Origin of the sequence: Aeromonas lacus, from assembly GCF_000764665.1 — a bacterium.
GTDB lineage: Bacteria > Pseudomonadota > Gammaproteobacteria > Enterobacterales > Aeromonadaceae > Aeromonas > Aeromonas lacus.
On sequence record NZ_JRGM01000147.1, the window covers coordinates 57672 to 111758 of the forward strand.

Consider the following 54087-nt stretch of genomic DNA (forward strand, 5'->3'; position numbering starts at 1 on the left):
GAACAGTCAGTTCGAGTCGACCCAGCTCGGGAGGGTCTAGGCGAATATGAGCCTGCTTGATCTGCTGATTCACCTGCAGCTCGACCTTATCCTTGAGCACATCGACCAGTTGCTGCCCCCACTGCACCTGAGTTTCGGCCAGTTTGACCGGAGCCCACTGATACTCGGCAACTTTCGGTGCGGGCGAGGATATCTGATTGCTCACAATACCTTTGAGGTCAGAAACACCGGACTCCCGTTCCCCTGCACGCTCAACACCCAACAGGCTCTGCAAGCTGGCTATCGTCTTTTCACGTATGGCTGCGTCATCACTGCGCGCCGAGGGGCGAGCCAACATAAAACTGGAAAAATCCGTAGCTGCGCGATCGACTCGCTCCTTGTTGCCAGAGACAGGCGTCTCCATGACGGGCTGACTCTTGTCTGTTTCCGACAGTTTGTACGCAGATAGTGCCCGAAGGGCGGCAGAGACAGAGGGGGCGCTCCCCTGCACATCCTCACCCGCCTCTACATTGCCGGCTGTGGCGGCAGCCACGTTGGAGGAGACGATTGCCGCTCTCGTGCCGGCTTCATGCAAAAGGAATGGGGGCGGCATATTACTGAATGCGTCCAGCCGAGCCGCAGCATTATCAGCGACCTCGTCCGGTTCATCCTGTTCCGTCTCTTCCTTTATCTCTTCGGTCGCAGGAGCAAGAGCCCCCTCTTCCATCAACAGGTCAAGGGGCGGAAATAGCCCCCCCTGATCCTCCGACTGACGTGCAAGACGGGTAAAACCGCTCTGTTCTGGCATCGCCAATGCGTCGAGACCGGAAAACTGAATCATGCCCACTCCTGCACCTCTCCGTACGCTTGCAACCCCTCTCTCTTCCGGGACAGCTCATGCCATTCACGCTCACGCAAGGTCACCTCTTGCCGGCACAGCTGTTGTGCCTCCTGATGCCAGCTGCGAACCTGCGCTCGCGCAGCAGACAATGAGGCCCACAGTTCAGGCTCTTTGGCCATAAGCTCGGCAAATCTGGCCAGCTTGCTATCGGATAAACGCACGGCATCCCATTGACCGGCATGAGCCTGCTGCAAAATCAGGCGGCCCAGGCCAAGCAGTTGACGCTGGCGTTTATCCAGCTCGGCTGGAAGATGGGTTGACCCAATCAGTGGCATGCTATTGCTCCCAAAGAAAACAGCTCAGCCAACTAGCAAGGAGCAGGCCATATATGGAACTCAGGTGTTTCGGAGCGTGCAGGCGGTGTCCGCCTGTATAAGAGGAAGAGGGACTTCCGCCTTAACGCGGATGACGCGCCATCGCTTCCCAGCCCTCTTTCAGCTCCAGCAGGATGCGCCGAACTTCGGCAAAACCGGCAATATCGTTGGAGACGCTGATCTCGAACAGACGCTGGCCACAGTAGTCATAGAGACGATGCAGGTTGCTGGCGAGCTCACCGCCCTTCTCCATGTCGAGAGCGCTGTCCAGCCCCCCCAGGATCTGCAGACACTTGCTGATTGCCTGTCCTTTACGTTCAAACTGGCGGGCTTGAATGTGCCCCTCTGCTCTGGCCATTTCGTCGAGCAGGCCATCCATCAGCATCAACACCAGCTGATGTGGATCCGCACTCGCAGCCTTGGCCTGAGTTGCCGCAAACTGGTAGGCATCATAGCCATCTTGATGTTCAAACATGTAAAACTCGCTTGCTCCGGATGAGGCAGCCAAATAGCAAGACCCCTTACAGGTTGCCCATGGTCTGCATCATCTGATTCATGGTGGTAAATTGGTTGAGGTAGCGCTTATACGCGGAATCCATACGGCGATCCAGCGCTTCCATTCGTTCATTCACCCGCTTTTCACTAGCTTCCAAGCCACTCTTGCGCCCTTTGAGTGCGCCATCACGTTTGGTATAGGGATCCAAAGAATCGCTCATTCGCTTGAGCAGACCGTCATCCCCCATCAATGCCTTGCCCAGCAGTTCGGGATCCTTCTCCAGTGCCTTGTTGAAGTCAGTCTCGTTGAAGGAGAGCTTGCCTGTTTTGTCAGTCTTTATGCCAAGACTGCTCAGACTAAGGCCGTTGGGCAGATCACGCACACTGTTGGCAAGCATGCTCTTGAGGCTGCGTACGCCGCTATCGGAAGAGAGCGCCCCAGGTGCCTTGGGGTCGCTTGACGTCATCTTGGCCAGTTCATCGACCAGCTCGTTATAGCTGTCTACAAACTTCTTGAGAGAGCCGGTCACTGCCTCTTTATCCTGCTCGACAGTCACCTGCAGAAACGCATCACCACTTTTCTGGGCTTTGGTGAGCTGGAGGGTGAGGCCATCGACCACATTTTCAATCTTGTTGCTGGCAGAGGTGATGGTTAACGGGTTATTTCCGCCCATCTGCAACTTGGCATCCTGGGCTTTGGTGATCTCACTCTGCTTGGCAACCGCAGTTCCCAAGGAAGAGCTTGCATCACCGCTGTAATTCACCGTGATGGCATTCTCTTCACCACTATCCTTACTGGTCAACACCATATTAACCTTGCCGTCAGTCCGAACCAGTGTGGCTTTAACACCGGGATTTTCCTTGGCATTGTTGATATGGGAAACCAGATCTTTCACGGTTGCGCCGGCTGGCAAACTGGCCAGATCGATATCCACACTCTTGCCTTTGACCGTCAGAGAGAAGACACCATCTGCTGGCAGAGGTGTCGTCTCGCTATCCAGGCTCAGGCCAATCTGATGAGATTGAGCGAGTTGCTCAACGAAGAAGTTGTATTGACCGGAGCTGGCTTTGCCATTGCTCGTCACCGTCATGATCCCTTCCTGAGACATGACCGCCTTTTGGGCTTGCAGGTTGGATGCCTTGTTCAGATCCTTGAGCATGGTCTGAAAACTCGACAGCTTGGTCGTGAGCGTGCTGATTGCACTCTGTTGCCCCTTGATGCTGTCCATCTGCTTTTTCAGCAGCTTGTCCATATTCTGGCGCTCGATAGCTACCAGTTGCATTGCCATGCTGGCCGGATCTATTTGCATCATTACACCCTTATTCTGTGGCATGCCTGTTGGAAAATGCCTTATAAGCCCTTTCCAACCGACACGTATCGGCTAAACAAAAGGCCGCCCCATAGAGGCGGCCATGTCATCTGTTAACGCAGCAGGGAAGTGACCATGCCGGTCATCTGGTTGGAGTTGGACAGCACGGACATGCCGGCCTGCATCAACATCTGGTTCTTGGTCATGTTGGTGCTTTCCTGAGCAAAGTCGGCATCCATGATGCGACCGTTCGCCATGTCGGTGTTCTCTTTCATGTTGGAAAGGTTGTTGACGGTATGCTCCAGACGGTTGATGTTGGCACCGAAGGTGGAGCGCGCCTCACCGATCTTCTCCAACATGCTGTCCATAGCAGTGATCTGTCCAGCGGCACTAGTGGCGGTCAGAGAAGCTGCGGCAGCAGTACTGATGGCAGTGTTGACACCTTGGACTTTACCGGAGGCATCCAGATCCAGCTTCTCGGTTTCACTGGCACCGATCTGGAAGGACACTGTACCGCTTTCGAATTTACCGCCGGACTTCAGAAGCTGAGTGCCACCGAAAGTGGTATTGTCTCTGATGTTCTTCAGCTCTTTGCCCAGCTCATTGAACTCGGAATTCATGGCTGCGATATCTTTATCGCTGTTGGTACCGTTGGCAGCCTGGGTCGCCAGATCTTTCATGCGCTGGGTAATGTTGGTCATCTCATCCATGGCACCTTCAGCGGTCTGGATCATGGATACGGCATCCTGAGCGTTGCGCATGCCCACTTTTTGACCGTTGGACTGAGCCTGCAGACGAGTAGCAATTTGCAGACCGGCAGCATCGTCGGCTGCGGAGTTGATGCGCAGACCAGTACCCAGACGCTGCATGGCGGTACCCAGCATCTTGTTGGTGGAGTTCAGCTGGTTCTGGGTGGTCATGGAAGCAAAGTTGGTATGAATGGACAAGCCCATGGTTATTTCCTCGATTTAGACGCTGCACTGCAGCTTGTTAGGTAGACAAAATAGAAGGACGACCAGGGCATGGAGAAAATTGAGCGGAAAACGACAAATTATTAAGTGTGCAGATCAAAAAAGTGAATGAGCTATCAGAATAGCTACGGGAGCCATTGGCTCCCGTAATAACAATTGGAATACTCTCAGACAAGAGCCAGTTCGATCTCATCCAACAAGTGAGGCAACTCATATTCCAGATAATCGCAGAGCCCCACCCAATCATGCCGCTCTTGGCATTGGAGCAACAGCTTGGCCAAGGTGACCAAACGTACTTGCAGATCGCCTGGAAAATGGCTCATCAGCGGCGTCAATAATTGCAGCAATCGGCCACATTCAAAACAAGCGCTCTCGTCCCTTCCTTCTCGCAGCATAGTGGCCAGCGTCTCGGCCCCCGCTTTGAAACTGGCAACATCAATCATCCGACAAACTCCTCGTGATAGCGGGTACCCAGAATGCGAGCACCTTCACGACTGCTGTTTTTGAATACGACTTCTGGGTGGGTCTTGATATAGAGCTCCATATAGTTCAGATAGATACAGAAGCTCAGCAGTGTTCTGACTGGCTGACCATGGCCATTTGGAACGGTACGGCGACCGTAACAGGCATATCCACCCAACACGCCGTCATCCCAGCCAGTGTGACTTTTATCGCCCGGATAGGAGAAGTCGGCACCAAAGAGAGTCACTTGCCCAGCCCCCATTTTAACGGCCAGATCCGTTGCCGGATGAATCACGCTGCCGCCAGTAAAGAGGCTAGCCCGCCGCAGTTTGCTGCTCAGTCTGGCATAGGTATCGAGCGCCTCATAAGCACCATAACGTGGCCCCTGCCAACTGGCCAATACCCCATTATCAACCATGGGTATGTAGACCAGCTTGATATCATGAGACCAGTCAGGATGGAGGATACCACTGTGGATATTGCGATCCACGGTAACAACAATATCAGGCTTGATCCCATGCTCCAGCAGTGGTCGCAAGGCCGTATCGACACAGATATAGAGGGGCCGCTCAGCCCTCTCGCGAACCTGTTTCAGGCGTGCAAAATGACCTGCTAATGTGGGGCCGGTTGCCAGCACATAAGCTTCTCTCCCTTTCATCGTTCCGAACAGCGCAGCAACATCCTGATCTTGCCGAAGCAAGGCTAGGTTTTCATCAAAGCGCTTGAAGACCCACGCATCTTCGAACTCCCCATTTAGGACTTCACGTCTGCTCTGGATCAAGACCCGATCCCGGACCTTGGCACTACGTTCGTCAGCCAGTTCCAGTTCTGCACTCAAAAACAGAAACGGGCTCATGACCAGCTCATTTTCTTCTGCAAGCAAGAGGTTCACTCTGGGGTCAGAAAGCCAGTCCAGCTGTTCCGTCAGGTGCAAGACCAGCGCAAAGATAGCGGAATTCATGATCTTGATATTCAGTCGCCGTAGCCGCTTGCGCTTCAGCAATACACGCGGGACATCACCAAGGCCGGTCCCATACAAGGTCAGCTCCGGCTCCTTGGCCGAAGACATAGCCGCAATCCGTTCAGCCTCCCGTATCCGGTCATGGCGACTGGTCAGTTGAATGCCATTGATAGCCAGAGTAGAACTGAGGCCTTCAACCAGTTCGGCAGGCACGCTGTTGACGTCCTGCTCTTGCAGGCAGGCCAAGACTGCAGGCCAGCGGCGGGCTATAAGCTCTGCGTGCTGGGGAAAATTGTCGATCATGATGTGTTATGCCACTTGCAGAAGGGGATGAGAGAAAAAAGAAGATGTGGGCTTACGTCAGCAGAGCCACCACATTCTGGCGCGATACATTGGCCTGAGCCAGCAGACCAGACATGGTTCCCATAAAACCGCCATCCTTTAGCTGTTCACTGAGCTTGCTCTGAAGCTGCTCAAGCTCCTGCTGTTTCATGTTCTGGCTGCGCGCCTTGACCCGATCGAGCTGCTTGACCATCCGCTGGCGGAACTGCTTCAGCTCCCGCACGGACTGTTCGATTTCCCCAAGCAATCTTTTCAGGCGCTGTTGCTCCTGTCGCAGCTCACCTTTGTCGATACCTTCGCCAAGCAGGGTCAATTGCCCCGGCTTTGCCTTGAATTGCACCGGAACAGGGTTTCCGGCCGGAATGCGAATGCCTTCCCCACTGAGCAGAACAGGCTCGTCCAGTTTGCGTCGATGCAATTCCGGAACACTCAGTTCCAGCTTGCCCAACTCGTTGAGACGTGCCTGAATGTGCTCTTTGCGCAGAGCCCGATCGAGCCTGGATGCAACATCAGCCTCATTGGCTCCTGCTGGTAGGGTCACCTCGACGGCACTGGCAGTTTGCGGGAAAGAGAACACCAGACGCTCGGCACTTGCCTTGGGACTTAGCAGATCGAGCCGATCGGCGCTGTAATGCACCCGACTCTCGGCGGCCGAGGTCAACAGACGCGGCTTCAACTCCGAGGTCAGGGGCGCTTGTGGCCGGGTGAGTTTATCTTCCAGCTGCTTGAGGCGTGTCACCAGATCGCTGCCAGCCTCACGATGCTGACCCAGCTGTTGCTCCAGCCGCTTCAGCTCGCCCCAGACCTGGCTTAATGCCAGTTCACCACCCTGAGCGTGGGCAATTCGCTGCTGGGCCGTCCCGATCAGTGCCCAGCGATCGAGCCGGACAATATTGGGTTGGCGCTCAACTTTTTTTGCCGGTCGGGATGTGTCCTGAGCAGTCAAGCGCCCGTGCAGCCGGGGCTGAGCGGGCGTCTCGGCCACACTGCCCGGACGGGTTTGCTGAATCTGCATCATGACTCCTTGCGCCTGACGTTATGGCATGTAGTTGAAGAGGCTCAATCCATTGACCTTGGCAAATGCCTGTTGCTGCACTTGCAAGGCCATCAGCACATGGGCCTGCTGGGTAACGGCACTGGCATAGTCGAGGGACTCTATCTGATTGCTCACTTCCTTGCTATAGGTCCCCTTCTCGGTATGCCCCTCATCGACCTGATCAAGCAGGTTCATGCGGGCGCCGATGGTACTCACCATCTGGCTGATATCGTCCTGCAACACCTTGCTGCGATCCAGCATACTGCGCGCCTGATCGGCGGCATCGGGTGCTCCGCTCTCTATCGCGGCAACCATGGTATCGAGCTGCTTGAAGAAATCGCCGTTGTCGATGAACAGCTTGTCTGCCGTCTGGTTGAGACCGACCGTGACCCCCTTGGCGATGCTGACCTCACGCACCAAGGAATCGCCCTGATAGACGTAGTCACCGCTGGCATTTTTCACGAGAGTGGTCTGGTTGACCTGACTACCAGCAAACAGGCTGGAGCCACTCTCGTTGCGTGCATTGGCCAGATCGAACAGCCCCTCCTTGATGACACCGACTTCGGTCGCGATGGCGCGACGATCATCTTCTGACAAGGAGTCAGTTGCCGCGGTCTGGGTCAACTCGCGCAGCCGCATCAGCATATTGGTCATGGACTCCAGCTGGATTTCACCCTGAGAGAGCTGGCTTTTGGCGTTGGCGATATTCTTCTGATACTGCTCCATCGCCACCTGCTCTTTCTTGAGTCCGAGCAGTTGCACGCTCCCCACCGGATCATCCGAAGGCTGCAGAATGCGCTTGTTTGAGGAGATCTGGCGATCGAGGCGAGCATACTCGCCGAAACCGTATTGCAGGTTATCGAGCATGCTGAGCTGGATCTGGTTGGTACTGATGCGCATAGTCACTCCGTCAGAACATGTTCAGGATGGAATTGAAGAGCTGATCCGAGGTGCTAATCACCTTGGCATTGGCCTGATAGACCTTGGTGTATGCCATGATCTTGACCCCCTCTTCATCAGTGTTGACCCCGCTTACACTGCTCAGCTTGGTAGCCAGCTGCTTCTCCATATTGGCATCAGCCTGCATGGTCGCCTTGGCCTGTCCGCTCTGCACCGCTATCCGGCCCAGCAGGGCGCTGTAGGCGTCATACTGGCCATCTTTGATGGTGATTATCTCCTGCAGATTGCGGTTGTCGCCCTGCCCGCCCCCGGCCTTGGCAAAAGCGAGATGATCGCCGGTAAAGCCATCGGCAATCTTCAGGGTACCGGAAGGGTTGAGCGGGTCGTAACTGAACAGGGGTTTGCCCGGGTCACCATTAAGGTCAACACCGCCAGCCTGCTTGGCATTGAAGTCGTCGGCCAGCTTCTTTGCCATCTGGTTGAGTTCATCGCGCAGCGGACGCAGCACATTGGCACGGTAATCCATCACCCCGGCCAGAGTACCGCCATGCAGAGCGGGAACTTCGAAGGTCTGTGGGCCAAAACTGAGACTGAGCTTGTCACCGGCCAGCGAGAGCGTACTGCTGCTGCCGGCCAGAACCAGCGGTTGCCCCTGAGGCAGGCTGAGCGAGAAGGAACCATCGCTCTGCCGGTTGACCCTCACCTCCATATAGGTGGAAAGCTCACGCACGATCTGCTCACGACTGTCTTCCAGAGCGGATGTATTGACCCCCTTGGAGGCCTGCTCGCTGATCTGCGTATTGAGCTCGGCAATCTGCTTGAGATAGCTGTTGACCTGAGAAACCGTGCTGTTCAGCTGATCGTCGATCTGCTTCTCCTGAGTCATCATGCTCTCGTTCAGCTGGCCATAGCGGTTCGCCAACGCGCCAGCAGAGCTCACTATCTGGCTGCGCTGGGCCGGTGTTTCCGGGCTGTCGAGGGCCGCACTCAGGGAAGCGAAGAAGCTGTCCAGCCCCTTGGCGATGTTCATCGACTCGCTGCCCAGGAGCTGCTCGGTGGTATTGATGTACTGATGGAACGAGTAGGAGGCCCCGGTCGCGGAGCAGCTGCGCCAATGCTGGGAAACCAGATACTCATCCGTGATCCTGCGAACACCGGTTACCTCTACCCCCTGACCATTATCCAGCCGGCCAAAACCGGACAGGCTGCCCATCATGGCCTCCTGACGGCTGTAGCCGATGGTATTGACGTTGGCGATATTCTGGGCGGTCACATTCAACGCGATCTGTGCCGCGTTGAGTCCGCTAAAACCGATATTGAGCAGAGACATCAGTCACCTTTCCTCATTTTTACCGTGTTCAGAGGCTGACTGAAGGCAGCCAGGGTCTGTGATTCTGAAGCGACCGCCTGGTCGGCATTCTTTAATGTCGGTGCCAACTGGCTGACCATCTGCTCTTTAAGGCCGATCCCGCCGCGCTTGACCAGGCTCATCGCCAGCTGGCTGTCATACATATCGCGATAGAGATCCTGCCCCTTGATGAGCTTGTCATCCTCATCCTGCAGGGCGTCACTGGCCGAGCGCATATGCTTGAGCACTGTCTGCAGAAAGCTCACTTCGAACTGACCGGCTACGGCATCGAGCGCGGCACGCTGATCCGGGTTGCTCTTGATCTGCTGAAGTTCATTGAGATCCTGGTAAAAACCAGGTTCCGAAGTTATTCGGGTCATAGAGATCCTTAGATGACCACCAGCTCTCCCTCGAGGGCACCAGCCTCATCGAGCGCCTGCAAAATGGCCATAACATCATCGGGCGTTGCCCCAAGCGAGTTGACGGCCTTGACGATCACCTCAAGCGAAGTGCCATCAGGCCAGACAAACATGTTGTTTCGTTCGCGATCCACCTGGATCTTCGAGTTGGGGGTCGTGGTGGTCTGTCCGTTGGAGAAGGCATTGGGCTGGCTGACTGTCTGGCTCTCACCAATGGTCACCGTCAAGCTGCCGTGGCTGACCGCCGCCTTGTGCACCTTGACCCCCTGCCCCATTACCACGGTACCGGTACGGCTGTTGAATACCACCTTGGGTCGCTCCTGCCCCATGTCGACCTGCACGTCCTGCAGCAATGCCATGAACGAAATGCGTTGGCTTTCGTCACGGGGGGCTGCAATCTGAATGCGTCCGGCACTGACCGCTTTGGCAACCGGTCCCAGCTGGTGATTGATGGCCCGCTCCACATTGCGGGCCGTCTTGAAGTTGGGCTGATGCAGATTGAGCGTCACTTCGGGCTTGTCGGCAAAATTGCTGGCAACTTCCCGCTCAATGATGGCGCCATTGGGAATGATCCCCGCCGTCGGTACGTTGATGGTCACCGAAGAGCCGGATTGGCCCTCGGCCTTGACCCCGGCCACCACCAGATTGCCCTGGGCCACCGCATACACTTCACCATCGATGCCGCGCAAGGGGGTCAACAGCAGCGAGCCGCCACGCAGACTCTTGGCATCGCCAATCGAGGTGACGGTTACATCCACCAGCTGCCCCTTGCCAGCCAGCGCCGGCAGGGTTGCCTGCACCGATACCGCCGCGACGTTCTTGAGCTTGGGGTCGATATCATCCGGCAGTTGCACGCCAAACTGCTTGAGCATGTTGGCCATCGACTGACCGGTAAACTTCACCTGGCTCTTGTCGCCGGTGCCGGACAAACCCACCACCAGACCATAACCCACCAGCTGGTTGGTTCGCATCCCCTGCACGTCGGCAATATCAAGCAGTGACCGCTTGGCTGCAGGAGCGGCATTCGCCCACCATGGCAGGCAGAGGCAAAGCAGGGCGATAACCCATCTGTTCATGTAAGACCTCAAAACGGTGCAAATGCGGAGCTGAAGAAGCGCCCCAGCCAACCCATCTGGTTGCTGTCGGCAAGCGCACCACGACCGGCATAAGTGATACGGGCATCGGCGATACGCTGAGAGGAGATCCGGTTGCTCTGGTCGATATCCTCAACCCGCACCATACCGCCCAGACGGATGTACTCATCACCCTGATTAAGACGGATCCACTTCTCGCCGCGGATACCGAGCACGCCATTGGGCATTACTTCGGCCACCGTCACCGTGATGGAGCCGGCCAGGGTATTCTGCTGGCTGGATGTCGCACCGCCATCAAAATCCCGGTCGGCACTGAGGGTCGCCCCCCAGTCAGGACGCAGTTTGCCACCAATGGAAGGGGCCGGCACATTCATGCTGCTGTTCTTGCTCATGCTGGTGTTGGCTTTCTTGCTCGACTGGGTACGCTCTTCCAGCACCACGGTCAGAATGTCGCCGATACGATAGGCGCGACGATCCTGAAACAGGGTCATCATGTAGTCGCCACGATAGAGACTGCCATCTTCCCCCCGGGCCGAGGCAGACTGCATGGGGCGTGAAGGCGCCCACTTCTCCTCGCCCGGTTCCGGAGCCTTGAGCTCATAGGTCGCGCAGCCACCCAACAACAGCACGACCCACAGGTAACGCCACATCATCTTCATCATCACAGCGCTTGAGTGACAAACTTGAGCATCTGGTCGGCGGAAGAGACCACCTTGGCATTCATCTCGTAGGCTCGCTGGGTGGTGATCATGTCCACCATCTCCTCCACCACGTTGACGTTGGAGCTCTCCAGCGTGAACTGCTTGATGGCCCCCATCGCCTCTTCGCCGGGCACACCTTCGATGGCTTCACCGGATGCGCCGGTCGCGCGATAGAGGTTGCCACCGAGCGCCTCGAGACCGGCCGGGTTGGAGAAGTTGGTCAGAGTGATGCGTCCCAGCTCCACATTCTCCTGCTGACCCGGCAAGGTGGCACTTACTGTACCGTCGGTACCGATGGAGATCTTGGTGGCATTGTCCGGGATCTGGATCTGCGGCTGCATCGGCAGACCGTCGGCGTTGACCAGCATCCCTTCCGCGTTGCGATGCCACTGACCATTGCGGGTGTAGGCAGTCTCGCCATCGGGGCGCTCGACACTGAAGAAGCCGGCGCCGACCACAGCCATATCCAGCTCCTGGTTGGTGTTCTGGAACTGACCCGGGGTAAAGACCTTCTGGGTGCCGACCACACGCACACCGTTACCCATCTGGATGCCGATGGGCGAGAGGTTCTGCTGATCCTGCTGGGCCCCCGGCTGGCGCTGTACCTGATAGAACAGATCTTCAAAGGCAACCCGATCACGCTTGAAACCAACCGTGTTGACGTTGGCCAGGTTGTTGGAAATGCTGGCCATCTTGGCATCTTGGGCCGACAGACCCGTTTTGCTTACCCAAAGTGCTGCATGCATCTTTGTCTCTCCACCTGATTCATTCGGATGCCGAAGCACCTCTCAGCGGGACGATGCACCAAACCGCTCGTCCCGTTCATGATTAACCCTGACCGGAAATCAGCCGGGCCCCTTGTCTGGCCTGCTCGTCCGCGGTCTTCATCAGTTTGACCTGCAGCTCGAAGTTGCGGGTCAGCGACATGCTGCTGATCAGCTCGTCGACCGCATTCACGTTCGCCCCCTCCAGAAAACCGGAGGCCAGTACGACCTGCTCGCTGGTCTCGGCATCGCCACCCTGCCGCAGGCGGAAGAGGCCATCCTGCCCCTTGACCAGCTCGGCAGGATCCGGGTTGACCAGTTTGAGGCGCCCCACGTCGAGACGGGCGCCACCGCCGGGCGGCGTGATGCTGAGCGAACCATCCTTGCCAAAACTGAGATCCCGATAGGCAGGAAGTACCATTTCCCCACCATCGCCTAGTACAGGACGACCGTTGAGGGTCAACAGCCCGTCAGCATCGCTCTCCAGATTGCCGGCCCGGGTGTAGGCCTCTTTGCCATCTGCGGTCTGCACCGTGATAAAGCCTTCACCGCGAATGGCCACGTCCAGCTTGCGCCCGGTCTGCATCAGCGCGCCCGGCTTGAAGTCGGTCCCGGCCATCTCTTCGCGAGCCATGACCCGGCTGGGGTAACCATCACCGCTCAGGGCATAGGCCGACACCCGCTCGAAGTCAGCCCGAAAGCCGGCGGTGTTGACGTTGGCCAGGTTATTGGCCCGGATTTGCTGGGCCATCAGGGTATGTTGCGCCCCTGACATGGCGGTATAGATAAGCTTTTCCACGGATCAGCCCTTAGAAGGAGTTGAAGAGAACCTGGGTCATCTTGTCAGCGGAGCTGATGGTCTTGGCGTTGGCCTGATAGTTGCGCTGGGAGGTCATCAGGCTGACCAGCTCACCGGTCAGGTCAACGTTGGAGCTCTCGTAGGCCCCGGCAGTCAACTGACCCATGGTGCCTGTTCCCGGCGCCCCCAACACTGGCTGACCAGAGCTGAAGGATTGCTGCCAGGTGGTGTTGTTGGTCTGCAGCAGACCATTGGGGTTGGCGAAGTTCGCCATAACCACCTGACCCTGCTTCAGGCTCTGACCGTTGGTAAAGGTGGCATAGACCCCCCCATCGGCATCAACCCGAACACCGGTCAAATCGCCAGCGGTGTAACCGTTGGACTGGTTGCGAGTGGCGTTGAAATCAGAGGCGTACTGACTGACTCTGCTCATATCCAGTTGCAAGGCAATTGGAGATGCGCCCGCTGGTGCCAGCGCCAAACTGGCAGGAATGGTCGAAGCACCCGCATCCAGCTTGCCATCAGCGGTGAATGTCATCTTGGCCCCGCCAGCAGGGGTGATATCAGAGCCATTGAATGTGTAATGCACAGCCCACTCATTGGGTGCTGTTTTGACAAAGTATTGGGTGACAGTGTGCTCAACCCCGAGCGAGTCATAGACCTTGCTGGATTGGGAGTAGCTGAAGCTGTCCGACTTGGCCGGATCGAAGGGGTTAAGAGCGGGATCGATCACGCTGGCATCCGCCTTCAGGTTGGCGACGAACTCCAGCTTGTCGGATGCCTTGGCAGGCAGGCTGCCGGCTTTGACCTGAATGTCACCGATCACGCCGGATTGCAGCTCACCGGCATCATTGGTGGTATAGCCCTGCAAACGGGTGCCGTTGGCGGTTGTCAGGTAGTTGTTCGGGTCACGCTGGAACATGCCGGCTCTGGTGTAGGAGATCTGGCCGTTGCTGTCCTTGAGCACAAAGAAACCACTGCCGGAGATGGCCAGATCCAGACCTCGGCCGGTACGCATCACGTCACCATTGCGGTCAAAGTTCTGGGATATGTTGTTCATCTCAACCCCACCCGCCTGACCGCCACCATAGATGGCAGCAAACTCGGCACGGCTGGACTTGAAGCCTGCGGTACTGGCGTTGGCCACGTTGTTGCTGATAACGCTCAATTCCTGGTTTACGGCGCGCAAGCCGCTCAATCCGATACTGAAAGACACAATTTCGCTCCTGTTTGATTACGCCGATTTGCCGAACTGAATGGCACTGAAGAGGGGGACTTCACCCACGCCAGCGACCTGCAACATGATCTCGCCTGTGCCGGGCAGGGTGACGCGTTCCACCTTGCTGGCGACATAGTTTTTGGAAGTGGTGGCAACCCCGTTGAGGGACGCCTTGACCTCGAAGCTGTACTCCCCGGCCGGCAGCTCCGGCAGTTCATAATCCAGCCCGCCAGCCTTGCTTTCACCCCAGCTCTTGGTTGCCACCAGGGTGCCATGTTCGTCATACACCTTGAGTTCGACCTGATCGGCGGCGCCCGCCAGCTCGACCTGACCGCGAATGGCTTTGTCATCGCTCTTGGTCAGGGTCTTGCTCGGTACCATCACCTCTTTATCGATCAGATCGGTACTCTGCAGAACCTGCTGGGTATCCATCATGTTGATGGACTTCTGCTGCAGCAGCTTCAGGCTCTCGACCCCCTCCACCATGCTGAACTGGGCCAGCTGGGTGACATATTGGGCACCATCCAGCGGGTTGGTGGGATCCTGGTTCTGGATCTGGGCCACCATCATCTGCAGAAATTCGTTGCGCAGTTGCATGCCGCTCTGGGCACTCTGGCCAGTGGCAGATCCCGCCGCCGCATTGTTGGGGGCGATATCCGGGGTGGCAGAGCGCTGGCTGGCGCCACGGGCGGTATCAAGCGTGCTTACCTGAGGCAGACTCACGGCTTAGACCCCCTGACCAAGACGCAGCAGACCCTGCTGCATGCTGTTGATGCGATTGATCACCTCGACCGAGGTCTCAAAACCGCGGGAGGCGCTCATCATGTCGGCCATCTCCTCCACCGCATTGACGTTGGAGTAGTAAACAAAACCGTCTTTATCGGCGATCGGGTTGGTCGGTTCGAGACGCTTCTCGACCTGACGATCGGACTGCACTATGCCGGCGATCTGAACCTGTGCAGACCCCAGCGCCTCTGCATCCTGCACACGCTGATAGAGAGTGGAGAAAACCGGCTTGATAGCGCGAAAAGCGGCATCTTCACTGCCTGCGGCACTGTCCACGTTCGCCAGATTGGAGGCGACGGTATCAAGTCGCACGGTTTGTGCCCGCATGGCACTGCCGGCGATGTCATAGATTCGGTTGAACGACATGATTAACGCCCCTCGATCGCTTTGGCGATCCCGGTGATTTTCATATTCAGGAAGGTCAGGCTGGTCTGGAAATCCGTGGCATTGTTGGCAAACTTGCTCTGCTCGACGCTGAGCTCAGCGGTATTGCCATCCATGGATGCCTGATACGGGATGCGATAGAGCGGATGCTGCATATCGTCAGCCATGGTGCCCTGACTGATGGCAGCGCTCTCCTCGCCTGCCGCAACTTGCTGTGCGACACGGCCAAGAATCGTCTTATAATCGACGTCCCGGGCCAGATAGCCGGGGGTATCCACATTGGCCAGATTCCCGGCCAGAATACGCGCCCGATCGGCCCGGATATCAAGGGCATAAGGGTGTACGCCAAGAGCGCTGTCAAATGAGATACTCATGCTTCATCCTTTTATGAATCAGTCAGACCGGTGAACTCGTTATCAAGACTCATGCCAATCATGAAGATCCCTTATTGGCGCTGGATGCAGCGCTGCCCCTGGCTGATCACCTTGATAAAAGGGGAAGTACCGTTTCCCGTATGGAAGCGATCAGGCCTCTTCTGGCTGCTGATGCTGGCAAGCCCGCTACACGCTGAACCCGGCGAGCAGTCGCAACAGATCGCAGCTCGCCTCAGGGAAGATGCAAGCCAGACCCTGCATGCCTACCTGCAACAACAGGGCTGGACAATCCCGGAGGTGGACTATCAGGTGTGGATCTCTCCGGCGGTGGAACACCTTCCTCCCTGCCAGCAAGAGATCCGCTTGCAGGCCGGGGGGCAATATCGCCAGCCGTGGGGTCGTCGCCCCTACCTGGTCGAGTGTGCCAACCCCTCCTGGCAACTGAGAGCCCGGGTCGAGGTCACGCTCATGCTACCTGTCTGGATGACGGCCCGGGAGATCCGGAAAGGCCAGACCATTCAGGCAGCAGACCTCGTCGAGGAGTCGCTGGATGTCAGCAGACTGCAGCGAGGTTTCATTCCCGTCTCCGAGTCACTGGCAGGCAGCAAGGCCAATCGCAATCTCAGGATGGGGCAGTTGATTGGCGAACTGGACCTGCAGAAGGCCTGGGCGGTGAAGGAGGGTGAAGGGGTGTTGATCCGAGCCGGTCAGGGCGGATTCTCGGCCACAACCCGCGGCACGGCGTTGGCAAGCGGCGCCATCGGCGATGGCATCAAGGTACGCAACAGCAGCTCAGGCAAAGAGATCCAGGCCTGGGTCATCGCAAAAGGGGAAGTCGAAACCCGTTTTTGAACCCATATAAGGGTTTTTATTCAAGTTAGGCCGACCTTGGGTCGCTTTGCAGAGATAGACCACCAGGAATTGACGTTATGAAAATCACACGCACCGACCCGCTCTACGTTCAGACCCAGTTGCAACGCAAGCAGGATGGCGCGCCAGCCCAAGTCGAGGCGCGCGCTACCAAGGCTGACGCCCAAATAAGCAGCACGGCACAGGTTGTCAATCAGGCGAGAGCCCAGCTTGCCACCACATCCGACGTGGATATGGAAAAAGTGAACCGGATCCGTCAGGCCATCAGCGAAGGAAAACTGGAGCTCGATATGGATGCACTGGGTCAGGCCATTCTGGACATGCATCGCCGATGAGCATAGAGCCGAAGCAGCGGATCAAGGAGCTGATCCTGGGCATCCAGCAAGATTGCAGCCGCTACGCCGAGCTGCAGAGCCTGTTGCTGCGCCAACACGGCTTGCTGGCAGCGCACGATGTCGATGGGCTGGCGACCCACAACCAGCAACAGACAAGATTGATGGCCGATGTGCAAAAACAGGCGCAGCAACGTTGCCACCACCTGCTCGCACTGGGACTGAAACCGGATGAAAAGGGGATGGCGACCCTGATTGCCAAACTGCCGGCCACCATGAAACCCAAAGTTGCCAGCCAGTGGCAGCAGCTCGAACTGCTGTTGCAGCAGTGTCTGCGCCAGAACGATCTCAACGGCCGTCTGCTGGCTGGGCAGATAGAGACCATCAACACGCTGCTGGGCCAGGAGCATGCTTACGGCCAGCTGGAGCGTTTTCCCGACTAGCTCCCCTCTTTGAGCTGACGGTGGCGCAAGCTGGAAAGCTCGTCGAGTTGGCGCTGATCCCGCAGCTCCCGCTGCTGGTTGATGGCTCGCTCACGTTTGTCCAGCAGGTGCTCCAGCCCCTTGACCCGACCAAACTGCCTGACCACCTCCCCTTCATGGCGCTCCAGATCCAGCCTGGCCAGTGCCGATTGCTGAACCTGATGGGCCAGCAGATGACGCAGCTGGCGATCCATCTGCTGCTTGTTCTGCCACAGCAGGGGATGAAAAGTGGCCGAACCGGGACTCAACGAGCCGATCACCTCCTGCAACCGCAAGGCTCTCTGCTCTTCCCTTATCGCCTCTTCCCGCAAGCGCTGACGCTCCTTGCCGAGCACCTCCAGCGCCTCCTGCTGCAAGCCGAGATAGGATTTCAACATGGCGACCTCTGATTACCTGCCCAGAACCTGCTTGAGCCCTGCCACTACCTGAGCCAGCGGGGTCTCTTCATGGATCCCCTGCTGCAGGAAGGCGGCAATGGCCGGGTAACGTTGTACCGCTTCGTCCATCTGGGGATCAGCCCCCGGTTGATAGCCACCGAGCGGCAGCAATTCGCGCACCTGTTGGTAGCGCCCCCACAACTGGCGCAACGTTACCGCCAGCTGCTGCCAGTCGGTCGGCACCACTTGCGGCATCACCCGGCTCACCGAAGCACCGATGTCGATGGCCGGGTAGTGCCCCTCTTCCGCCAGACGACGGGTCAGCACTATATGACCATCCAGAATGGCACGGGCCGAGTCGACCACCGGGTCTTGCTGGTCATCCCCTTCCGCCAGCACGGTGTAAAAGGCACTCAGGCTGCCATCAGGGTGGGTACCATTGCCGGCCCGCTCTACCAGCTGGGTCAACATGCTGAACACCGATGGCGGGTAGCCGCGCGTTGCCGGTGGCTCGCCGATAGCCAGTGCGATTTCGCGCTGGGCCTGGGCGTAGCGGGTGAGGGAATCCATCAACAGCAGTACATCCTGCCCGCGCTCACGAAAATATTCGGCAAGACGATGGCAGAGCTGGGCGGCACGCAACCGCATCAGAGGGGATTGATCCGCAGGCGCAGCCACCACCACCGAGCGGGCCAGACCTTCCGCACCGAGACTGAGTTCGATGAACTCGCGAACCTCGCGACCCCGTTCACCAATCAGCCCCACGATGACGATCTGTGCCGTGGTGTTGCGGGTCATCATGCCGAGCAGCATGCTCTTGCCCACGCCTGAACCGGCGAACAGGCCCAGTCGCTGCCCCTTGCCAACCGTCAGCAAACCATTGATGGCGCGGATACCCACATCAAGAGGTTCACGGATCGGCGTGCGCAGCAGCGGATTGGGCGGAGAAGAAAAGAGCGCAACGCGCTCCCCCTCGTCACGAAGAGGACGGCCATCCAGCGGCTGCAACAGACCATCGACAACCCGGCCCAGCAGATGCTCGCCGACCCTGATTGTCTCTTCGCCATCGATTGGCAGCACCCGGGCTCCGGCGTAAAGCCCTCCCATCGGCTGCAGCGGCATCAGATAGGAGATCTCCCGGTTGAAACCCACCACCTCCGCCAACAGAGATTCGCCGGATGCCGTATCGACCCGGCAGCGCTGCCCCATCACCAGCTGGCAGCCGATTACCTCAAGGGTCAGCCCCGTTACGCGAACCAGACGGCCATAGCGGCGAAAACCGGGCACCTCGTCAAAACAGTCGAGCGCCGAGGTGAGCGCCTGTTGCAGGGCTTCATGCATGCTGCGGCAATTCCAGCGTGCTATTCAGCTGCTCGATGCAGGAGGCAAGGCGCTCGCCGGTATTGACCTCGATCACCGCAGCCCGTGTTTCGATGCGGGCATCGCCAATGGCCAGATTGGGGTCTACCTGCAGCGGCCACCCTTCGCAACGGGTGACCCCCTGTTCGGCCAGACGCTGGCGATCCCCCTCATTGAGATAGATGACCAGCTCTTCCGAAGCGGCTGGCAGAGTCGCCAGCGCCTGCTCCACCTGATTGAGCACCTGCTGGGGATTGAGGGTAAATTCGGCCTGGATAACCCGCTTGGCCACCTGGGCCACCAGCTGGGCAATCAGCGCTTTCTGCTCCTGCATCTTTACCCGGGTCAGGGATTCCCACTGCTCCTGCAGCTTGGCAAAGGGGACCATGGCCTGATCGAAAGAGGCACGCCCCTCCGCCAAACCCTGAGCAAAGCCGCGGGTTTGTCCCTGCTGCAGCCCCTTGGCTTCCCCTTCCACCAGACCGCTGGTCAGTCCCTGCTGATATCCGGATTGATACCCTTCGTCGTGACCTTGCTCCAGCCCCTGCTGATAACCAAACTCGAACTGCTCCTGCTGACTCAGAGCCTCTTCCCCGCTCTGTCCCAAGGCAGGGAAGCGGTAGAGCCGGGTCGGGCCGGGCATCAACTTGCGCACATAGTGACTCATCAATGCCCCCTGTTAGCTGACAGTCGGTTCTTCGAACAGCTGGAACTCGATCTCGCCCTGCTCCACCAATTCGCGGACCAGCTGCATGATCTCCTCTCGGGCCTGCTCGACCTTGCGCAGGGAGACGCTGCCCTGATGCTGGATCTGATCTTCCAGTGCCTGAGCCATCCGCTTCGGCATGGCACCGAGCACCACCTTGCGGAAACTGGTCTCGGTATTCTTGAGGGCCAGAGCCAGCAGCTCGCTCGGGATCTCCTGCACCAGACGCTGCAGGGTTTCGTCGCTCTGGCGACGCAACGTCATAAAGTCGAACATGTTCTTCTCGATTTCCAGCGCCATGTCACCATCGTGTTCACGCAGCAGCGAGAGCATCTGCTCCTTGTCGCCCTGATAGCGGTTGAGGATATCGGCAACCTGCCGCACGCCATTCACCTTGGCTCCGGACTGGTCAGCAACATAGGCAAGACAACGATCCAGCGTCAGCCTGAGTTCACCCAGAACATGCTCGCTGACACTGCTGAGACTGGCGACCCGCACCAGCAGATCGTCGTGCACCGAACCGGGTAGCTCATCCAGTACCGCGGAAGCGGTCTGAGGTGGCAGGAACGCCAGCAGCACCGCCTGCATCTGCGGGTGTTCATTGCGGAAGAAGCGGGCCAGCACATCGGCAGGCACCCACTGCAACCGCTGGATATCCTGACTCATCACATCACCGTAGAGGCTGTCGAGCAGGCTGCGGGAGAGACGCTGACCAAGGGCCAGGTCGAGAGTCTGTTCCAGATATTCGCGGGAGGCGCTGCCGATCCCGCTCTGTTCACGATACTGGTTGAAGAACTGCTGCAAGGTCCATCGGGCTTCCATCGAACTGACGCCGGAGAGACCCGCCATCTTGGAGATAAGGCGCTGCACTTCATCGCGGGAGAGCTTTTGCATCACCTTGGCAGCAGCCTCGGTCCCCATGCTCAACAGCAGGATGGCCGCTTTTTCAAGGTTATCGATATCGATGTCGACGGCTTTCTGGTTCAGGTTAACGTTGTTCATTGCCACTTACCCATGCTCTCACCACTTCCGCTACCCGAGCGGTATCTTTGTCAACCAGCAACTGCAGATGCTTGAGTTGTACTTCCAGCTCGGAACCCGGCTCCGGCAATGCCTCCAGATCCAGAGAAGAGAAGTGCGGCTCCCGCTCGTTGTCGGAACGGATCAGGCCATTGCTCATCGGCGGCGCCGTCAAGGCAACATCATCGTCCCGCCGCATGGAGAGACCCACGGTCGGCTCCTGTTCATCATCCAACTCGTCAGAGAGCGCCTCTTCATCCGGCGCCTGCTGGGTACGAACCAGATGCTTCACCAACGGGCGGATACCGAAGAAGACCAGCGTCAGACCAAGCAGACCACCCACCAGATAACGGAGCGAATCCTGCCAGTAAGGGGTCTCCCACCAGCTCGATTCGGGCGGAGCAATCGGCGCTGCGCCGGTGAAGTCAAACACTTGCAGGCTGATCTGATCTCCACGGCCTTCATCAAAGCCCACCGAACGCTCGACCATCTGCCGAATCTGCGCCAGCTGCTCATCATTCCAGCCACCTTTCGGGGCGCTCTGATGATTGAGCAGTATGGAGACGTTCATCTTCTCGAGCCGTCCCTGCTGATAGCGGGTGTGTACTATGGTGCGGCTGTTTTCGTACTGCTTGCTGACCTCCTGCCGCTCGGTGCGGGAGTCATTTTTCTGATTTTCCGTGGTGGTGGCCGCCGCAGTTTGATTCTGGGTCGCAGGATCACTTTTGGGCGCCGTTTCGGGAGGACGATTGGACAGAGCGCCGGGGATACCCAGTGCCAGCGCATCGATGGTTTTGTCCGATTTGCTCGACTCCTTGGTCACCACCCCTTGTGGATCCAGCTGCTGCTGGGTCTCCTCCACCGCATTGAAGTTGACATCTGCGGCGATCTGCACCCGGAAGTTGCCGGTGCCCAGCATGGGATAGAGCATGTCACTGGCACGCTGACGAATGTACTGCTCCAGCTTGCGCACATACTCCATCTGCTGCACGCTCTGCTTGCCAAAACCGGCCTTGTCGCCGAGTTCGGCACTCAGCAGCTGGCCAGCCTGATCGACAATGGTGACCGCCCCCGGTTTCATGCCAGAGATACTGCCTGCCACCAGGTTGGCAATGGCCTCGACCTGGCCGGGCTCCATGGCCTGACCGGGTTGCAGATCGAGCATGACGGATGCACTCGGTTTCTCCTCGTCACGACCGACAAAGAGGGTGCGTTTGGGAATGGCGAGATGGACGCGGGCACTGCGCACTGCATCCAGCGAAATGATGGTGCGCGCCAGTTCCCCTTCCAGCGCGTGGCGATAACGGGCCCCCTCCATAAACTCACTGGTGCCGAGGCCGGTGACATTGTCCAACCCCTCCAGACCCGCCGGCATGGCCGCTCTCACCCCTCTGGCTGCCAAGGCCATACGAACATGAGCCAGCTGATTCTCCGGCACCAGGATCTGGCCAGAGCTCTTCTCCAGCCGGAACGGCACCTGCTCCTTCTCCAACATCTCCATGATGTTGGCGGTATCGTAGAGCTCCTGCTTGCCGTACAGGGGGACGTAGTTTTTGCTGGACGTCCACAGAATGACGACGATTGTGCCGGCAACGATGGCAGCCAGCAGGGCAATGGTCAGGATCGACTTATTGTCACGGGAGAGGCTGCGCCAGTTGCGAAGGCCCTCCTGCACGCGTGTTCTGAAGGAATCCGAAGCCCCTTGCGGGGACGTTACCAGTTCAGTCATCACTTACCTCAGAGCGGCATGCGCATAATGTCGTCAAAACCGGTCATCAGCTTGTTGCGCACCTGCATCAGGGCTGAAAAGCTGAGACCCGCTTTCTGACTGGCCACCATGGCCCCGACCAGATCATCGCTCTGGCCGGCATCAACAGCCGTCATCATGGCTGAAGCCATGTTCTGCTGTTCGTTGACTCTGCCGACAACGTCGCGCATGGCGTCGCTGAATGACACATTCGAGAGATCGTTGGATTCGATGGAAGGAGCCTGAGTGGCAACTCGTTGCATCTCCTGCATCTGCTGCAGAAGCGTTGCCTGTGATGACATCATTTCAATCTTCACGCCGTTATCCCTTAGTTTTGAAGCTGCTGCTCGATATCAATGCCCTGCTCACGCATCGCCGCCAGCTTGTATCTCAGAGCCCGGGTGGTCATCCCGAGCGCTTCTGCCGTGCGGGTACGATGGCCACGGAAGCGGCGCAAGGTCTCTAGTACAAATTGAAATTCTGCGTGCCGACGCGTCTCGCTCAACCCTTCCGGGGCGGAAAGAACTTCCGCCAATCCATGTTCGGGTTCCGCGACATAGCTGGGCAGCATCAAATCGACCGCTTGAATATGCAATCCGCGAGCCATGATTAATGAACGTTGAATGACGTTATCCAGCTCCCTGACGTTGCCCGGCCACTGATAAGCCAGCAGTTGCTTGCGGGCACTCTCGCTCAGGCGATATCCCTGCTGAGGCGCATAGCGTTCGATGAAATATTCAGCCAACGGCAATATGTCATCAGGACGCTCGCGCAGTGCCGGCCAGTTCATCGGCAACACATCGAGGCGATAGAAGAGATCTTCCCTGAACTGGCCGGCAGCCACCAGATTACGCAGATCCTTGTTGCTGGCGGCGATGATCCGCACATCCAGCGCGATGGTCTGATGGCTACCGAGGCGCTCCACCTCACGCTCCTGCAAAACTCGCAACAACTTCGCCTGCAGTGACAGGGGCAACTCGGAGATTTCGTCGAGCATCAGGGTTCCGCCCTGCGCCTGCTCGAACTTGCCGGGCTGCGAACCCGTCGCACCGGTGAAGGCCCCCTTGTTGTGGCCAAACAGAATGGATTCGAGCATGGACTCGGGAATGGCGGCGCAGTTGATGGCGACAAACGGCTTGTGAGCACGGCTGGACATCTCGTGGATGTAACGCGCCAAACGCTCCTTGCCCGTTCCCGACTCACCACCGATAAGAATGGTGGCTGCCGTTTTGGCTGCCCGGCGAGCAAGCTGCAACACTTGCAGGCTCATGGTCGAGACGGCGATCAGGTCTGGAATGGCCTGCCGCAGACGCAGTGCCCCCTTCACCACATCCAGCATCTGCTGCCCCCCGAAGGGCTTGATGATGTAGTCAATGGCACCGGCTCGCATCGCTTCTGCCGCAAGATAGGCCTGACGCTCATTAACCAGGATCACGCAATCAATGCCGCTAAAATCATGCACCAATTGAGGACCTGCTTCGGTCATGAGATCCATATCGAGCAGGATTAAATCAACGGAACGACTGCCGAGAATTAATCTCGACTTGCGAATAGAGTCACAGCGGGAAACAGCATATCCCTGTGCAGCCAATATTCCTTCAATATCGTTCCCATCGACCATAGATGAGCTGATTAACAATAAATGGGGATCTTTCCCAAGACTGGCTGGTCTTGAGCTTTTTTTGATAGATACATCCGAAAGCATATGAACCCGAACCCGTGATTGTGGATAAAACAATCAACAGAACTGAAATGCCGAAATAAAAGACGCACAGGTACGCAGGCACTTCTAACGAGCACCTGCATCAAACCAGTGTTATATCAAGGCGGTAACAATGGCCTTGGCAACCCCGCTATCATGAGCATTCCTGCTTTTAGACCGGAGGCTTTGCGTCCTGACTTTTCAGTTCAGTTTGCCTTTTTCATGCGACTGCCCGTATTTGGACAAGACAGCACCAAATTAGTGGTGACTGCTGAGTGACACATGCGAATTTTTATATTTTTTATTTATCTTTGACGACCAAATGTGTCAAAAACAGTCACATCATAACGGCTTACAATTACAATTCAAGTAGATAGGCGGAATATATTCTTCCCATTTTCCTATTAACATGGCAGCCCTGTTTCAGCCTAGCGTACCAATAACCTCCACTCTCAACTCTTCCGGTATTTCATTATATGAGAGCACTTTGAGACCTTTTGCAAAAGATCGGGCATAACGCGCTATCAAGGGTCTAAGTTGTGGCATCACGACCAGTACCGGGGCATATCCTTGCTGCTGCAGCTGCTCTTTAACCAGCGGCATATTTTGCTGCAGCTGTGCCAGCAGTTGCGGATCAACCGGAAAACTGTCCAGCTGGATTTTCCCCTGCTGCTGCGACTGGTTCATAGCCGCCAGCAGGGTCTGCTCAAGACGGTCATCGAGCGTGAAGGTGGCAAGCACATCACGGCTACCGATCGCCTGTCTCACAATCTGGCGCTTCAAGGCACAACGAACATCGGAAGCAAGCAGCACGGGATCCTTGGTCAGCTCGCTGGCATCGAGCAGGGTCGTCGCCACCGTGCGTATATCCGTCAGGCTGACCTGTTCCTTTAGCAATTGCCGAAAAACTCGCAACTGCTGCATCTGGGTCAGGGCCAGATTGAGCTCTTCCGCCAGACGGGGCGACTGGGCCGCAAGATGTTGCCCCAGCTTGCCCACCTCGTCATGGCCAAAGAGGGCATCGAGTTGCTCACGCAGCAGCTTGCTGGCATGGGTCGCAATCACCGTTGCCGAATCCACCACCGAATAGCCAAGATTCAATGCCTTGGCCTTGTTTTCCGGTGAAATCCAGACTGCGCTCATGCCATATGCAGGATCCTGGGTCAGCTCGCCATCCAGCGAGCCATAGGTCTCGCCGCTGCTGATGGCCATCAGACGCTGACAATCGACATTGCCGGACGCCAGTGCCACACCGGAGAGCTTGATCCGGTACTGATCGGGCTGCAGCTGCAAATTGTCGCGAACCCGGATCTCGGGCAGCAGAAAACCGTACTGCTCCGATAGGGTTTTGCGAATACCGCGCACCCGGGCCAGCAGCTCGGCACCTTTGTCAGCTTCCGCCAGCGGGACCAACCGATAGCCCAGTTCGATGGCAACGGTATCGACCGGCGGCAGATCCTGCCACTCCAGCCCTTGTGGTTCCGGCTGGGCAATCTGGCGAGCCAGCTCCTGCGCGGCATCCAGATCCGGGGTATTGACCGCCCGTTTGCTCACGCTCCAGCCTGTCCAGGCCAGCACAGCGGCAAAGCTGAGGAAGGCCAGCATCGGCATGCCCGGCACCAGCCCCAGTACCAGCATGATGGCGGCGGCAGTGTAGATGACACGGGGAGAAGCCAGGATCTGGTCACCCACCTGATCCGCCATCTCACCTTCATCGCTGACCCGGGTCACAATGATGGCGGCAGCAGTAGACATCAGCAGCGAGGGGATCTGGGCAACCAAACCATCACCAATGGTCAGCAGGGCATAGCGCTGGAAGGCTTCGGCAACCGGCAAGGCGTGCTGGAAAATACCGATGGCAAGGCCGCCAACCAGGTTGATGATGAGTACCAGCATGCCGGCAATCGCATCACCGCGGACAAACTTGGAGGCACCATCCATCGCCCCGTAGAAATCGGCTTCACGGGCGATCTCGTCCCGTCTCGCCCGCGCCTGATGCTGATCCATGGTGCCGGCATTGAGGTCGGCATCGATGGCCATCTGCTTGCCCGGCATCGCATCCAGGGTAAAGCGGGCAGACACCTCGGAGATCCGCTCCCCACCCTTGGTGATAACCACAAAGTTGATGATCATCAGGATCACGAAGACCACCAGACCCACGACATAGTTGCCGCCGATCACCACCTCGCCAAACGCCTGAATCACCTTGCCCGCCGCTTCATGACCCTCATGACCATGCAGCAGCACCACGCGGGTCGAGGCCACGTTGAGCGACAGCCGCATCAGGGTTGCCACCAGCAACACCGTAGGGAAGACGGAGAAGTCGAGAGGGCGACGCGCCGATACGGAGACCAGCAGCACCAGTACCGCCAACACAATGTTGAAGGTAAAGAGGGCATCCAGCAGCCAGCCCGGCAGAGGCAATATCATCATGGCCAGAATGGCCAGCAGCATCATCGGGATCGCGGTATAGGATTGGGTCAATACACGCCAGTTCACAACTTACCTCTCAGGTTGACGTAATTCGGGCGGCACATGCAAAGGAGCAAGCGGGTTTGGCTTTCGCCCCTTGCCGGCCTGATACGCCCTCAACTGCAATACATGATTCAAGACATAAGCCACCGCGGTATAGAGACCCGCCGGCACTTCCTGATCTATCCGGGTGGAGTAGTAGATGGCACGGGTCAGCTCCGGCAGACTCATCACCATCTTGTCGTGCTGTTTGGCCACCTGACGGATCCGCTCAGCCATGCCATCAACCCCCTTGGCAATCACGAACGGGGCATTGGCACGCTGGGGATCATATTTGATGGCCACTGCGTAATGGGTCGGGTTGACGATGATCACATCCGCCTGCGGTACACGCTGCTCGATACGGGCTCGAGCCAGCATGGTCTGCACCTGACGGATCCGCGCCTTGATTTCCGGACGACCCTCGCTGTTCTTGTGCTCATCCTTGACCTCCTGCTTGGTCATCCGCAACTGCTTGTTCAGCGACCAGCGCTGATAGGGCACATCCAGCACGGCGATCAACATCTGCACGCCACCAAGCAAGATAAATGCCTGGGAGAGGATCCGCAGCGCCTGCTCCATGGCGGCCTGGGGTGGCATACGGTTCATCATCAGCAACGTGGGCCACTGATGCTGGAGCAGCAGCGCCAGCGTAGAGCCAATCAGCAGAATTTTCAGTACCGACTTCAGCAGCTCCATCAGGCTGTGGCTCGAGAACATCCGCTTGAGGCCCTTGAGCGGATTCAGCTTCTCGGCACTGGGGAAGAGCTTCTTCCAGGTCAGTACCATGCCCCCCGGCAACGAGCTGAGCAGAACCAGCATCAGAGCCAGAAAAGCAAACAGCGGCAACAGCACCCACAACATGTTGAGCAAGGCTTCCGCCGTCCAGTGCACCATCATTTGCGGATCCCTGGCTCCTTGCCAGTCGAACCGTTGTGGCCGTTTCATCAGCTCGGCGAAGAAGCGGCCAAAGCTGGGCACCATCCACTGCATGGCAAAGCCGCCGAGCAGCAATAGTCCCGCCGAACTGAGCTCCTTGGAGCGCGCGATCTGACCCTCTTCCCGTGCCTTGCGCAGTTTCTGGGAAGAGGCCTCTTCGGTTTTATCCTGGGCGCTGTTCTGGCTCATGAGGGGGTCAGGGCTCGCAGTTGTTCCAGCACGTGAGTCACCAGCTCAAGGTAACGGGAAGGGACACCGCTGATTGAGATAGCCATGGTAAGCAGCCCGAGCAGCAGCGTCATGGGGAAACCAAGCGAGAAGATGTTCAGCGAAGGGGCCGAGCGATTCATGACGCCAAAGGTCAGGTTGACCATCAACATGGCAACCACGGCAGGCAGAGTCAGGATCAGTGCAGCGCCGATACACCAGCCGAACAGACCGACCACCCCTTTCATGTCGAGCAGGTCGAGGGAAGAGCCGGGTGGCCAGCTGCGCAAGCTCTGCACCAGCACATCGAGCGTCACCAGATGGCCATTCAGACCAAGAAACAGCAGTGAACAGAAGACCAGCATCAACTGGCTGACGATGGGCGCGGTGTCACCATTGCTGGGGTCATTCATCACCGCCATCGCCAAACCCATCTGCATGGAGAGGATCTGGCCGGCCATGGTCATGATCATGAACAGCATCTGGACGCAAAGCCCGAACAGCAGTCCGAACAGCAGCTGCTCTACAGCCAATACCAGAGCACCGGTGCTGAAAGGGTCAACGACAGGCATCCCCTCAAGCATGGGGGCAATCAGCAGGCTGACGATCAGCGCCAACAGCAGACGAACTTGCGGCGGCACCCGACCGTCACCGAATACCGGCATGACCCAGAAGGCGGTGCCAATCCGCAAGAATGGCCACCACCACTGCCCCAGCCAGGCCGTCAGATCGGCAGCGCTGAGGGACAAGAGGGAGTTCATCCGATGAGTCCGGGTATCTTCAAAAACAGGTCGTGGAACAGGGTTGTGATCTGCGATAGCAGCCAGTTTCCGGTGAAGATAAGTGTCATCAGGGTCACCAGAAAACGGGGTAAAAAGCTGAGGGTCTGCTCCTGGATCTGGGTCGCAGCCTGAAACACACTGACGACCAAACCCACAATCAGCCCCGGCACGACCAGCACGGAGACCATCACCACGACAAGATTGACGGCACCGCCAACCAGCGCCACGCTCTGCTCCGGCGTCATGTCAGCCTCCTCCGCCAAAACTGGCTGCAAGGGTACCGACCGTCATCGACCAGCCATCAACCAGCACAAATACCATCAGCTTGAATGGCAAGGAGATGATCAGCGGCGAGAGCATCATCATCCCCATCGCCATCAGCACGCTGGCCACCACCAGATCGATCACCAGAAACGGAATAAACAGCATAAAGCCGATCTGAAATGCGGTATTCAACTCACTCAATACAAACGCGGGCAACAACACGCCGAAAGGAACATCCTTCTTGGCCACCGTTGTTGGTTCACCGGAGATGCGCAGCATCTGTTCCAGATCCGGCTCGCGGGTCTGCGCCAGCATAAAGGTGCGCAGCGGTTTCTCTGCGCGAGCAACCCCTTCCGACAGGGTGATCTCATCCCTGTCAAACGGGACAAAGGCATTCTGGTATATGTCGGTCCAGACCGGACGCATGATAACCAGAGTCAGGATCAGGCTGATTCCGATCAGCACCCGGTTGGGGGGACTCTGCTGCAAACCGAGCGCCTGTCGCAAGATGGCCAGCACTATGATGATCCGGGTAAAACTGGTCATCATCAGCAGCAGGGTCGGCAATAACCCCAGCACGGTCATGAAGAAGAGGATCTGCAACTTGATGTTGTAATCCTCGCCACCTGCTGCCCCCGGAGCTACCGAGAACAGAGTCATATCAGCCCCCCAGCCAGGCAGGGAGAAGAGCAGCAGGGTCAGCAGCAGGTAACGCATCAGTCGTCCATGCCACCCAGCAGTTTGGCATCGATAACGTCAACCAGACGCAAGCCATACTTGCCGTTGACGACGACCACTTCTCCCTTGGCAAGCAGACGGCCATTGACCCGTACATCCAGCGGCTCCCCCGCCAGTTTGTCCAGCTCAATCACGGCACCCTCTTCTACCCGCATCAGGTCGCCCAGAGGCACTTCGGTACTGGCCACCTCAAGGGTCACCTTGACCGGGATCTGGCGGAAGAAAGAGAGATCCCTCTGCTTGCTGCTACTGGTCGGCGCCATGTAGTCGGCTGCGCTGGGCATGCTGATATCATCACCAAACAGTTGATCCAGTCCATCCAGATCCAGCGGGTCATTCATATTGTGCTCGCTCATGATTCGATTTACTCCTCTACCACGGTCGCAACCTGGTAGACCAGACTGCCTTTATGTTCTGCTATGCGCCCATTGAAGCAGGGGCGGTTACCAATCAGGGCGGGCACCATCTCCGGCAGATCCAGCGACAGCACATCTCCCACCCTGAGGCACTCCAGATCGGCCAGCGTCATCGACAACTGCCCCATGACCACCCGCAGCCGCACCGGAACATGGCTCAATACCTGTTCCAGTTCTCCCTCGGGCAGGACGGTTCCTTCCTGAGAGTCGGACTCTTCGGACGGAAGCAGCCACATCTGCCACTGGTGGGTGCAATTGCCGGCTTGCAGGGTGGCACGGGTAGTCCACAGCTGACGGGTCGGCATGGCATCCTGCGGGATGATATTGATCTGCCACTCAAGATCTCCCAGCCCGAGGCAGGAGCACCAGATATCGACCTGATAGTGACAGAGTCGTTGCAGCAGGCGCTGTTCGGTATCGGTCACCCCTTTACCGGCAGGAAGTGCCTCCTCTTTCTGATGCAGCGTGCCACCAAAAAAGAGAACAGCAAGACGGTAGATCACCAGAGGAGAGATAGAAAAATAGACCACGCGCTGGGGATCAAGCCGGGATGTGGCTTCGACCCAGAGCTGTGGCTCGGCAACATCGGCGACGCTGGAGGCGGCGAACTCGCCATAGGCCAGCTCGCAATCAGCACTGTTGAAAAGTTGGGCCATGCAGCCGGCGACCTGCAGAGAAAAGGTGCTCAACTGGGCATTAACCTGCTTGAGACGAGTCCGGTTTACCCGATCGATACCCAGCAGATCATAACGAGGAAGGGCTTTGCCTTGCTCGGCTCCGAGCAGGCGGGAAGGTGTGTGCACTGCACCGCTTGATGACATTAAAAATCCACCCTGACCATTTCATCTTCCCTTGCCGTCAGCCCCTTCGGTGAGGGACGCAGCATGATAGATACAACTCATCCAACCGGGTCATAGCGACCAAAAAGAGGCCAAACTTTATTACAAATTCAAAAATGCTGCCACGCGCCACATCATGTTGTGACATGTAAAAAATCCCGGTGCCGCTAAGCACCGGGATTTATCGTGACGAGTCACGCAGAATTGGGTCGGAGTCGGCCTGTAAGCCGGGTTCTGTACCGGGTTGCCCCGGGTAGCAATCATTCCTCTAGGCCAGCAATCGCTCGCTGGCTCAAGCAACCTACCCGCCCCCAACGCGGGCCGCGCCAATAGGGGCCTATTTGGTCTTGCTTCGGGTGGAGTTTACCGTGCCACGAACTGTTGCCAGTCGCGCGGTGCGCTCTTACCGCACCCTTTCACCCTTACCTGATCCCTTGCGGGCCATCGGCGGTCTGCTCTCTGTTGCACTGGTCGTAGGCTTGCGCCCCCCAGGCGTTACCTGGCACCCTGCCCTGTGAAGCCCGGACTTTCCTCCCCTCCGCCCGTCTGTCCCGAGGGACACAACGACGAAGCAGCGATTGCCCAGCCAACTCCGAGGCGCGGATTATAGCCTCGTGATGCGGGCGGGGTAAACCGGCAATTCCCGTTTACGGCAATTAATAGTGCTCGAGACCGTACTTGTAGAGGGCATTCTTCTTCACGCCGTGGATCTCGGCGGTCAGTGCCGCCGCTTTTTTGAGCGGCAGCTCGGCAACCAGCAGACCCAGGGTACGGATCGCCTCGGCCGGCAGCTCCTCTTCCTCTTTACTGGCTCCGGCAACCACCAGCACGATCTCGCCACGGCAGCGGTTTTCATCTTCGCCAAGCCAGGTCAGCATCTCGGAGGCGGGCAAGCCGTGGATGGATTCGAACGTTTTGGTCAGTTCACGACACACAACCACCTGGCGCTCGCCCAGGATGCGAGCAATCGCTTCCACCGTATCCTGTACCCGGCGCGGGGATTCGTAGAACACCAGCGAACGGGTATCTTCGATGACAGCTTGCAGGCGATCGTCACGCCCTTTGCTCTTGGCCGGCAGGAAACCTTCGAAAGCAAACCGGTCGGTGGGCAGACCAGCAGCGCTGAGCGCCGTGATGGCGGCGCAGGGGCCTGGCAGTGGCACCACCTTGACCCCGGCTTCGCGACAGCGGGTGACCAGATGATAACCGGGGTCGCTGATGAGCGGGGTACCCGCATCGGAGACCAGAGCGACACTCTTGCCCTCTTTGATCCGGCCGATCAGCACATCGGCTTTCTGCTGCTCGTTGTGATCGTGCAGCGCGAAGGTCGGCACCGAGATTTGATAGTGGCTGAGCAGAATGCCGGTGTGGCGGGTATCTTCGGCGGCGACCAGGTCGACACTGCGCAGAGTATCCAGCGCACGCTGGGTAATGTCAGCCAGATTGCCGATCGGAGTGGGCACTATATACAGGGTTGGGATGTCACTCATGGGATCTCCGAGTGCCCCGACAATTGTGTCGCCATATTGCCCCGTTTACACTATGGGGAATTTCAACACTGGTCGGGGAATGAACTTGAACCGGGTTACAAAGCAGCTAAGTGTATCACGACTCTTCGGCATCCTACTCGCGGCAATCCTGCTGGCCGCCTGTGCGTCGGAGCCCAATCAACCTTCGGGGCAGTCTGGCATGCCGTCAGCCTTCTCGGATTTGACCAAGAATGCCCAGTGGTATCTGGAGCAGGTCGATCCCGCCAAACCGGCTGAAGCCTTTACCTGGCAGATGCTGGCAGCGCGCAGCTATCTGGCGCTCGGTCAGGCCAAACCGGCCTCGGCACTGTTCCAACAGTTGCAGAAACAGGCCAAAGAGCCAGCCCAGAAGGCGCAGTTGCAGTTGCTGCAAGCCCACCTGCTGCTGGCACAAGGCCATGCCAATCAGGCGCTGATCCTGCTGGAAGGCAAGCCTGAGGTTGCGCTGGATGCCGATACCCAGAAGGATTGGTATCGTCAGCGTGTGGTACTGCAGCTCGACATCAACAACAAGTTTGGTGCCGCCAAGTCCCTGATTGCGCTGGAGCCCTACCTCAACCAGAGCGAGCAGGCCACCAACCATCAGCAGATCTGGTCGCTACTCAAGAGCATGACCCCTTCCACCCTGCAGGCGCTGGAAGAGGCACCAGCCCCTGACGTGACCACCGGCTGGCTGCGTCTGGCGGCACTGGTCAACGAGTTCGGTGCCCAGCCCAACCTGCTGGCCCGCCAGCTGGCAGGCTGGAAGCGCGACTTCCCCAACCATCCGGCCCAGAAAGACATGCCGGCGGGTCTTGGCGATCTGACTGCCACTGCTGCCAGCACCTCGGTGCAGCAGATTGCGGTGCTGCTCCCCCTCTCCGGTAATCTGGAGCCGCAGGGCGCCGCCATCCGCAACGGTATGCTGATGTCCTACAAGGAGAATCAGGGTCAATTTACCCTGAACTTCTACGACACCCAGAGCAAACCGACCATCGACCTCTACAAGCAGGCGATTCAGGAAGGGGCGGACATGATCATCGGCCCGCTGCTCAAAGACCGGGTCGAGGAGCTGCTCAAGGCCAACCCGACTGTGCCAGTTCTCGCGCTCAACGAGCTGGACAAGCCGATCGTCAACGACAGCACCTACTACTTCTCCCTCTCTGCCGCCGCAGATGCCGCGCAGGCTGCGCAGTACCTCTATACCCAGGGCTATCGCAAGCCGCTGCTGATCGCCGCCCAGGGGCGGATCGGCTACAGCAGCATCAAGGCCTTTGAACAGGCCTGGGCAACCGTGAGCCAGGATAAGCCGGTAGTAGCCACCTTCGGCGGTCGCAACGAAGTGCAAGGTATGGTTAAAAACGCCCTGAGCGGCCGCTCTACTGCCCGTGCCGGTCAGGTTGTCCAGCTTTCCGACGCCGCACCGCGCAGCATTGATGTGGTCTACATCGTGGCCAACCCGCTGGAAACCCGGATGATCAAGCCCTACGTGGATGTCTCCGTCAATCCGATGGGCAGTCTGCCAATCTTCACCGGCCCGCGCGGCTATGACAGCGCGGCAACCGAAGTGACCTCCGAACTCAACGGCATGCGTATCGCCGATATGCCGCTGCTGCTCGGTGGTTATGAGAAGCAGCGCGAGCAAATTGCCCTGCTGTGGCCACAGACCCAGGGCGACCTGCTGCGCCTGTTTGCCATGGGCTATGACGCCGTTGCACTGGCGGAAAATCTGCAACAGATGCGCAAGGTGGGCGGCATGCAGCAGTCCGGCATGAGTGGTCAGCTGAGCGTCGATGCCCAGGGCAATATCGTGCGGATGCTGAGCTGGGCCACCTACCAGAACGGCAAGCTGGTCGACGAGAATGCAGTACAGCAGCTGGAGGAGCAAGCCAATGAAGGAGCTGTTAGCACGGATGCGCCAGCAATTGCAGAACCTGTTCCCGCTCCCGTCGAGCAAGGGACAGCACTTTGAGCTAGTGGCTGAACGCTGGCTGCAGGCCCAGGGTCTGCAGCCGGTGACCCGCAACTACCGCTGCCGGGGCGGCGAAATCGATCTCATCATGCACCAGGGCCAGACCCTGGTGTTTGTTGAGGTGAGGTACCGGGCCTCTGCCAGCCATGGCGGGGCCGCCAGTTCGGTTACCCGGGCAAAACAGCGCAAGATCATGCTGGCAGCGCGCCACTATTTGAAGCAACATGCCATCAACGAGGCCAGCCAGGCCTGCCGATTCGATGTGATCGCGTTCGAGGGGGACCAGCCAGACTGGATCCGGAACGCATTTTAAGAGGACCCTATGACAGACCGCATCAAAGAGAACTACACCGAAAGCATCCAGACCAAGATCGCAGCCGCCGAGGCGCTGCCGGATGCCATCCATACTGCAGCCCAGATGATCACCATCTGCCTGCTCAATGGCCACAAGGTGCTGGCATGCGGTAACGGTCCTTCTGCCGCACTGGCGCAACTGTTCATCTCCGAGCTGGTCAACTGCTACGAGACCCAGCGCCCCTCCCTGCCCGGCATGGCGCTGACCCCCGACATGGCGACCATCAGCGCCATCGCCACCGATCACGGCTTCGAAGAGGTCTACGCCAAGCAGATCCGGGCGCTGGGTCAGCCGGGTGACATTCTGGTGGTGATCACCACCTCGGGTCACAGCCGCAGCCTGATCAAGGCGGCGGAAGCTGCGCTCTCCCGCGACATGACCATAGTGGTACTCAGTGGTGGTGACGGTGGCGAGATGGCCGGTCTGCTGGGCCCGAACGATGTGGAGATCCGCGTGCCATCCGCCCGTCGGCCCCGCATTCTGGAAGTGAACCTGTTGACCCTGCACTGCCTGTGTGATCTCATCGACCAGACTCTTTTCCCGCAACAGGAAGATTGAAACCATGAACAAGCAGATCCTCATTCTTGGCCTGCTGGCCGGTTCCCTGCTGCTGCAAGGCTGTGCGGCTGTAGTAGTAGGCGGTGCAGCCGGTACTGCCAAGGCCTCCGGCGATCGCCGTACCTTGGGCGCCCAGTGGGACGATCAGGCCATAGAGCTCAAAGCAGCCAACCTGCTGGCCGACAACAAACCACTGAGCGCGGCCAGCAAGATCAGCGTCTACAGCAACAATGGCCGTGTCCTGCTAGTCGGCCAGACACCTTCTGACGTGTACAAGCTCGAGGCAGGCAAAATCGTCGGTCGCATCGAAGGGGTTCGCCACGTCTACAACGAGTTGCGTCTTGGTCAACCAGCCAGCTTCACCACCCGCAGCAATGACTCCTGGATCACCTCCAAGGTGAAAGCCGACATGTTTGGCACCAAGAACTTCGACAGCACCAAGGTGAAGGTAGTGACCGAAGATAGCGAGGTATTCCTGATCGGTCTGGTTACCCGCCAGGAAGGGGAACAAGCCGTCGAGATCGCCCGCCACGTCAACGGCGTGAAGCGCGTAATCAAAGCCTTCGAGTATGCTCAGAACTGATGATGCGAAGCGGATATAAAAAAACGCAGCCAACCGGCTGCGTTTTTTTATTTGATCACTTTCAGGGTCGGACGACCACTTGGACGCGGCGGTTCCGGCTCTGGCTCCACCGGCGCCTCGGCCTGCTCCAGCCAGATGTCATAGCCAGGCTCGGGCGGGAACATGGTGCCCACACCGTTTTCCCGGGCATGAATGGCCAGCACGGCCGCCATCGGTATGTAAACCTGCTGGGAGACACCGCCAAAGCGGGCACTGAAGCTGATCGCTTCGTTATCCATGTGATACTGCACCACGGCACGTGGCGCTATGTTCAGCACAATCTGCCCATCCTGAGCGAACTGCATCGGCACCATCACATGGGGGATGTTGACGTTGACCACCAGATGGGGGGTCAGGTCATTGTCCAGCAACCAGTCATAAAACGCCCGTAACAAGTACGGGCGGCTCGGGGTCATTGTCGGTTCCATGCTCATACGCCGGCACGGATCTCGCGCTCGGCCTCGGTCAGGGAAGCCTGGAAGGACTCACGCTCGAACAGGCGAACCATGTAGGCCTTCAGCTCTTTGGCACCACGACCGGTCAGGTCGATGCCAAGGCTCGGCAGACGCCACAACAGCGGAGCCATGTAGCAATCCACCAGACCAAACTCTTCGCTCATGAAGTAGGGCATTTCACCGAAGATCGGCGCGATGGCCAGCAGATTGTCCCGCAGCTCGTTGCGTGCAGCATCAGCATCGGTGCCAGCCATGATCTTGTCAGCCAGCGAGTACCAGTCCAGCTCGATGCGGTGCATCATCAGACGGCTGTTACCACGGGCTACCGGGTAGACAGGCATCAGGGGCGGATGCGGGAAACGCTCGTCCAGATACTCCATGATGATGCGCGAGGTATAGAGTGCCAGCTCGCGATCGACCAGGGTCGGTACAGAGTTGTAGGGGTTCAGCTCGGCCAGTTCATCCGGCAAGTTGGCAGGGTCAACCTGGCAAATATCCACGCTAACACCCTTCTCCGCCAGGACAATACGCACCTGATGGCTGAACATATCGTTGGCACCGGAAAACAGCGTCATTACCGAACGCTTATTGGCAGCTACAGCCATTGAACCCTCCCGTCATTTAAAAGCAGAAACGGCAATGAAGCCTCTATGGTCTTCATTGCCGTGCATTATATTACCCGGATCTGGTCGCTTAGTGAACGTCGCGCCAGAATTCCTTCTTCAACAGCACAGTGAAGATGAAGAAGATCACGATGAAACCAAGTACCCAGAAGCCCATACGTTCGCGCTCCTGCTTGACCGGTTCAGCCGAGTAGACCAAGAAGTTTACCAGATCCAGCACCGTCTGATCATACTCTTCGTTATTCATTTCACCATTGCCGTCAGATTTGATGCTGACAACCTGCTGGGTCTCGACTCCATCGACCGTGTGGGTGGCGAACTCGGCGCGCGGAGTGCCCTGCAGCGGTTCCAGCACATGGGGCATACCCACGGACGGGAACACCACGTTGTTCACACCAAACGGACGGGTCGGATCCACGTAGAACGAGCGCAGATAGGTGTAGATCCAGTCCGCACCACGCACACGGGCAACCAGCGTCAGATCGGGAGGCGCCGCACCAAACCACTTGGCCGCATCCTTGTCGTGCACCGAGTTTTCCATCAGGTCACCAATCTTGGCACCGTTGACGATGAGATTAGACGCCATCAGATCAGCCGGGATCCCCAGATCCTCGGCTACCCGGTTGTAACGCTGATACTGGGTGCTGTGGCACCCGAAGCAGTAGTTCATGAAGGTGGCCGCACCACGCTGCAGTGACGCCTTGTCACTCAGGTCGTAGTTGGCCTTATCCAGATGCACGGCTCCGGTATTGGCAAAAACCAGAGATGGCAGCAGGGTCAGCACTGCAAATATTATTTTTTTCATTTAAATGTCACCCTTTCCGGCAGCGGCTTGGTGCTTTCGTTCTTGCTATAGAAGAACAGCAGGACAAAGAAACCGAAGTAACCCAAGGTACACACCTGAGCGATCAGGGTCAGGGTCGGGGTCGACGGCAGCACACCCAGAACACCCAGGATGATGAAGCAGACCACGAACTGGGCGATGTTCAGCTTGTGCAGCTTGCTGCGATAGCGCACCGAACGCACCTTGCAGCGATCCAGCCAGGGCAGCAGGAACAGCACCACGATGGAGAGACCCATCATGATAACGCCCAGCAGCTTGTCGGGTACGGCACGCAAAATCGCATAGAAGGGGGTGAAGTACCACACAGGCGCAATGTGGGCCGGGGTCTTCAGGCCGTTGGCCACTTCAAAGTTCGGCTTCTCGAGGAAGTAACCCCACATGTCCGGTTTGAAGAAGATGATGGCGCAGAAGAAGAACAGGAAGCCGGCGACGCCGATCATGTCCTTGACGGTGAAGTAAGGGTGGAATGCCACCGCATCCAGCGGCCAGCCGTTCTCGTCCTTGTGCTTCTTGATGTCGATGCCGTCCGGGTTGTTGGAGCCCACTTCATGCAGCGCCAGGATATGCATCGCAACCAGCATCACCAGCACCAGCGGCAACGCGATGACGTGCAGCGCGAAGAAGCGGTTCAGGGTGGCGCCGGAGATAACGTAGTCACCGCGGATCCACAGAGTCAGATCGTCGCCGATGATCGGAATGGCACCGAACAGCGAGATGATGACCTGAGCCCCCCAGAAAGACATCTGACCCCACGGCAGCAGGTAGCCCATGAAGGCTTCCGCCATCAGGCAGAGGAAGATCAGCATGCCGAAGATCCACAGCAGCTCGCGCGGCTTCTGGTAGGAGCCGTAGATCATGCCGCGGAACATGTGCAGATAAACCACGATGAAGAACGCAGATGCGCCGGTTGAGTGCATGTAGCGCAGCAGCCAGCCGTAATCCACATCCCGCATGATGTACTCGACGGAAGCAAAAGCGCCTTCCGCAGAGGGGTTGTAGTTCATGGTCAGCCAGATACCGGTGATGATCTGGTTAACCAGCACCAGCATCGCGAGGGAGCCGAAAAAGTACCAGAAGTTCAGGTTTTTCGGTGCCGGATACTTGGCCATGTGGTCGTTGTACATGGCAGTGAGCGGGAACCGGTAGTCGATCCAGCCCATCAGTTTGCTCAACATGATCAGGCCTCCTTGCCGTCGGCACCGACCAGAATGGTGGTGTCGTTGATGAATTTGTATGGCGGAATGACCAGGTTCAGCGGTGCAGGCACCCCCTGGAATACACGGCCGGCCATATCGAACTTGGAGCCATGGCACGGGCAGAAGAAGCCGGATGTGACCCCTTGCACCTGCTCGCCAAAGCTGTCCGGCAAATAGGAGGGCGAACACCCGAGGTGGGTGCAGATGCCGACCGCGACGAAGATTTCCGGCTTGATGGATCTATACCCGTTGTGGGCATAGTCAGGCTGTTGCGGCTCTTCGGATGAGGGATCCCGCAGCTTGTCGTCATGCGCAGAGAGCGCATCCAGCGTCTGCTTGGTGCGGTTCACCACCCAGACCGGCTTGCCTCGCCACTCGACACGGATGAGCTGACCCGGTTCCAACTTGCTGATGTCGACTTCAACCGGGGCGCCGGCCGCTTTGGCCTTGGCACTCGGGTTCCATGATTTTATAAACGGCACTGCGGTAAACGCAGCTCCTACCCCGCCAACGGCAACCGTTGACCAGGTAAGAAATCTGCGGCGACCGTTATCAACTGGCGCATTGCTCATCCAAAAACTCTCCCATGTGGACTCCGCACATTCTTATTGTGTCCCTGTTCCCCTTTTCCCGTGACAACAGCGGCGGAAGCTGGAGTTACAATTGCCACAGAAAAACCGAGGAAATTTTAAAGAAAAGATAACAACTTGACAAGAAAGAGAGGTAGTCCCAGAAAACAATAAATATACAATTTTTTGTCTTTTGTGACGTATGGTTAGCATTGCGGCAGGAAAGATCACCAATAAAAAAAGCCTGGCAGTTGCCAGGCTTTTTTGACACTCGAAAGAGTGAGTACCAGAAGCGAATTAACGCTTGGAGTACTGCGGACGCTTACGAGCTTTGTGCAGACCGACTTTCTTACGCTCAACCTTACGGGCATCGCGAGTAACAAAGCCAGCTTTACGCAGTTCGGAACGCAGGGTTTCGTCGTACTGCATCAGAGCACGAGTGATACCGTGGCGGATCGCACCAGCTTGACCGGAGATGCCACCACCGTTAACGGTGATGTACAGATCCAGTTTCTCGGTCATCTCAACCAGTTCCAGCGGCTGACGAACTACCATGCGGGCAGTCGGACGGCCGAAGTACTGCTCCAAGGAGCGCTGGTTGATTACGATCTTACCGCTACCCGCTTTGATAAATACGCGAGCAGTGGAGCTTTTGCGACGGCCGGTACCGTAGTATTGATTTTCTGCCATGTTGCCAGTTCCCGATTAGATATCCAGTACTTGAGGTTGCTGAGCAGCGTGAGCGTGCTCGGCGCCTGCGTAAACTTTCAGTTTACGGAACATGGCACGGCCCAGAGGACCTTTCGGCAGCATGCCTTTAACAGCAGCTTCGATTACCATTTCCGGTTTACGCTGAATCAGCTTGTCGAAGCTGATGGACTTGATACCACCCGGGAAGCCGGAGTGAGCGTGGTACATTTTGTCGGTAGTTTTCTTACCGGTTACACGTACCTTCTCAGCGTTTACAACGATGATGTAATCACCGGTGTCAACGTGCGGAGTGTATTCAGCTTTGTGCTTACCACGCAGACGAGCAGCGATCTCGGTTGCGATACGACCCAGAGTTTTACCTTCTGCGTCCACAATGTACCAGTCACGTTTTACGGTTTCTGGCTTGGCAACGAAAGTTTTCATTAAGTTAAACCCAATTACCTGTTACAGACCCAATTGTTTATGGGGGCTCTCCCACAAACAACAAACGATGGCCTACCTGTACCCCTTCGAATACAAGTAAAGCTTAAAGTGTTGCTGTCTTATCGACAGCTGTAACGTGGGCCGGGCGATTATAAGTGAAGTTGCCTTAAATATCACCTGCTAATTTCACTGCCATGAAGCTAGCAAATGTCGCCCGGCCCTACCTGCCGCAGATGCCCATCCGACTGGCAGGCGCGGTATTGTGACTAAGGAAGGTGCACTCTGGCAAGGTATTCGTGCGATTGCATTTCCTGAAGCCGTGAAAGACAGCGCTGGAATTCGAAATTCAGCAGCCCTTCACCATAGAGTTCCGTCATGGGCACGGCGGCCGACATGATGAGTTTGACGTGCCGTTCATAGAACTCGTCGATCATGGCGATGAAGCGGCGGGCCGCGTCATCCGTGCCTCTGCCCATTGGTTTAACATTGGCCAGCAACACGGTGTGGAACAGCCGGGCCAACTCGATATAGTCGTTTTGGGAGCGGGGAGTACAGCAAAGTTGCTCGAAATCCATATAGAGCACCCCTTCCCCCATCCCCAGCGACGTCAGCTGCCGATGATTGACCTCAAAACGCCCCTCTGAGGCCTCGTGCCCCCCGGTTAATTGCTGAAAATAGCGATCAAGATTCGTTTTTGCCTGCAGATCCAGCGGGCAGTGATAAATCTCAGCCTGCTCCAGCGTACGCAGGCGATAGTCGATGCCACCGTCTACGTTAAGTATTTCGCAATGGCGCTCGATAAGCTCGATGGCGGGCAGAAAACGGGCTCGCTGCAGCCCGTTGCGATAAAGATCCTTTGGCGGCATGTTTGAGGTTGCCACCAGCACGACGCCCTGACCGAACAACTCCTGAAACAAGGTGCCAAGCAACATGGCATCTGTAATGTCCGAGACGAAAAATTCGTCGAAGCAGATGATGTCCGTCTCGCCGGCCAGCTTGGCTGCTACCAGCTTGAGCGGGTCAGCCAGACCGCTCAACGCCTTGAGTTCATCATGGATCCGCTGCATGAAGCGATGGAAATGACAGCGCATTTTGCGCGTCCCTGGCAGGCTGTCGAAAAAAGTATCCATCAGCCAGGTCTTGCCTCTGCCCACTCCCCCCCACATATAGATCCCCAGGATGGGCTCCTGCGCCCTGGGCTTTTGCAACCAGCCAAACAGCCCGCGGGATCTGGTCGGAGTCGGGCGATGCAGCAAATCCTGATACAGTCGCTCCAGCCTGCTGATGGCCATCCCCTGAGCGGGGTCGGCATGCACGCCGGGTCGTAGCAGATCCTGCTGGTATTTTTGCTGCGGTGTCATCCTTGAGGGCCTCTCCAACTCCCTGAATAGAGGACAAAATGGTATCACGCCCTCAGGACGCACGGTATAGTGCCATCAAGGCATGGCGGTTCATCCAGCCGTATGAACACACACTGTTTTAGCTGTAACAAGGAGCATCTATGAGTCTGTCAACTGGGATCCTGCTGGCTGTCGCAGCCTTGATCGTCGGTATCATCATCGGCCGTTTTTCGGTTCGCAGCCGTGACGCCGGTCGTCTGGAACAGGAGCTGAAAAAGGCCCATAAAGAGCTCGAAAACTATCAGGGCCAGATCAATACCCACTTTGCCGACAGTGCGGCACTGATGGAGCAGCTGGCCGAGCAGTATCAAACCCTCTATCGCCACATGGCAGAGCAGAGCAAGTTCCTGGCCAAGGCTCAGGAGCCGCTGTTCCGCGAAGTCTTGGTGGAAGAGGAAGAGACCAAGACCGAAGCCGAGCCGGGCGTACCGCCTCGCGACTATGCCGGCGCCTCTTCCGGTCTGCTCAAGTAAGCGGGTCAGTCCCTTGCGGAACTAATCGGGAACGTCTGTGGTCTGACCTTGACGATTGCAATGCAACTTTTTCTGGGAGCTGTTTTTCATATGCGTAAACCTCTTTCCATGCTCAGTGTGCTAGCCCTCAGTGTCGGTATCGCCATGTCTGCGGCCCCTGCTCAGGCTGCACTGCCTTCCCTGTTAGGCTCCAACCAGGAGATGCCGAGTCTGGCTCCTGTTCTGGAGCAGGTCACTCCGGCCGTGGTCAACATTTCTGTCTCAGGCAAAAAAGTGACCCGCCAGCGCCTGCCCGAGCAGTTCCGCTTCTTCTTTGGCCCCAACATGCCTGACGAACAGGTGAGCGAGCAGCCCTTCCAGGCGCTCGGATCCGGCGTCATCATCGATGCCAAGAAAGGCTACGTGATCACCAACGCCCACGTGGTTCACGAGGCGGACGAGATCAAGGTCAACCTGAAAGATGGTCGTGAATATGCGGCCAAGAAGATCGGTGAGGACAAACAGTCCGACATCGCCCTGCTGCAAATCAAGGCGGAAGATCTGGTGCAGATCAAGTTCGCCGACTCCGATGAGCTGCGGGTGGGTGACTATGCGCTGGCAATCGGCAACCCCTTTGGTCTGGGCCAGACCGTCACCTCCGGGATTGTCAGTGCGCTGGGCCGTAGCGGCCTCAACATCGAAAATCTGGAGAACTTCATCCAGACCGATGCAGCCATCAACTCGGGTAACTCCGGCGGCGCCCTGCTAAACCTGCGTGGCGAGCTGATCGGTATCAACACCGCGATTCTGGGCCCCAACGGTGGCAACATCGGCATCGGCTTTGCCATCCCCTCCAACATGGTGCGGGATCTGGCCGACCAGATCGTCAAGTACGGTGAAGTACGTCGCGGCCAGCTGGGTATTACCGGCACCGAGCTCACCTCCGACATCGCCAAGACCTTCGGTTACAACAAGAAGGATGGCGCTTTCGTCAATCAGGTGATGCCGGGTTCCGCAGCCGACAAGGCGGGCATCAAGGCGGGCGATATCATCGTCAGCATCGATGGCAAACCGGTTCGCTCCTTCGGCGAGCTGCGCGCCAAGATCGCCACCATGGGCGCCGGCAAGCAGGTCGAGCTGGGGCTGATCCGCGATGGCAAGTCACAAACTGCCAAGGTGACCCTGAAGCAGGCCGATGACAGCGAAGTGCGCGCCAGCGCGCTGCACCCGGCACTGGAAGGGGCCAAGCTGAGCACCACTACCGACCCGGTCTCCGGTGTCGCGGTGGCCGACATTGATCCTCGCTCTGCTGCAGCCGCTTCCGGCCTGCAGAAGGGTGATATCATCATCGGGGTCAACCGGGTGCGCATCAACACCCTGGGTGAACTGACCAAAGCGCTCAAGAGCAAGCCGGACGTACTGGCCCTCAACATCCAGCGCGGCGACTCTTCCCTCTATCTGGTAATTCGTTAATCCCCCATCACCCGCGGCACTCGCCGCGGGTGATTTTTATCCATCGATAATGTTATTCTCTGCCCGCAGCCAGCACGGATGAGAATGACATGAAAATCCCCTCTTTAGTCAGTTACTTGGGCAAGTCTGTCGGTTTCGGTTTGACCGTCGCCGCACTGCTGTTGCTGCTGTTCCCCAATTTCCGTGGCGGGGCTCAATTGCCCGGCCTGATCACCAATGCCCGTGAACTGAGCTTCTCTTACGCCGCACACCGCGCCGGCCCGGCTGTCGTCAACATCTATACCCGCAGCTTTGCCTCCAATCAGGGCAATCGCGGACAGCTGCAGCCACAGGGGCTGGGCTCTGGCGTCATCATGAACCAGCGTGGCTATGTGCTGACCAACTACCACGTCATCGCCGATGCCGATCAGATCATTGTCGCCCTGCAGGATGGCCGCGTCTTCAGCGCCGAGTTGGTCGGTACCGATCAGCTCACCGATCTGGCAGTGCTCTACATCGAATCGGATAACCTGCCGGTGATCCCGCAGGATCAGAACAGCCAGCCCGAGGTGGGCGACGTGGTGCTTGCCATCGGCAACCCCTACAACGTCGGCCAGACCATCACCCAGGGGATCATCAGTGCCACCGGCCGCACCGGTCTCTCCAGCATGGGGCCAGACAGCAATGGCCGGCAGGATCTGCTGCAAACCGACGCAGCCATCAATGCCGGCAATTCGGGGGGTGCTCTGGTCAACGGCCGGGGTGACCTGGTTGGCATCAACACCGCCACCTATCACCTCAACGGCAATCAGGAGAGCTACGGCATCAGCTTCGCCATCCCCTACCGGCTGGCCAAGCGGATCATGGACGAGCTGATCGCCAACGGCCGCGTTATTCGCGGCTATCTCGGTATCTCCAGCGTCGAGATCAACCCCATCGTCGCCCGTATGATGAATCTGGGCGAACTGCGCGGCCTCATCGTCGAGAGTCTGGATCCGGTCGGTCCGGCGGCCAAAGGCGGCCTGCAACGGGGTGACGTGCTGCTCAAGATCAACGGTGAAGCGATCACCGGGGTACGTGCCGCCATGGACAAGATCGTCGAGAGCCGCCCCGGCACAAAGCTCTCCATCTCAGTCTTCCGCGATGGCAAGCCGCTCGAGGTGGTAGTGACCATCGAAGAGGATCTGCGCTACCAGAACAGGGCTGCCGCCAGCGCGGCAGGCGCCAGCTAACCGCCACTCCATCTCATCGTTCAAGGGCGGGCAACCGCCCTTTTTCTTGCCCGCTATTTCATAAATACGCCCCGTCTGCGTGAGGCGATTCACACTTTTCGCCAAGGCTCAGCTGCCCGCTGAAAACGGAAAAGTGCGCCTCTGCTCACACTAATCCAGCCTCGTTCAGAGCTTTTCCACTCTTTTTTGCCAACGAAGGGTCCTCTTTGACCCCTAACGACGGGAATTTCCGCTTCGAATCGGAAAAAAGCTGCCTCCTCTCACCATCCATGCCGGCTTAGGGTAGAGCCATCCCTTCTGCCAGCCTTGGAGAGCAGACATTGCAAACAGAGACCCACGACCAGACCATGACCCCGGACAGCCCGGCGCTGCTGCGCCAGACCGACCAGATCCTGGCACGCATTCATATTCTGCTGGGCGATCAGGGCATCCGCCCCAACGAGGTACAGCAGCAGATGCTGGCCTCCCACGTCAAAGCCATGGTGTGGCGCTCCCACAGCGGTGAACCGCTGCCGGAAGTTGACCTCAGCCTGTTTGAGGAGATCTCTCCCCTCTCGCTGCGTCTCGCCGAGCAGGTTGTCAGCTGGCTGGAGCGACTCGCCTACGAAGAGGCACACCTCTTGTCCGTCCATTTTGAAGTAGCCAAAGAAAACGAACTCAGCTCAGTAACAGGAGATAACTAAATGACTGCCATCAAACTCGTGATTGGAGATCGTCTCGGCAAGGGTCAGAAAGTGGGGGCAGGCGCGGAAGCAGCCGGTGCCAGCGTGACCATCATCCCCGGCATGGCCGCCGACATGAAGCTCGGCGACGTGATGAACAAGGAGCAGGCTGATCTGGGGATCTCCTTCTGCGGCAGCGGCGGCGCCGGTGCCATCACCGCCCAGACCAAGTACGGCTACAAGTGCCGTTACGGCATGCGCTCCATCGAAGAGGGCGTCACCGCCATCAACGAAGGCTGCGTCGTGCTGGGCTTTGGCTTCATGGACAAGGAAGAGCTGGGCCAGAAACTGGTCGAAGCCTTCGCCAAGAAACACGGACACGCCTGATGAAAGAGAACTTCACCACCAAGGTCACCGTCAGCGGCAAGGGAACCACCCGTCAGCAGGCGTTTGCCTCCGCCCTCAGCCAGGTGCAACCCACACTGCTCAAGGACAACCAGCAGGTACTGCTGCGCATTGAGCCGGTCGATGTACAGGTGCTCAAAGCCGAGGAGTCAGTCCGGGTGGAGAAGTTTCTGTTCTTCTTCCTGCCGCGCCAGCGCCGCGAATACCGCGTCCAGCTGGAGATCACGGTTCAGGTCACCAGTCTCGACGTCGCCAGGGTGACGTTCACCCAGGTGTGATCTCCTGACCGGCACCACCCCACAAGAAGGATACGTTGGATGTTTCTAATCATATTTATCAAGTCTCTCATCATTGGCGGCCTGGTTGGCGTCGGGGTGGGGGCCGGCGCGGCGCGGATGTTCCACGCCCCGACCGTACAGGGCATGGGTGCCTTCCGCACCCTGGGCGAACTCAACTCCTGCGAGGGGGATCCCGCTTCCCACTTCTCGTTTGGTCTGGGCTTCTTCTTCAACGCCTGGGCCTCCACCGTGGCGGCTGGCGCCTTCACCCAGGATGTGGATCACCGCATCATCCCGCACTGGGCCACGGCGGCACTGCTGTTCAAAAATCGGGATCTCGCCACCACCCTGCACGACCCGAAAAAGATGGCCATCGCCGGCGGCATCATAGGTGCCATCGTGGTCGCCTTCCTCAACAGCACGGCTGCTGCCGTCCCGGCCGCCCTGCAGGTCACTGCGGTCAAGGTGCTGGTACCGGCCGCCAACCTGCTGGTCAATACCGTCATGCCGGTGATCTTCTGGCTGGCAGCCATCGAGGCGGGCAAGAAATCCGGTTTCTGGGCAACCATCTTCGGCGGTCTGGCCCAGCTCATCATGGGCAACGCGGTACCGGGTCTGGTGCTCGGCATCCTGATCGGCAAGGGCGTGGAAGAGAGCGGCTGGAACCACGTCACCAAGGTGATGATGGCGGCCATCGTCCTGCTGTTCGTGCTGAGCGGCTTCTTCCGCGGCTTCGACATGAAACTGATTGAATCCTTCCATATGGGTGTCCCCCTGTGGCTGGAAAACGTCCATAACCTGCTGAGCGGCAAATAAGGGGTCACACCATGGATGAGAAACTGAAAAACAACTTCTGGTATGCCGACTGGTCATTCCCCATCTTCGTCGGCCTGCTCTCGGCCGGGGTCTTTGCCGGTACCCACATGTTCTATCTGTACGGGGTCGGTACCTTCAACGAGGTAGCCTTCGTCGCCATGCTGAAAGCCGGAATGGACACGGGTGCCTACGGCGCGGTAGCCGCTTTCGGCGCCAGCTTCCTGTTCGCCCGCATCATCGAAGGCTCCCTGGTGGGGATCCTGGATATCGGCGGTGCCATCCAGACCGGGGTCGGCCTCGGTGTGCCAGCCCTGCTGCTGGGGGCCGGCATCGTCTACCCGGTGGAGAACTTCGGCGCCTCGCTGGCAACCGGCATGGGGATTGGTCTGGCCATCGGCTACGTCATCATTCTGGCGCGCAAGTTCACCATCAACCAGAGCAACTCCACCTACGGAGCCGACGTCATGATGGGAGCTGGCAACAGCTCTGGCCGCTTCCTCGGCCCCCTCATCATCCTCTCCGCCATGGGTGCCTCGATCCCCATCGGTATCGGTTCCCTGCTGGGTGCCCTGCTGTTCTACGTGTGGGGCAAGCCCATCACCGGCGGTGCCATCCTGGGAGCCATGCTGCTCGGTACCTTCTTCCCGGTTGCCCTTATGTAAGTACCAGCCGCCCTGCGGGGCGGCTCGCCAGAGGTTATCAGCATGTACGACACGATCATCAAAGCGGGGCGCCAGGGAGATGGCCAGCTCGTCGATATCGCCATCAGGGAGGGCCAAATCGCCGCCATCGGCTCCCTGCCGGAGACGGCAACGGCGCGGCAGATCCTGGATCTTGCAGGCAGGATCCACGTCAGCGCCGGCTGGATCGATGGCCACACCCACTGCTACCCCGCCTCTCCCATCTATCACGATGAACCGGACAAGGTCGGGGTCGAATCAGGCGTCACCACCGTGATCGATGCCGGCAGCACCGGAGCCGACGATGTGGACGACTTCAAGCGGATCGCTGCGGGTTGCAAGACCCGGGTGCATGCCCTGCTCAACATCTCCCGGATCGGCCTGCTGCGCCAGAACGAGCTGGCGGATAGCAGAGACCTCGATATGGATCTCGCCTCGGCAGCCATTCGCCGCCACCCCGACTTTATCGTCGGCATCAAGGCGCGGATGAGCGGCAGCGTGGTCGGAGAAAACGGTCTGCAACCGCTGCGCATGGCCAAGGCGCTGCAACAGGCCCACGGCCAGCTACCGCTGATGGTGCATGTGGGTAACACGCCGCCGGATCTGGACGAGATCGTCGCCCTGCTGGGAGATGGCGATCTGCTGACCCACTGCTTCAATGGTAAGCCCAACCGCATCCTGACCCCGGCTGGCGAGCTGCGCCAAGCTGTGCGCGAGGCGATGCAGCGGGGCCTCTTGCTCGACATCGGCCACGGCGGCGCCAGCTTCAGCTTCGAGGTGGCGGAGCTGGCTATCCGGCAGGGGATCCTGCCCCGCACCATCAGCTCCGACATCTACTGCAAGAACCGCATCAAGGGGCCGGTCTACAGTCTGGCCCACGTGATGTCGAAGTTTCTCGCCATCGGTATGACGCTGGAGCAGGTGCTCGCCTGCGTCACCCATCAAGCGGCTGACGCACTGCGGCTAACCGGCAAGGGGCGACTCGAAGTGGGCGCCGATGCCGATCTGACCCTGTTCGAGGTCGCCAGCGGCCCGACCCTGTTTATGGATACCGAAGCCCAGTCCCGCAGCGGTGACCAACAACTGCAGCCTCTCGCCGCCCTGGTAGGGGGCGAACTGGTTCTGACTCACTATGGGAAATCACACCATGCCTTCTGTTTATGAGAAATATCAGCTCAAACCGGTGATCAACGCCTCCGGGCGCATGACCATTCTCGGCGTATCTACCCCCGAGCAGGAGGTGGTCGATGCGGTCAACTTCGGCCTCGGCCACTACTTCGAGGTCAAGGATCTGGTCAACAAGACCGGCGCCTATCTGGCTGGCCTGCTGGGAGTGGAAGATGCGGTGGTGGTCTCCTGCGCCAGCGCCGGCATCGCCCAGTCGGTGGCCGCCGTGATCGTACGCGGCGACCCCTACCGCCTCGAGCAGTTGCACGCCCATACCCACGATGTGCCCAGCGAAATCGTGCTGGCCAAGGGACACAACGTCAACTTCGGCGCCCCGGTCGGTACCATGGTCAATCTGGGTGGCGGCAAGGTAGCGGAAGCCGGTTACGCCAACGAGTGCTCCCCCGCCCAGCTGGCCGCTGCCATCAATGCCAACACTGCAGCCATCCTCTATATCAAGTCCCACCACTGCGTGCAGAAGAGCATTCTGTCGGTGGCCGAAGCCGCCGAGGTCGCCAGGGCCCACGGGCTCCCGCTCATCGTTGATGCAGCCGCCGAAGAGGATCTGCGCCTCTACTACAACCAGGGGGCGGATCTGGTCATCTACAGCGGCGCCAAGGCCATTGAAGGCCCCACCAGCGGGCTGGTGCTTGGCAAGCGTCAGTACGTAGAGTGGGTCAAGCAGCAAGCCAACGGCATCGGCCGCGCCATGAAGGTCGGCAAGGAGGGGATCCTCGGCCTGACCCATGCCATCGAGCGCTATCTGGCCAAAGAGAAAGAGAGCGGCGCCGCCATGGTCGCCAAGATGACCCCCTTCATCGAGCGCCTCAACCAGCTGCCCTGCGTCACCGCCAAAGTGGTGTGGGACAGCGCCGGGCGCGATATCGCCCGCACCGATATCGCCTTCGACCACCAGCAGATCGGCATGACCACAGTGCAGGTCGTCACCCGTCTGCAACAGGGCACGCCTGCCATCTACTGCCGTGGCTACAAGGCCAACGAGGGGCATATCGAAATCGATGTGCGCAGCGTCACCGTGCCCCAGCTCGACCAGATCCACTCCGCTATTGCCAACCTCGTTCAGGAGAATCGCTGATGTCCCTTACCCCCAACTACTACCGTGATCGAGTCTGTCTCAACGTGCTGGCAGGTTCCAAAGAGAATGCCGTCGAGGTGTACGACGCAGCCGAAGGCCACGTGCTGGTCGGTGTGCTCTCCAAAAACTACCCGGATATCCCCTCCGCGGTGGCCGACATGCGGGCTTACGCCAAGCTCATCGATAACGCCCTCTCCATCGGTCTGGGGGCCGGTGATCCGCGCCAATCCGCCATGGTGGCCGAGCTGGCCTGCCAGCTGCAGCCCCAGCACGTCAATCAGGTGTTCACTGGTGTTGGCGCCAGCCGGGCGCTGCTCGGTCAGTCAGAGACACTGGTCAACGGTCTGATCTCCCCCACCGGCATGCCGGGCATGGTGAAGATCTCCACCGGCCCGCTCAGCGCCGGGCAGCCGGACGGGATTGTCCCCATCGATACCGCCATCGCCCTGCTCAAGGACATGGGTGGCAGCTCGGTCAAATTCTTCCCCATGGGCGGACTGGCCTGCCGTGACGAGTATCAGGCGGTAGCCGAGGCCTGTGCCCGCCACGGCTTCTGGCTGGAGCCCACCGGCGGTATCGACCTGGACAACTTTGAAGAGATTGTGCGAATCGCGCTGGATGCCGGGGTCGAGAAGGTGATCCCTCACGTCTACAGTTCCATCATCGACAGCGTGAGCGGTCAGACCCGTCCTGATGATGTACGGACTCTGCTGGCCATGGTGAAACGACTGTTGGCGTGATGGCAGTCACGGGCACCGGTTTAATCACTGACCGGTGCCTGGCCTGCTGGTGACATGCTTGTTAACATCGGCCCTTTTATCGTGCGACAGGAGACGCTCATCCCCACATGATCAAGCTGCCCCACCCGAGACTGCACCAGCTGCTGACCCAACTTCATGCCGAACCACTGCCGCAGGAGGAGCTGGCACGCCGCCTCAATGTTTCCACCCGCACCGTACGCACCGATGTGGCGACCCTCAACGAACTGATTGCCACGCACGGCGCCCACCTGATCCACCAGCGTGGCAGCGGCTACCAGCTGAAGATCTACAATCAGACGCTGTTTGAGGCATTGCTGGCAGCGCAGGGACAGGAGAGTACCTTGCCGCGCACCAGTCGCGAACGGGTGCTGAATCTGCAGATCCTGCTGCTGACGGCAGAGCAGGGGATCAAGCTCGATGAGCTGGCCGATACCTGGTACCTGAGCCGGACGGCGCTGCAAGGCGATATGGCGGAAGTGCGGGAACAGCTGGCTCACTTTGGCCTCGCGGTCGAGAGCAAACCAAGGGTGGGTATGCGGATACAGGGGAGCGAGACGGCAATCCGTGCCTGCCTGACCCAGCTGCTCTATCAGGAGTTGCTGCACAACAATCAGTTGCAAACCCTGCTACCCAATCTCTGCCCCAGCAAAACCCTGGAGGTAGTGGGCAATCACATTCACGCCCAGTTGAGCCGTCATCAGCTGCGTCTGGCCGACGAAAGTTTGCAGCAGCTTGCTATCTACTGCGCAGTCGCCCTGCTGCGCCAAGCCGCTGGCCACGAGCTGCGCCAATTCGCCAGCGAGGATCTCACTGCCCCCCTGCTGGCAGTCGCTCGTGACATCTATGGCGAACTGCCGACCCTCACCCCGCCAGGAGAAGAGGAGATAGCCTGCCTCGCTATCCAGATCCAGGCGCGCCTGATTGCCGAAGCGCCTCAGCTTAGCCCGGCCATGGCGGCCGAGAGCGAACAGCTGGTGGAACATCTGCTCACGTACATCCACCAGCACTACCCCTATGATCTGCGGGGCGACCTGCAGCTGCGAGCCGACCTGCAGACCCACATCAGCGCCATGCTGCTGCGGGTCAAGTACCAGATCGGCAGCCACAATCCGCTGGCAGACCACATCAAGCAGTACTACCCCCTCGCCTACGACATCACGCTGGCAGCCATCTCGGAGTGGATCAGGCAGACCCCTTACCGGCTGACCCACCACGAGATCGGCTATCTGGTGATCCATATCGGGGTCGGGCTGGAGCGCCACTACGATATCGGCTACACCAGACGCCCGCAGGCACTGCTGCTGTGCGATGCGGGCAATGCCACTTTCAGAGTGCTGGAGGCCCGCATCAAGCGAGAGTATCCCCAGTTGCAGCTGACCACGCTTGAATCGGTGCGGGATTACGAAGGGCTGGAGCAGATCAAACAGGATTTTGTCATCAGTACCGTCAAGGTGAGCGAAAAGGATGTGCCGGTGGTGCAGGTAGACCCCTTCCCGACCCAGTACCAGCTGGAGCAACTTGGCAAACTGGTGCTGATCGACCGCACCCGTCCCTATATGCTCGACAAGTACTTCGATGCGGACCACTTCATGGTGGTCAACGAGCCGATTACCCAGGCGGAACTATTTGAGCGCATTTGCAGCCAGCTGGAGGCAGAGGATCTGGTGGAGAGCGGCTTCAGGGCTTCCCTGCAGGAGCGGGAGCGAATAGTCTCCACCATGCTGGGTGAGGGTATCGCCCTGCCCCACTCCCTTGGCCTGCTGGCACATAGGACGCTGGTCTATACCGTACTGGCACCACAGGGTATCGACTGGGGCAATGGCGAAAATGCCACCCTCATCTTCGTGCTGGCCATCAGCAAGGCAGACTATGAGGAGGCGATGGGGCTCTATGATCTGTTCCTGGCGCTGATGAACGAAAAAGCCAGCAGGAGTCTGCTGGCTTGTCGCGATTTTGCCGATTTCAAGGCGTTGGCAAGAGTAGCGCCCTGAGCGTCGCCACTACTCCTCGTTGAAACCCGAGGTGAACAGCTCCACTACAGCGGCAAGGGCCTCAACCTCTTCGGGGCCCTCAACCTGCACTTCCACCTGCTTGCCCTGAGCAGAATCAAGCATCAGCAGGCCAATCACGCTGTCGGCATCGGCCTCGACCCCATCTTCATTGCGCAGCAACACATGGGCATCGAATCCCTGTACCAGCTCGAACAGCATCATGGCCGGTCTGGCGTGAATGCCCAGCTTGTTTTTCACTTCAACCGAAGCCGAAACTGTCATTTTGCCGTCCTATTGCATCATCAGGAGTGGGATGGGTTCTTGTCGAGGGTGCGGTGGCGGAGCTGAACGTTCTTGCCAAGCAGCCGGAAAGCCGCAGCCAGCCGCTCTGCGATAAAGACCGAACGGTGCTGACCGCCGGTGCAACCGATTCCGACCGTCACATAGCTGCGATTGTTGCGCTCAAGATGGGGCAACCAGGTCGCCAGCATGTTTTCGATCTGCTGGGTAAACAGCATCACATCAGCTTGCGCCGCGAGGTAGTTGGCGACCGGTTCATCCTTGCCGGTAAAAGGCTTGAGTTCCGGGATCCAGTGCGGGTTGGGCAGGAAGCGGGCATCGAACACGAAGTCGGCATCCTTGGGAATGCCGTACTTGAAGCCGAAAGATTCGAACACCAGCACCAGCTCGTTCTCTTTCTTGCCGAGTACCCGGGTCTTGATGAGCTCGCTCAGGTCGTGAATGCTGAGGTTGGTGGTATCGATACGCAGGTCGGCAGTAGAGGAGAGCGGCGCCAGCAGGTGGGTCTCCTGCCGGATCGCCTCATCCAGCGACAGCTTGTTGCGCGACAGGGGGTGCAGACGGCGGCTCTCGCCATAGCGCTTGAGCAGGGTGCCGTTATCGGCATCGAAGAAGAAGCTGGCAAATTCAACCCGCCCTTCGTTGCGAACCTGAGCCAGCAGGTTCTCCAGTTTTTCCGGGTCACCGGGCAGGTTGCGCACGTCGATGC

Annotated in this window: 63 protein-coding genes, 1 other RNA gene and 1 riboswitch (2 of these 65 running past the window's edge); of the genes, 19 read left to right on the top strand and 45 right to left on the bottom strand. The window is 58.4% G+C overall.

Annotated elements, in window-relative coordinates; translation table 11 throughout:
• The 19 genes from LG31_RS0115845 to lfgB form a co-directional block, all read right to left on the bottom strand.
• On the bottom strand, positions 1 to 820 hold the 5' portion of the coding sequence (locus LG31_RS0115845; protein WP_274518922.1) for a flagellar hook-length control protein FliK. The gene continues 269 nt to the left of window position 1, outside the view; the window shows 820 of its 1089 coding nt (coding positions 1-820); it begins with the start codon at positions 818 to 820; the stop codon falls past the left edge of the window.
• The gene (locus LG31_RS0115850; RefSeq protein WP_033115400.1) at positions 817 to 1155 is read right to left on the bottom strand and encodes a hypothetical protein; all 339 of its coding nucleotides are present in this window, start codon (positions 1153 to 1155) and stop codon (positions 817 to 819) included. The genes LG31_RS0115845 and LG31_RS0115850 overlap by 4 nt, the downstream gene beginning before the upstream one ends.
• Before the next feature lie 121 nt (positions 1156 to 1276).
• Positions 1277 to 1669, bottom strand: a complete 393-nt coding sequence (gene lafC / locus LG31_RS0115855; protein ID WP_033115401.1) for a lateral flagellar export chaperone LafC — start codon at positions 1667 to 1669, stop codon at positions 1277 to 1279.
• Between the two features lie 46 nt (positions 1670 to 1715).
• Positions 1716 to 2999 (bottom strand): lateral flagellar capping protein LafB, encoded by a 1284-nt coding sequence (gene lafB, locus LG31_RS0115860; protein ID WP_033115402.1) that lies wholly within the window; start codon positions 2997 to 2999, stop codon positions 1716 to 1718.
• A 113-nt stretch (positions 3000 to 3112) separates the two neighbouring features.
• The gene (lafA, locus tag LG31_RS0115865) at positions 3113 to 3952 is read right to left on the bottom strand and encodes a lateral flagellin LafA (protein ID WP_033115403.1); all 840 of its coding nucleotides are present in this window, start codon (positions 3950 to 3952) and stop codon (positions 3113 to 3115) included.
• Positions 3953 to 4137: 185 nt separating this feature from the next.
• Positions 4138 to 4413 carry a hypothetical protein gene (locus LG31_RS0115870; RefSeq protein ID WP_033115404.1) on the bottom strand — a complete coding sequence of 92 codons (276 nt, stop codon included), beginning with the start codon at positions 4411 to 4413 and terminating at the stop codon, positions 4138 to 4140.
• Positions 4410 to 5696, bottom strand: a complete 1287-nt coding sequence (locus LG31_RS21675) for a motility associated factor glycosyltransferase family protein (protein WP_033115405.1) — start codon at positions 5694 to 5696, stop codon at positions 4410 to 4412. The genes LG31_RS0115870 and LG31_RS21675 overlap by 4 nt, the downstream gene beginning before the upstream one ends.
• A 52-nt stretch (positions 5697 to 5748) precedes the next feature.
• Positions 5749 to 6753, bottom strand: coding sequence for a coiled-coil domain-containing protein (locus LG31_RS21680; protein WP_238567531.1), 1005 nt, complete (start codon positions 6751 to 6753; stop codon positions 5749 to 5751).
• 18 nt (positions 6754 to 6771) lie between these two features.
• Complete coding sequence (gene lfgL / locus LG31_RS0115885) at positions 6772 to 7671, bottom strand: lateral flagellar hook-associated protein LfgL (protein WP_033115407.1); 900 nt, start codon at positions 7669 to 7671, stop codon at positions 6772 to 6774.
• Positions 7672 to 7681: 10 nt separating this feature from the next.
• Positions 7682 to 9001 (bottom strand): lateral flagellar hook-associated protein LfgK, encoded by a 1320-nt coding sequence (lfgK, locus tag LG31_RS0115890; RefSeq protein WP_033115408.1) that lies wholly within the window; start codon positions 8999 to 9001, stop codon positions 7682 to 7684.
• On the bottom strand, positions 9001 to 9399 hold the full coding sequence (locus LG31_RS0115895) for a rod-binding protein (RefSeq protein WP_033115409.1): 399 nt from the start codon (positions 9397 to 9399) through the stop codon (positions 9001 to 9003). The genes lfgK and LG31_RS0115895 overlap by 1 nt, the downstream gene beginning before the upstream one ends.
• 8 nt (positions 9400 to 9407) lie before the next feature.
• A complete protein-coding gene (fgIL, locus tag LG31_RS0115900; RefSeq protein ID WP_033115410.1) occupies positions 9408 to 10514 on the bottom strand; it encodes a lateral flagellar basal body P-ring FlgIL in 1107 nt (368 codons plus the stop codon).
• Positions 10515 to 10522: 8 nt separating this feature from the next.
• Entirely contained in the window at positions 10523 to 11194 is a 672-nt protein-coding gene (flgH, locus tag LG31_RS0115905) for a flagellar basal body L-ring protein FlgH (protein WP_033115411.1), read from the bottom strand.
• A complete protein-coding gene (gene lfgG, locus LG31_RS0115910; RefSeq protein WP_033115412.1) occupies positions 11194 to 11979 on the bottom strand; it encodes a lateral flagellar basal-body rod protein LfgG in 786 nt (261 codons plus the stop codon). Before lfgG ends, flgH begins: the two co-directional genes overlap by 1 nt.
• A gap of 82 nt (positions 11980 to 12061) precedes the next feature.
• On the bottom strand, positions 12062 to 12796 hold the full coding sequence (gene lfgF / locus LG31_RS0115915; protein WP_033115413.1) for a lateral flagellar basal-body rod protein LfgF: 735 nt from the start codon (positions 12794 to 12796) through the stop codon (positions 12062 to 12064).
• 10 nt (positions 12797 to 12806) lie between these two features.
• Complete coding sequence (gene flgEL / locus LG31_RS0115920) at positions 12807 to 14012, bottom strand: lateral flagellar hook protein FlgEL (RefSeq protein WP_033115414.1); 1206 nt, start codon at positions 14010 to 14012, stop codon at positions 12807 to 12809.
• A gap of 18 nt (positions 14013 to 14030) precedes the next feature.
• The gene (locus LG31_RS0115925) at positions 14031 to 14738 is read right to left on the bottom strand and encodes a flagellar hook assembly protein FlgD (RefSeq protein WP_033115415.1); all 708 of its coding nucleotides are present in this window, start codon (positions 14736 to 14738) and stop codon (positions 14031 to 14033) included.
• A gap of 3 nt (positions 14739 to 14741) precedes the next feature.
• Positions 14742 to 15167 carry a lateral flagellar basal body rod protein FlgCL gene (gene flgCL, locus LG31_RS0115930; protein WP_033115416.1) on the bottom strand — a complete coding sequence of 142 codons (426 nt, stop codon included), beginning with the start codon at positions 15165 to 15167 and terminating at the stop codon, positions 14742 to 14744.
• Between the two features lie 2 nt (positions 15168 to 15169).
• Positions 15170 to 15559, bottom strand: a complete 390-nt coding sequence (lfgB, locus tag LG31_RS0115935) for a lateral flagellar basal body rod protein LfgB (RefSeq protein WP_033115417.1) — start codon at positions 15557 to 15559, stop codon at positions 15170 to 15172.
• Positions 15560 to 15619: 60 nt separating this feature from the next.
• Here lfgB and lfgA point away from each other — a divergent pair, with 60 nt between their 5' ends.
• The 3 genes from lfgA (at position 15620) to lfgN (ending at position 17204) form a co-directional block, all read left to right on the top strand.
• Positions 15620 to 16411: a lateral flagellar basal body P-ring formation protein LfgA gene (lfgA, locus tag LG31_RS0115940; RefSeq protein WP_033115418.1), complete on the top strand. Its 792-nt coding sequence runs from the start codon at positions 15620 to 15622 to the stop codon at positions 16409 to 16411.
• A gap of 77 nt (positions 16412 to 16488) precedes the next feature.
• Positions 16489 to 16764, top strand: a complete 276-nt coding sequence (flgM, locus tag LG31_RS0115945) for a flagellar biosynthesis anti-sigma factor FlgM (RefSeq protein ID WP_033115419.1) — start codon at positions 16489 to 16491, stop codon at positions 16762 to 16764.
• Positions 16761 to 17204: a lateral flagellar protein LfgN gene (gene lfgN, locus LG31_RS0115950; protein WP_033115420.1), complete on the top strand. Its 444-nt coding sequence runs from the start codon at positions 16761 to 16763 to the stop codon at positions 17202 to 17204. Before flgM ends, lfgN begins: the two co-directional genes overlap by 4 nt.
• Here the strand turns inward: lfgN and lfiJ are convergent.
• The 16 genes from lfiJ to rsmI all read right to left on the bottom strand — a co-directional run bounded on the left by lfiJ (position 17201) and on the right by rsmI (position 32340).
• Positions 17201 to 17620 carry a lateral flagellar protein LfiJ gene (gene lfiJ, locus LG31_RS0115955; protein ID WP_033115421.1) on the bottom strand — a complete coding sequence of 140 codons (420 nt, stop codon included), beginning with the start codon at positions 17618 to 17620 and terminating at the stop codon, positions 17201 to 17203. The genes lfgN and lfiJ overlap by 4 nt on opposite strands.
• Positions 17621 to 17632: 12 nt before the next feature.
• Positions 17633 to 18961: a lateral flagellar FliI-like assembly ATPase LfiI gene (gene lfiI / locus LG31_RS0115960; protein ID WP_033115422.1), complete on the bottom strand. Its 1329-nt coding sequence runs from the start codon at positions 18959 to 18961 to the stop codon at positions 17633 to 17635.
• Positions 18954 to 19646 carry a lateral flagellar assembly protein FliH gene (lfiH, locus tag LG31_RS0115965; RefSeq protein WP_033115423.1) on the bottom strand — a complete coding sequence of 231 codons (693 nt, stop codon included), beginning with the start codon at positions 19644 to 19646 and terminating at the stop codon, positions 18954 to 18956. Before lfiH ends, lfiI begins: the two co-directional genes overlap by 8 nt.
• 12 nt (positions 19647 to 19658) lie before the next feature.
• On the bottom strand, positions 19659 to 20687 hold the full coding sequence (fliGL, locus tag LG31_RS0115970; protein ID WP_033115424.1) for a lateral flagellar motor switch protein FliGL: 1029 nt from the start codon (positions 20685 to 20687) through the stop codon (positions 19659 to 19661).
• Positions 20674 to 22425 (bottom strand): lateral flagellar M-ring protein FliFL, encoded by a 1752-nt coding sequence (gene fliFL / locus LG31_RS0115975; protein WP_084059658.1) that lies wholly within the window; start codon positions 22423 to 22425, stop codon positions 20674 to 20676. The genes fliGL and fliFL overlap by 14 nt, the downstream gene beginning before the upstream one ends.
• A gap of 17 nt (positions 22426 to 22442) precedes the next feature.
• On the bottom strand, positions 22443 to 22769 hold the full coding sequence (lfiE, locus tag LG31_RS0115980; protein WP_082035417.1) for a lateral flagellar hook-basal body complex protein LfiE: 327 nt from the start codon (positions 22767 to 22769) through the stop codon (positions 22443 to 22445).
• An 11-nt stretch (positions 22770 to 22780) separates the two neighbouring features.
• Positions 22781 to 24043 carry a lateral flagellar response regulator transcription factor LafK gene (gene lafK / locus LG31_RS0115985; RefSeq protein WP_274518923.1) on the bottom strand — a complete coding sequence of 421 codons (1263 nt, stop codon included), beginning with the start codon at positions 24041 to 24043 and terminating at the stop codon, positions 22781 to 22783.
• Positions 24044 to 24292: 249 nt separating this feature from the next.
• Positions 24293 to 24380: riboswitch (cyclic di-GMP riboswitch) on the bottom strand.
• A 197-nt stretch (positions 24381 to 24577) separates the two neighbouring features.
• On the bottom strand, positions 24578 to 26653 hold the full coding sequence (gene lfhA, locus LG31_RS0115990; RefSeq protein WP_033115427.1) for a lateral flagellar biosynthesis protein LfhA: 2076 nt from the start codon (positions 26651 to 26653) through the stop codon (positions 24578 to 24580).
• A 3-nt stretch (positions 26654 to 26656) separates the two neighbouring features.
• The gene (gene flhB / locus LG31_RS0115995; RefSeq protein ID WP_033115428.1) at positions 26657 to 27793 is read right to left on the bottom strand and encodes a flagellar biosynthesis protein FlhB; all 1137 of its coding nucleotides are present in this window, start codon (positions 27791 to 27793) and stop codon (positions 26657 to 26659) included.
• Positions 27790 to 28572: a lateral flagellar biosynthetic protein LfiR gene (lfiR, locus tag LG31_RS0116000; RefSeq protein WP_033115429.1), complete on the bottom strand. Its 783-nt coding sequence runs from the start codon at positions 28570 to 28572 to the stop codon at positions 27790 to 27792. Before lfiR ends, flhB begins: the two co-directional genes overlap by 4 nt.
• Positions 28569 to 28838 (bottom strand): lateral flagellar biosynthetic protein LfiQ, encoded by a 270-nt coding sequence (gene lfiQ, locus LG31_RS0116005; RefSeq protein ID WP_033115430.1) that lies wholly within the window; start codon positions 28836 to 28838, stop codon positions 28569 to 28571. The genes lfiR and lfiQ overlap by 4 nt, the downstream gene beginning before the upstream one ends.
• 1 nt (position 28839) lies before the next feature.
• A complete protein-coding gene (fliP, locus tag LG31_RS0116010) occupies positions 28840 to 29574 on the bottom strand; it encodes a flagellar type III secretion system pore protein FliP (RefSeq protein WP_033115431.1) in 735 nt (244 codons plus the stop codon).
• Positions 29574 to 29951 (bottom strand): lateral flagellar motor switch protein LfiN, encoded by a 378-nt coding sequence (lfiN, locus tag LG31_RS0116015; RefSeq protein ID WP_033115432.1) that lies wholly within the window; start codon positions 29949 to 29951, stop codon positions 29574 to 29576. The genes fliP and lfiN overlap by 1 nt, the downstream gene beginning before the upstream one ends.
• 8 nt (positions 29952 to 29959) lie before the next feature.
• The gene (lfiM, locus tag LG31_RS0116020) at positions 29960 to 30832 is read right to left on the bottom strand and encodes a lateral flagellar motor switch protein LfiM (RefSeq protein WP_167334759.1); all 873 of its coding nucleotides are present in this window, start codon (positions 30830 to 30832) and stop codon (positions 29960 to 29962) included.
• Positions 30833 to 31057: 225 nt separating this feature from the next.
• Positions 31058 to 31444: RNase P RNA component class A (rnpB, locus tag LG31_RS20170), an RNA gene on the bottom strand.
• 62 nt (positions 31445 to 31506) lie between these two features.
• Positions 31507 to 32340 (bottom strand): 16S rRNA (cytidine(1402)-2'-O)-methyltransferase, encoded by an 834-nt coding sequence (gene rsmI, locus LG31_RS0116025; RefSeq protein ID WP_033115433.1) that lies wholly within the window; start codon positions 32338 to 32340, stop codon positions 31507 to 31509.
• A gap of 199 nt (positions 32341 to 32539) precedes the next feature.
• Between rsmI and LG31_RS0116030 the strand changes: the two genes are divergently transcribed.
• From LG31_RS0116030 to dolP, 4 genes are read left to right on the top strand one after another with little or no spacing between them, the layout of a single operon-like run.
• Complete coding sequence (locus LG31_RS0116030; RefSeq protein WP_033115434.1) at positions 32540 to 34330, top strand: penicillin-binding protein activator; 1791 nt, start codon at positions 32540 to 32542, stop codon at positions 34328 to 34330.
• The gene (locus LG31_RS0116035; protein ID WP_033115435.1) at positions 34272 to 34643 is read left to right on the top strand and encodes a YraN family protein; all 372 of its coding nucleotides are present in this window, start codon (positions 34272 to 34274) and stop codon (positions 34641 to 34643) included. The genes LG31_RS0116030 and LG31_RS0116035 overlap by 59 nt, the downstream gene beginning before the upstream one ends.
• A gap of 9 nt (positions 34644 to 34652) precedes the next feature.
• Positions 34653 to 35243: a D-sedoheptulose-7-phosphate isomerase gene (locus LG31_RS0116040; RefSeq protein WP_005336275.1), complete on the top strand. Its 591-nt coding sequence runs from the start codon at positions 34653 to 34655 to the stop codon at positions 35241 to 35243.
• A 4-nt stretch (positions 35244 to 35247) separates the two neighbouring features.
• The gene (gene dolP / locus LG31_RS0116045; RefSeq protein WP_033115436.1) at positions 35248 to 35826 is read left to right on the top strand and encodes a division/outer membrane stress-associated lipid-binding lipoprotein; all 579 of its coding nucleotides are present in this window, start codon (positions 35248 to 35250) and stop codon (positions 35824 to 35826) included.
• 47 nt (positions 35827 to 35873) lie between these two features.
• On the opposite strand, the gene LG31_RS0116050 is transcribed toward dolP, so the two are convergent.
• The 8 genes from LG31_RS0116050 to zapE form a co-directional block, all read right to left on the bottom strand.
• Entirely contained in the window at positions 35874 to 36299 is a 426-nt protein-coding gene (locus tag LG31_RS0116050; protein WP_033115437.1) for a ClpXP protease specificity-enhancing factor, read from the bottom strand.
• The gene (gene sspA, locus LG31_RS0116055; protein ID WP_033115438.1) at positions 36296 to 36925 is read right to left on the bottom strand and encodes a stringent starvation protein SspA; all 630 of its coding nucleotides are present in this window, start codon (positions 36923 to 36925) and stop codon (positions 36296 to 36298) included. The genes LG31_RS0116050 and sspA overlap by 4 nt, the downstream gene beginning before the upstream one ends.
• 88 nt (positions 36926 to 37013) lie before the next feature.
• The gene (locus LG31_RS0116060) at positions 37014 to 37748 is read right to left on the bottom strand and encodes a cytochrome c1 (protein WP_033115439.1); all 735 of its coding nucleotides are present in this window, start codon (positions 37746 to 37748) and stop codon (positions 37014 to 37016) included.
• Positions 37745 to 38962, bottom strand: coding sequence for a cytochrome b (locus tag LG31_RS0116065; RefSeq protein ID WP_033115440.1), 1218 nt, complete (start codon positions 38960 to 38962; stop codon positions 37745 to 37747). The genes LG31_RS0116060 and LG31_RS0116065 overlap by 4 nt, the downstream gene beginning before the upstream one ends.
• A gap of 2 nt (positions 38963 to 38964) precedes the next feature.
• Positions 38965 to 39555 carry a ubiquinol-cytochrome c reductase iron-sulfur subunit gene (gene petA, locus LG31_RS0116070; protein WP_033115441.1) on the bottom strand — a complete coding sequence of 197 codons (591 nt, stop codon included), beginning with the start codon at positions 39553 to 39555 and terminating at the stop codon, positions 38965 to 38967.
• Between the two features lie 294 nt (positions 39556 to 39849).
• Positions 39850 to 40242, bottom strand: coding sequence for a 30S ribosomal protein S9 (rpsI, locus tag LG31_RS0116075; RefSeq protein WP_005336286.1), 393 nt, complete (start codon positions 40240 to 40242; stop codon positions 39850 to 39852).
• 15 nt (positions 40243 to 40257) lie between these two features.
• On the bottom strand, positions 40258 to 40686 hold the full coding sequence (rplM, locus tag LG31_RS0116080) for a 50S ribosomal protein L13 (RefSeq protein WP_005341737.1): 429 nt from the start codon (positions 40684 to 40686) through the stop codon (positions 40258 to 40260).
• Between the two features lie 266 nt (positions 40687 to 40952).
• Positions 40953 to 42047, bottom strand: coding sequence for a cell division protein ZapE (gene zapE / locus LG31_RS0116085; RefSeq protein WP_033115442.1), 1095 nt, complete (start codon positions 42045 to 42047; stop codon positions 40953 to 40955).
• Between the two features lie 140 nt (positions 42048 to 42187).
• On the opposite strand from zapE, the gene LG31_RS0116090 reads away from it, so the two are divergent.
• The 12 genes from LG31_RS0116090 to LG31_RS0116145 all read left to right on the top strand — a co-directional run bounded on the left by LG31_RS0116090 (position 42188) and on the right by LG31_RS0116145 (position 53078).
• The gene (locus LG31_RS0116090; RefSeq protein WP_033115443.1) at positions 42188 to 42559 is read left to right on the top strand and encodes a Z-ring associated ZapG family protein; all 372 of its coding nucleotides are present in this window, start codon (positions 42188 to 42190) and stop codon (positions 42557 to 42559) included.
• 90 nt (positions 42560 to 42649) lie between these two features.
• On the top strand, positions 42650 to 44011 hold the full coding sequence (locus LG31_RS0116095; protein ID WP_033115444.1) for a Do family serine endopeptidase: 1362 nt from the start codon (positions 42650 to 42652) through the stop codon (positions 44009 to 44011).
• Positions 44012 to 44100: 89 nt separating this feature from the next.
• Positions 44101 to 45222, top strand: coding sequence for an outer membrane-stress sensor serine endopeptidase DegS (degS, locus tag LG31_RS0116100; RefSeq protein WP_033115445.1), 1122 nt, complete (start codon positions 44101 to 44103; stop codon positions 45220 to 45222).
• 320 nt (positions 45223 to 45542) lie between these two features.
• Positions 45543 to 45905: a transcriptional regulator gene (locus tag LG31_RS0116105; RefSeq protein WP_033115446.1), complete on the top strand. Its 363-nt coding sequence runs from the start codon at positions 45543 to 45545 to the stop codon at positions 45903 to 45905.
• Positions 45906 to 46271, top strand: coding sequence for an SFCGS family glycine-rich protein (locus LG31_RS0116110; protein WP_033115447.1), 366 nt, complete (start codon positions 45906 to 45908; stop codon positions 46269 to 46271).
• Positions 46271 to 46567, top strand: coding sequence for a DUF4312 family protein (locus LG31_RS0116115; protein ID WP_033115448.1), 297 nt, complete (start codon positions 46271 to 46273; stop codon positions 46565 to 46567). The genes LG31_RS0116110 and LG31_RS0116115 overlap by 1 nt, the downstream gene beginning before the upstream one ends.
• Positions 46568 to 46606: 39 nt before the next feature.
• Positions 46607 to 47383: a DUF4311 domain-containing protein gene (locus LG31_RS0116120; RefSeq protein ID WP_005341754.1), complete on the top strand. Its 777-nt coding sequence runs from the start codon at positions 46607 to 46609 to the stop codon at positions 47381 to 47383.
• A gap of 11 nt (positions 47384 to 47394) precedes the next feature.
• A complete protein-coding gene (locus tag LG31_RS0116125; RefSeq protein ID WP_033115449.1) occupies positions 47395 to 48045 on the top strand; it encodes a DUF4310 family protein in 651 nt (216 codons plus the stop codon).
• Between the two features lie 42 nt (positions 48046 to 48087).
• Positions 48088 to 49227 carry an amidohydrolase/deacetylase family metallohydrolase gene (locus tag LG31_RS0116130; RefSeq protein ID WP_033115450.1) on the top strand — a complete coding sequence of 380 codons (1140 nt, stop codon included), beginning with the start codon at positions 48088 to 48090 and terminating at the stop codon, positions 49225 to 49227.
• Positions 49211 to 50326 (top strand): DgaE family pyridoxal phosphate-dependent ammonia lyase, encoded by a 1116-nt coding sequence (locus LG31_RS0116135; RefSeq protein ID WP_033115451.1) that lies wholly within the window; start codon positions 49211 to 49213, stop codon positions 50324 to 50326. Before LG31_RS0116130 ends, LG31_RS0116135 begins: the two co-directional genes overlap by 17 nt.
• Entirely contained in the window at positions 50326 to 51066 is a 741-nt protein-coding gene (dagF, locus tag LG31_RS0116140; RefSeq protein ID WP_033115452.1) for a 2-dehydro-3-deoxy-phosphogluconate aldolase, read from the top strand. The genes LG31_RS0116135 and dagF overlap by 1 nt, the downstream gene beginning before the upstream one ends.
• 107 nt (positions 51067 to 51173) lie before the next feature.
• Positions 51174 to 53078 carry a BglG family transcription antiterminator gene (locus tag LG31_RS0116145; RefSeq protein ID WP_033115453.1) on the top strand — a complete coding sequence of 635 codons (1905 nt, stop codon included), beginning with the start codon at positions 51174 to 51176 and terminating at the stop codon, positions 53076 to 53078.
• A 9-nt stretch (positions 53079 to 53087) separates the two neighbouring features.
• On the opposite strand, the gene npr is transcribed toward LG31_RS0116145, so the two are convergent.
• Both npr and rapZ read right to left on the bottom strand, forming a co-directional pair.
• Positions 53088 to 53360, bottom strand: a complete 273-nt coding sequence (gene npr, locus LG31_RS0116150) for a PTS phosphocarrier protein NPr (RefSeq protein ID WP_033115454.1) — start codon at positions 53358 to 53360, stop codon at positions 53088 to 53090.
• 20 nt (positions 53361 to 53380) lie between these two features.
• Positions 53381 to 54087, bottom strand: partial view of an RNase adapter RapZ gene (gene rapZ / locus LG31_RS0116155; RefSeq protein WP_033115455.1) — the 3' portion only. The gene runs 160 nt beyond the window's last position; only the last 707 of its 867 coding nucleotides appear in the window; its start codon lies off the right edge, out of view; its stop codon occupies positions 53381 to 53383.

What these genes read in the sequence shown, in the direction of transcription:
- rsmI (WP_033115433.1), bottom strand. Translation starts at nt 32,340, where the DNA reads ATGAGTGACATCCCAACCCTGTATATAGTGCCCACTCCGATCGGCAAT.
- LG31_RS21680 (WP_238567531.1), bottom strand. Translation starts at nt 6,753, where the DNA reads ATGATGCAGATTCAGCAAACCCGTCCGGGCAGTGTGGCCGAGACGCCC.
- LG31_RS0116130 (WP_033115450.1), top strand. Translation starts at nt 48,088, where the DNA reads ATGTACGACACGATCATCAAAGCGGGGCGCCAGGGAGATGGCCAGCTC.
- npr (WP_033115454.1), bottom strand. Translation starts at nt 53,360, where the DNA reads ATGACAGTTTCGGCTTCGGTTGAAGTGAAAAACAAGCTGGGCATTCAC.
- LG31_RS0116065 (WP_033115440.1), bottom strand. Translation starts at nt 38,962, where the DNA reads ATGTTGAGCAAACTGATGGGCTGGATCGACTACCGGTTCCCGCTCACT.
- LG31_RS0116030 (WP_033115434.1), top strand. Translation starts at nt 32,540, where the DNA reads ATGCCGTCAGCCTTCTCGGATTTGACCAAGAATGCCCAGTGGTATCTG.
- LG31_RS0116090 (WP_033115443.1), top strand. Translation starts at nt 42,188, where the DNA reads ATGAGTCTGTCAACTGGGATCCTGCTGGCTGTCGCAGCCTTGATCGTC.
- flgCL (WP_033115416.1), bottom strand. Translation starts at nt 15,167, where the DNA reads ATGTCGTTCAACCGAATCTATGACATCGCCGGCAGTGCCATGCGGGCA.
- lfiH (WP_033115423.1), bottom strand. Translation starts at nt 19,646, where the DNA reads ATGAGTCACTATGTGCGCAAGTTGATGCCCGGCCCGACCCGGCTCTAC.
- LG31_RS0116095 (WP_033115444.1), top strand. Translation starts at nt 42,650, where the DNA reads ATGCGTAAACCTCTTTCCATGCTCAGTGTGCTAGCCCTCAGTGTCGGT.
- dagF (WP_033115452.1), top strand. Translation starts at nt 50,326, where the DNA reads ATGTCCCTTACCCCCAACTACTACCGTGATCGAGTCTGTCTCAACGTG.
- LG31_RS0116110 (WP_033115447.1), top strand. Translation starts at nt 45,906, where the DNA reads ATGACTGCCATCAAACTCGTGATTGGAGATCGTCTCGGCAAGGGTCAG.
- LG31_RS0115850 (WP_033115400.1), bottom strand. Translation starts at nt 1,155, where the DNA reads ATGCCACTGATTGGGTCAACCCATCTTCCAGCCGAGCTGGATAAACGC.
- LG31_RS0116050 (WP_033115437.1), bottom strand. Translation starts at nt 36,299, where the DNA reads ATGAGCATGGAACCGACAATGACCCCGAGCCGCCCGTACTTGTTACGG.
- lfgL (WP_033115407.1), bottom strand. Translation starts at nt 7,671, where the DNA reads ATGCGCATCAGTACCAACCAGATCCAGCTCAGCATGCTCGATAACCTG.
- LG31_RS0116060 (WP_033115439.1), bottom strand. Translation starts at nt 37,748, where the DNA reads ATGAAAAAAATAATATTTGCAGTGCTGACCCTGCTGCCATCTCTGGTT.
- LG31_RS0116115 (WP_033115448.1), top strand. Translation starts at nt 46,271, where the DNA reads ATGAAAGAGAACTTCACCACCAAGGTCACCGTCAGCGGCAAGGGAACC.
- zapE (WP_033115442.1), bottom strand. Translation starts at nt 42,047, where the DNA reads ATGACACCGCAGCAAAAATACCAGCAGGATCTGCTACGACCCGGCGTG.
- lfiM (WP_167334759.1), bottom strand. Translation starts at nt 30,832, where the DNA reads ATGTCATCAAGCGGTGCAGTGCACACACCTTCCCGCCTGCTCGGAGCC.
- degS (WP_033115445.1), top strand. Translation starts at nt 44,101, where the DNA reads ATGAAAATCCCCTCTTTAGTCAGTTACTTGGGCAAGTCTGTCGGTTTC.
- LG31_RS0116120 (WP_005341754.1), top strand. Translation starts at nt 46,607, where the DNA reads ATGTTTCTAATCATATTTATCAAGTCTCTCATCATTGGCGGCCTGGTT.
- fliGL (WP_033115424.1), bottom strand. Translation starts at nt 20,687, where the DNA reads ATGAACAACGTTAACCTGAACCAGAAAGCCGTCGACATCGATATCGAT.
- LG31_RS0116040 (WP_005336275.1), top strand. Translation starts at nt 34,653, where the DNA reads ATGACAGACCGCATCAAAGAGAACTACACCGAAAGCATCCAGACCAAG.
- LG31_RS0115870 (WP_033115404.1), bottom strand. Translation starts at nt 4,413, where the DNA reads ATGATTGATGTTGCCAGTTTCAAAGCGGGGGCCGAGACGCTGGCCACT.
- LG31_RS0116125 (WP_033115449.1), top strand. Translation starts at nt 47,395, where the DNA reads ATGGATGAGAAACTGAAAAACAACTTCTGGTATGCCGACTGGTCATTC.
- lfgA (WP_033115418.1), top strand. Translation starts at nt 15,620, where the DNA reads ATGAAGATCCCTTATTGGCGCTGGATGCAGCGCTGCCCCTGGCTGATC.
- lfgB (WP_033115417.1), bottom strand. Translation starts at nt 15,559, where the DNA reads ATGAGTATCTCATTTGACAGCGCTCTTGGCGTACACCCTTATGCCCTT.
- lafC (WP_033115401.1), bottom strand. Translation starts at nt 1,669, where the DNA reads ATGTTTGAACATCAAGATGGCTATGATGCCTACCAGTTTGCGGCAACT.
- lfgN (WP_033115420.1), top strand. Translation starts at nt 16,761, where the DNA reads ATGAGCATAGAGCCGAAGCAGCGGATCAAGGAGCTGATCCTGGGCATC.
- fgIL (WP_033115410.1), bottom strand. Translation starts at nt 10,514, where the DNA reads ATGAACAGATGGGTTATCGCCCTGCTTTGCCTCTGCCTGCCATGGTGG.
- LG31_RS0115895 (WP_033115409.1), bottom strand. Translation starts at nt 9,399, where the DNA reads ATGACCCGAATAACTTCGGAACCTGGTTTTTACCAGGATCTCAATGAA.
- LG31_RS0116035 (WP_033115435.1), top strand. Translation starts at nt 34,272, where the DNA reads ATGCGCCAGCAATTGCAGAACCTGTTCCCGCTCCCGTCGAGCAAGGGA.
- lfiN (WP_033115432.1), bottom strand. Translation starts at nt 29,951, where the DNA reads ATGAGCGAGCACAATATGAATGACCCGCTGGATCTGGATGGACTGGAT.
- lfgK (WP_033115408.1), bottom strand. Translation starts at nt 9,001, where the DNA reads ATGTCTCTGCTCAATATCGGTTTTAGCGGACTCAACGCGGCACAGATC.
- fliP (WP_033115431.1), bottom strand. Translation starts at nt 29,574, where the DNA reads ATGCGTTACCTGCTGCTGACCCTGCTGCTCTTCTCCCTGCCTGGCTGG.
- LG31_RS0116135 (WP_033115451.1), top strand. Translation starts at nt 49,211, where the DNA reads ATGCCTTCTGTTTATGAGAAATATCAGCTCAAACCGGTGATCAACGCC.
- lfiQ (WP_033115430.1), bottom strand. Translation starts at nt 28,838, where the DNA reads ATGACGCCGGAGCAGAGCGTGGCGCTGGTTGGCGGTGCCGTCAATCTT.
- flhB (WP_033115428.1), bottom strand. Translation starts at nt 27,793, where the DNA reads ATGAGCCAGAACAGCGCCCAGGATAAAACCGAAGAGGCCTCTTCCCAG.
- petA (WP_033115441.1), bottom strand. Translation starts at nt 39,555, where the DNA reads ATGAGCAATGCGCCAGTTGATAACGGTCGCCGCAGATTTCTTACCTGG.
- lafA (WP_033115403.1), bottom strand. Translation starts at nt 3,952, where the DNA reads ATGGGCTTGTCCATTCATACCAACTTTGCTTCCATGACCACCCAGAAC.
- lfiR (WP_033115429.1), bottom strand. Translation starts at nt 28,572, where the DNA reads ATGAACTCCCTCTTGTCCCTCAGCGCTGCCGATCTGACGGCCTGGCTG.
- flgM (WP_033115419.1), top strand. Translation starts at nt 16,489, where the DNA reads ATGAAAATCACACGCACCGACCCGCTCTACGTTCAGACCCAGTTGCAA.
- flgH (WP_033115411.1), bottom strand. Translation starts at nt 11,194, where the DNA reads ATGATGAAGATGATGTGGCGTTACCTGTGGGTCGTGCTGTTGTTGGGT.
- sspA (WP_033115438.1), bottom strand. Translation starts at nt 36,925, where the DNA reads ATGGCTGTAGCTGCCAATAAGCGTTCGGTAATGACGCTGTTTTCCGGT.
- lafB (WP_033115402.1), bottom strand. Translation starts at nt 2,999, where the DNA reads ATGCAAATAGATCCGGCCAGCATGGCAATGCAACTGGTAGCTATCGAG.
- rpsI (WP_005336286.1), bottom strand. Translation starts at nt 40,242, where the DNA reads ATGGCAGAAAATCAATACTACGGTACCGGCCGTCGCAAAAGCTCCACT.
- LG31_RS21675 (WP_033115405.1), bottom strand. Translation starts at nt 5,696, where the DNA reads ATGATCGACAATTTTCCCCAGCACGCAGAGCTTATAGCCCGCCGCTGG.
- rplM (WP_005341737.1), bottom strand. Translation starts at nt 40,686, where the DNA reads ATGAAAACTTTCGTTGCCAAGCCAGAAACCGTAAAACGTGACTGGTAC.
- dolP (WP_033115436.1), top strand. Translation starts at nt 35,248, where the DNA reads ATGAACAAGCAGATCCTCATTCTTGGCCTGCTGGCCGGTTCCCTGCTG.
- lfgG (WP_033115412.1), bottom strand. Translation starts at nt 11,979, where the DNA reads ATGCATGCAGCACTTTGGGTAAGCAAAACGGGTCTGTCGGCCCAAGAT.
- lfiI (WP_033115422.1), bottom strand. Translation starts at nt 18,961, where the DNA reads ATGCATGAAGCCCTGCAACAGGCGCTCACCTCGGCGCTCGACTGTTTT.
- lfiJ (WP_033115421.1), bottom strand. Translation starts at nt 17,620, where the DNA reads ATGTTGAAATCCTATCTCGGCTTGCAGCAGGAGGCGCTGGAGGTGCTC.
- LG31_RS0116145 (WP_033115453.1), top strand. Translation starts at nt 51,174, where the DNA reads ATGATCAAGCTGCCCCACCCGAGACTGCACCAGCTGCTGACCCAACTT.